Origin of the sequence: Lysobacter antibioticus (assembly GCF_000731095.1) — a bacterium.
GTDB classification, from domain to species: domain Bacteria; phylum Pseudomonadota; class Gammaproteobacteria; order Xanthomonadales; family Xanthomonadaceae; genus Lysobacter; species Lysobacter antibioticus_B.
This window is the reverse complement of record NZ_JMTZ01000025.1, coordinates 1-57,671: the sequence shown is the minus strand read 5'-3', so window position 1 is coordinate 57,671 and position 57,671 is coordinate 1. Positions and strand designations below refer to the sequence as shown.

The window sequence follows — 57,671 nt, the reverse complement described above, 5'->3', positions numbered from 1 at the left end:
TTGCGCTCGCAGTCCGGGCTGCAGATCACCCACCTGCTGCCCCTGTTGTTGTCGGGATTGTTCCTGGGCAGGACCGCGGTCTGGTGGACCGCTCTGGCCTATGCGGCCGCACTCGCGATCGGGGCGCGCACCGACCTGCAACTCGCGACCGATTCCATGCAGGCCTCGGAAGCCTCGACCAACCTGCTTTTGTCGGGGATGAATTTTCTCGTCCTGGTGGCGATCCTGGACCGCTTGATCCTGTCGTCGCGACGGGCGATCAGCCGCAGCGAAGAACTCAACGCGCTGTGCCTGGAGCTGCAGCGCCAAGTGGAAGAGAAAGAACGCGCCTACGAGCGTCTGGTGCAGACGCAGAAAATGGAAACCATCGGCCGGCTTTCGACCGGCATCGCCCACGACTTCAATGCCATCCTCAGCGTGATCCTGGGCCACGCCACCTCGGTGGGCCGGCGCGGCGACATCGACGCGGTGCTGCCGGGCATACGCCAGGCGGCGCGCAGCGGCGCCACCCTCACCCGGCGCCTGCTGAGCTTCAGCCGCACGCACACGCGACACCTGTCCACCTTCGATCTCGCCGAAGCGATCGAAGAAGTGCGGCCGTTGATCCTGCCGATATTCCCGCGCGCGATCGAAGTATCGCTGGATACCTCGGTCTCGGGCCTGTGGGTCAAGGCCGACCGCGACGAACTGGTACTGGCGCTGTTGAACGTGGCCAGCAACGCCAGCGATGCGATGCCGCAGGGCGGCCGTTTCACGTTGTCGCTTCAGGCCGACGGCGATCACGCCTGCATCGGCTTGGAAGACACCGGCATCGGCATGACGCCGGAAGTGCTCGCGCGCTTGTACGAGCCGTTCTTCACCACCAAGCCCCGGGACCAGGGCACCGGCATCGGCATGGCGACCGTGCATCGCTTCGTCGCCGACCACGGCGGCGCGATAACGGCCGACAGCGCCCCCGGCGCGGGCACCCGCATCCGAATCCGTTTGCCGCTGGCCGAGCCCGAAGACGGCCTTCGGGACGAGGCCGGTTGGGAGCTTGCGCAGACACCGCACAGGACGGGCCCTGACGAGATCTCGACAGCGGTAGCGGCGGAGTCGGCCATGACGCGCCACGCCGCCGCCCCCTGATCGCCGCGACCGCGCAGCGCGCTCATCGGCACGCGTTTAGTCGCCACTCGCTCAGTCGCTCAATCCGGAGGCTTCGCCGGCATCCTGTCCTGGCTCGTGCCGATGTGGGTGGCGGCGACCAATACCAGCAAGCCCAGGGCCGTCGCCAGGATCAGCGCCCACGGCCGCAAATACCAGGGCTGCGGGTTGAGCACGCTCAGACGGGCCGGTACCGGCGACCAACGTCCCCCCAGGGTGCGCGCCTGCACTTCGAAGCGGTGCTCTCCCCACGGGATCAGCGGATACAGAATGCTGCGGTTCTGCCCGGCATCCACCCAACCGTGATCGAATCCGAGCAGGCGAAAACGGAAATAAGTTTCGCGCGGCCGGCTCAGATTGATGGCGGTGTAATGAATTTCCAGACTGCGCGCGAACGGCTCCAGGGCCAGGGAATCTCCTGCGATCTGCTGGCTGCGTCCGGCGACCGCCACCTGTTCGATGCGGGCCCTCAGCGGCACCGGCGCCACCACCGGAAAATCCTTGGGGTCGACGACCGCGAACCCTTCGACCAGCGAAAACCACAGCCGGCCCCGGCTGTCGCGGTGGCAGGCGGTCGAATGGCCGCCATTGATTTCGGCCGGGACCAGGCCGTCGCCCGCGGCGTAGCCGACCGATTCGATCTTGGCTCCGGCGTCGCCCGGCGTCGGCAACACGGTGATGCCGCGGTTGCCGCCCAGCCATAGGCGCCCTTGGCCGTCGGGCAGGATGCACGACACGGTATCGTCGAACAGGCCGTTGCGGCTGTCGTAACGCTGCACCTGGCCGTTGCGGATCCGGTTGAGACCGCCGCCGTAGGTGCCCACCCACAGCGTGGCGGTGGCACGGTCCTCGTACACGGCGCGTGCGAAGCGCGAGGACAAGCCCTCGCGCGGCGTCCATCGCTCGACCACCCGCTCGCCGAGCAGACGCCACACGCCGCGGTCGCCGACGAACCAGTCGCCGCCGCTCGCCGCAGGGACGATGGCATTGATGCTCATGTCGCGCAGCGCTTCGATGCGCCGCTGCGCGGAAATACGTCGCTCGCCATCGATCTCGACCGCGAGCACGGAGCGGCCCGAGCTGACGAACAAACGTCCCTCGCTGCGTCGCCAGACATTGACCGCCCCGCCCCCGGGCCATTGCCCCACGAGCGTCGGCCGGCCGTCGGCGATGCGCACCAGCAGCCCCTCCGCGGTACCGACCCAGAGCGCGCCATCGCCATCCAAGGCCAGACTGGCGACGCATTCGTCGCCCGCGGCCCGCAGCACCGGCTGCCGCAGCAGGCTGCCGTCCTGTCGCCAACGACGCAGCCCGCCGCAAGCTGAACCGAACCACAGGCCGCCCTGTCCGTCGGCGACGACGGCGCGGCCGGCCATGTCGACGCCGCCGAGAGAAGCCGGGATCGAGCCGAACACCGGCTTGCGCACGCGCAACAGCCCCTTGCTGCCGGTGCCCAACCACAGATTGCCTTCGTCGTCCCGCGCCAGGCTGATCACGCCCATGCCGAACAGTTCCGGAAGATCCCGCCAGCCGCTGTCGTCTTCCCTCAGCATTCGCCCGGGCGCCGTCGCCACCCACCATCGGCCATCGGCATCCTTTACCGCCGCGGTTGGGCTTGCCACACCCAAGGGCTGCCATTGCCCCGATCCGGGCCGGTAGCGATACAGCGCGCGGTTGGTGCCGACCAGCAAGTCGTCGCCGTTGGTTTTCAACACCTGCACCCAGCCGTCCCCGGCCGGCAATGCAAGACGGCGCAGTCGCCCATCGTCGAGGACGAACAAGCCCTCCCCACCGCCGACGTAGATGCGCCCCTGCCGGTCGCGCACCAAATGGGTGTGCCCAGTGCGTTGCGCATCGACCCAGGTCGACTGCCGGCGCAGAGGATCCAGGGTGAACAGGCCGACATTGCTGAGAATCCACAACGTCCGGTCGGGCGTCTGCACGATCGCATTGATCTGGCAGGTGCCGCCGCAAATCGGCAAATGGCGAAACGTCCCCTGCCGGTACACGCTCAAACCGGCGTCCTGGGTTCCGATCCACAGTTGCTGGCGTTCGTCTTCATGCAGCGCCAGGATGCGATCGCTGGCGGGCCCGGCCTGCGGACCGTGTCGTGGACCGGAGGCATCGAGCGACGGCTCGGCGCGGAATATCCTGGAGCTCAGGCCGTCGAAACGCGCCAGACCGCCGAAGGTACCGATCCACAGATAACCATCGCGGGTCTGCAGCACTGCATTGACGCCGCCTTGCGGCAAGCCATCGTCCCCGGTGAAGGCATGCACGCCCACCCGATAGCGCGGCTGCACTTCCGCTGACGCCAAAGCCGAACCGCACAGGACCCACAGAGCGAGCGCCGACAAGCTCAGGCGCAAGCCGGCCTTGAGACTACTCACCCTGGGTCTTCCCTTCGCCGGCAGGGCGCCGAGGCGACCGGCTACCAGTTGAGCACATAGCCGATGCCGCGCACCGCGCGCAGCGGAAGCTCCTCTTCCGCCATCTGCTGGCATTTCTTGCGCAGGCGATGCACCAGCATTTCCAACCGGTGCGGATCGAAGTCGTAGGCATTCTTGACCAGGCTCGCGATCAGGGTCTCGCGCTGCACCGGAATGCCGGCCGCCGCGGCCAGCATGGCCATCACTTGTCGCTCGGCCAGGTTCATCTCGATCTCGACGCCGCCGGGAGTCAGGATGCACCAGCCCCTGTCGTCCAGACGCCACTTCGTACGCGCATGCGTGGGGTTCGTCTCCGGCACGACCCATCGCGCCAGATTATGCAAAGTCGTTACCACCTCTTCCATATCGACCGGCTTGGACAGATAAGCGTCCGCACCCGCGCGCAGCCCGCGCATCCGGTCCGGGCCGGAATCGTATCCGGTCAACATGACGATGCCGACACGCGGGGACAGCTTGCGCAGATGCGCTGCGATGCTGACGCCATCCTCATCGGGCAGGCCGACATCGAGCAGCACCAGGTCGTATGAGCGAAGCGTCATCGACCGGTACAGATCCAGCGCGCCCGCCATCCCGAAGACGGAGAACCCGGAATGGGCCAACACCGGCAAAAGAACGTCTTCTCGGAATGTCCGGTCGTCTTCCACCACCGCCAGCGTGGGCAGCCGCCGCGCGGCCTCCATCGAGCGAGCGTCCATCGTTTTCCCCCCAAGGAAATCCGGGCCAGCTTGCGAAAAACGCGGGGAGCCCGACCCGCTTTGCGCGCAGGAGTCAAAGTAGCATCGCGTTCTTCGAGCCGACGACGACGAACCTGCTTTCGTGATAATTGTCACACCGGCCGGCCGGCCGCGGTAGCGCGGATGCCTTACCGAGAATCAATCGCGCGTTTGTGCAAACCCGAACGCACGCAGGCCGCCCGACCGACACAGCGCCAGCCAGAACTTCCGTAGCTCAGGGGCTTGGAAATCCAACACCCTCCCCTTGACGCTCTGCTCCGGCTGCACCGCTCCCGCGCGAAGAAGCCTGGCGACATCGTGAGCGGAACGCCCGACGATTTCGACTAGCTCAAAGGTCGAAGGCCGCCAAGGTCGAGCGGAGCCCCGAGTGGGGCGAGCAACGAATCTGCATCCTCAAACCCGCTTGCAGAGCGACTCGACCTCGGCCTCCTTGTACGTCGGTTCCACCGGAACGATGCGGAGCGTCCGCCCGGTGAACTTCAGTATGCGCGACCGGTACACCGACTTCTTCTTGAGCATGTCGTCTTGTACTTTCTGCCCGCGCTCGTTGCTGATCCACGAATCGGACGACGACAGGAACTTCACCTCCTCTATCTTGGAGACGAGGATGTCGCCCTCGAGCAGCCAGGTGCCCGATGCCCGGTCCTGGATGACGACCGGCGACTTGCCATGCGGCGTGATCACCGAGGTGGTCAGGCTGGTGTAACGGCCATCGGCCCGATTGATCGTCTCCGTGCTGACGACCAAGTCGTAATTCGGGTCGGGTATCGCGATCGGCCCACAGCGCCAGATGCCTGCCAAAGACTGGCTGCTGAGCCCGGCGGGGCGGTTGGTCGCGCAGCCAGCGAGCAGGCCGGCGGCAGCGAAGACAACGATCCATCGCATAAAACTCTCCAATGAAGTCCAACGTTTTCGGTCGATCCGCTGCGCAAAGCGGCTTCGCATTATCGTTTGTCGCATCGATTCCGTGCACCGCAGCAGTGCGACACCCGGCTCTCCATGCGTCAAGGTCTGACTATGACGGCTATGGGACGCAGCCAGAAGCGCCACGCCTCATCGAAGGCGGCTGCCTCGGTCTGCCTCCAGGTCGGGTCGGGGGGCATCTGCAGTAGCATCAGTCGCCATCATCCGCGCAGGAGCCTTGCCTTGTCGTTCTCCGACCCCCAGGCGGTTGCCCGCTACGCGCTCGGCCCGGTCAGACAGGTGCCGGGCCTTCATGCGCTGCAACAGATGGCCAGGCTGCTGCTCGCCGAGAGCGTACCCCACGATGGCCGGGTACTCGTCCTCGGCGCCGGCGGCGGCCTGGAGTTGAAGGTGTTTGCCGAAGCGCAGCCTCAGTGGCGTTTCGTCGGCGTGGACCCGTCGTCCGAGATGCTGAAACTCGCAAGCGCCACCTTGGGGCCGCTCGCCTCGCGCGCCGACCTCGTCGAGGGTTACATCGACACCGCCCCCGAGGGGCCTTACGACGGCGCCGCCTGCCTGCTGACCTTGCATTTTCTTCCGGCCGAGCAACGCCTGCATACCTTGATCGAACTCAGGCAACGCCTGAAGCCCGGCGCGCCGTTGATCGTGGCGCACCACAGCTTTCCCCAAGACGAACAGCAAAAGGCGCGCTGGCTGAATCGCTACGCGGCCTTCGCGGTGGCGTCCGGGATTCCCGCCGCGGATGCCGGCAATGCCATCGCCGCGATCGGCAGCCGACTGCCGGCGCTTTCACCCGAACAGGACCTGGCCTTGCTGCAAGAGGCGGGCTTCGACGAGGTCGAGTTGTTCTACGCCGGCTTTACCTTCAAGGGCTGGGTTGCGTACAACCCGTCTTGATGGCGTCATCCAGCTGACATCGGACCCGTCAGCAGTCGCGCGCCCCATCGAGCGCGGCCTTCAGTTCAGCCGGCAGCGGCACCGGCCGTCGCGTCTCGGGCGATATGGTGACCTGCGTGATCGTGGCGCGGAAAGTATTGTCGCCTGCGGCGTTGAACGCGCAGACCAAGAGAGCGAATGAATGCTCGCCAATCTTGTCGACCGAGACCTCGATATCGATCGCATCGTCCCAGGCCATCGGATGCAGAAATTCGATCGACAGGGCGCGCGCGGGCGGCAGGATGCCCATGGCGAACAAGCGCCTGGCCGCGGGTCCGCCGAGCGCGTGGGACAGAAAATCGAGCCCTGCCTCGACGACGAAGTGCGCGATACGCGGCGTGTACACGACCCCACCCGGGTCGCAGTCGCCGAACAGGATCACTCGACGGGTTCGGAAGGGCATCGGTAGTCCTCCGCTGAAAAGGTATGACTGATGCTTGGGGGTGCCTGACTACGAGGCGGCTTCACCATGACCACTACTGGCCATCGCGCACTGCGTAGGGCTAGCCAACGATACGACTTAGCTCAAATGGATCGCATCTCGCCTCAGCCTCCGAAAATGAGGCCGCTTCGCCAGGGAAGCGGCCTCGGATAACCTATTAAATCAAAGGTATTGGCAGCTCAACACACCGTCGACACGGACGCAGGCGACTTTGTTCTGGCTGGTGCGCTGGCCCGTCACCGGGATGCCGTTCATGGCCATCGCGTTAATCCAATCCTCAAGAGAGCGCAGGTTCGAAAAATCCCATTCGCCGGTAAAGATCCCTCCCGCGGCATCGGTGTTGACGGCGCTGTCGGGAATCGGAACCCCCTCAAGAGTCGTGCTGGCGCCGGGGACGTATTTCGCCTGACTGGTATCATCCGATTCGATCACGAACGTAGTCTTGGACCCATCGACCCAGGTAATGATAATGGTATAGCCCGTCGGAATAGGTCCGCCGGCATTGAACAGGAAAGACAGCAGAAGCGTACCGAGCGGATTGCTATAGCTTGCCGAGCCGCTGACCAATGAGTTGGCGATGGCGGTTCCCAACTGGCTGCGCAGGGTTCCGGAGCGCGAAAAATCATAAGCCGTATAGCCTTCGAATCCTGCAAGCGGATTGCTTGAGAAACGGGATCCGGCAGGCGGAAATGAAGCATCCAGTGTCAGTGTCGCGCGGCCGTTCTCCGCCTTCGGCGCGCTAGCATCGCCGAGAACATTAAGAAACATATTGTATGTGGCCGGATCGACCGCAGTCTGATCGGCAGTCTTCATTCTCAGCTCGCCATCGTGGCGAACCTCCCACATGGTCAACTCTGCATTCGGCACGTCGAATACGTACGCCAATCCTAACGGAGTTGACGTAAGTGCCTTGTTCATTTTCTGAGTGTAGGTGCAATTATCGCAACGGTGCACTTGTTCCGCATTAGCCGCACCGGCGGCCGAGGCAAGCAAAGCTCCGAGCAACATCGAGCACGAGGCGGTCTTCCAGATATTCATCAATCTACCTATCAGTCCATAGCGCCAGAATTTTGTGCAGTGTCCGCACACCCCACCCCGCCCGACGACGAGCGGCTTGCCCGAGGGGCCATAGCCATCATCGACGACGTTGTGGCCGAGCTATGACATCGACCCGAGGCCAGTTAGTGAAGTGCGATGGGACGAACGACACGAATAGGTGCCTGATCGTCGACTCGGCCGGCTCCATGCAGGCAGACTTCCTGGGCTCGCGCTATACCAGCAGCTCGTCCACCTTGCTGCGGAACTGACGTCCGGAGAACAGATGCTGCCCCGAGAGGAGCACGATCCGGAACCTGGCCGAACCGGCGGGGACGATCTGGCGAATGGCCGCTATGCGTACAACGGCCGAGCGGTGCAACCGGGCGAACTCGACATGACCAAGCCGCGAGTGAAAATCCGTCAAGGTTCCACGCACGGTGTAGACCGCCCCGTCCGCATGAACTTCGAGATAATTTCCTATCGAAACGACAAGATCGATCTTGTTGGCTTGCACCAGATGAACTCGGCTTCCTACCTTCAACGGAATGCGATCGGCGTCGCCGACGACTTCGTTGACAACGCCATCTTTCGGCCGAGTCCCGCTCAGTCTTTCCAGCGTATCTCGCAAACGCTCGCCCGATACCGGCTTTATCAGGTAATCGACGGCACGCACGTCGAAGGCGCGGGCGCCGTGCTGCGGGTATGCCGTCACGAACACCACTTGCGGCCGGGGCCCAGGCCACCGGGCCAGAGCCTGGAATCCATCTCCACCCGGCATCTCGATGTCCAGAAAGAGAACATCGATGTCCAGATTTACCGCCACTGCCGATAGCTCCCCGATGTCGACACACTCGGCCACGACAGATACCAGATCCCGACCGACTCTATCCAACAGACGACGCAACCTGACCCGTGCCATAGGCTCGTCATCGACGATGGCCGCGCGCATCAAGGTCATGCCGCAGACCTGCCCGGAAGACTGGCAGCCCCATGCTTTTCCACCGGCATGGTTACTCGAACGAGGTATCTCCCGGATTCCGTCGCGCATTGCTGGATGGCCGCTCGCGCTCCATACAAGAGCTGCAGACGGCTGCGCGCACTTCCCAAGCCGATGCCCGAACCATGAGGCGCCGCCCCATCGGGGGAGACACAGTTAGACACTTCGACGACCAAGGTCTCGCCACGCAATTCACAGCTGATGCTCAGCACGCCCGGCGCTCGCCGTCGCGAAATACCGTGCACTACGGCATTCTCGACCAAGGGTTGCAGGATCAACGCCGGCACTGAAACGCCCAAGGCTTCCGCCTCGACGCTCCATTCGACCCTTAGCCGATCGTTCAAACGAACCTTCTCGATCATCAAGTAGCTATTGACCAGCTCGATCTCATCACTGAGGGTCCGAAATTGAACGCTATCGACGGACAGCCCCGCTTGAAGCAGGACCGAGAGCGAAACCAGCATTCGGTCAGCCAGTTCCGCATCCTGATGAACCATTTCGGCGACGGAGTTCAATGTATTGAAAAGGAAGTGGGGGTTCATTTGCGCGCGCAGCGCTTCCAGCTTTGCCGTGGTCAGGCCCGCTTGCAACCTCGCGATCTGCTGCCCCCTCTCCATGCTCCTCTGATAGAAGACGAGCGCGTGCGCCAATCCGATCACGACCCATGCGAGCATAAAGTTGTAACTCAAGCTGCTCGTCAAAACCTCGGTGAATCCTGGACGCGGGTGATGACCGAACCACTGGAAGACGGAGCTTGTCGCATAGATATAGGCCCCCCGGAGCAACACCGTCAGAACGGACGCACCGAGCAGGATCGCCAAGGATCGCAGTATCCGGCCGCGCTCAATCGGACTGCGCCGCACCAGCCAGTACAACCCCAAGGTTACCGGCACCCACATCATCCAACTGCCGAAGCTGAAGCGAAGCGCCTGTGGCCAGGACATCGGCATGCCTTCTGGACCGCCCATGCGAACGATCTGGGCGGCAAACGCAATTGCGTAGCCCGCCCACCAGATGATGACCATCCAGAAGACCGCGGGCATTCGCTTCAGAACCGCTCCCACAGTAACGACCCTATTGAATTGCCTGGCGGGATGTCTCCAAGGCAGCAAGCACTTCGTACAGTGCTCGCACCATCGACATCCTACCGGCAGGCACTATCGACCAGAACCCCCAGAACCGGCGATACGAACAGGGCCCGGTTCCACCGCAGCCGATAACCGCAACAGACAAGCCCCCCGAGTACCCCATTGCCGCGCGATCGCGTTGATCGCAGCCGGGAAGACGGCACAGGGAATCATGGACTCCCGCCTCCGACTACTCGCTCAAGCGTCCGCCTCGGGACGAACGCCTGAGCCTGGAGCAGATACCAACGAGCCCCACCGCCAGACTGACCCGATGCTTGCTGAATAGGCCGAGATACTTTGCGGCACCGCTTGGATACTCGCCCAGCATTCAAGGCCTGGCTCAGAACGAAGCGCGAACGCCGAGCGTGTACTGGCGATTGCCTGCGCCCGCCCCGGCTTCGGCCGTCAGGCCCCACAGCTCGTTGAACTTCAGCAAAGCGCCTACCGCGCCGCTGACTTCGCCGTCGTAGGTATCGCCGTCGGTGTACCTGAGCTTGCCCCAGGCCTCCAGGCGCTCGCTCAGGTTGCCGCGCAGTCCGACCGATGCGCGGGCATCGTCGCCATCCTGCTTCTCGGTGAACGACAGGGCGCGGTTCTCGTACTCGAAGCGGGTGTTGAGATAACCCAGCTCCGCGGTCCAATCGAGGCGCTCGTTGATCTCGTAGTGGTAGCCCAGGCCGAGCGCGACTTGCTGCACGTCCACGTCCAACCGGGTCAGCACCTGCGATCCGGAGCTCACGTCGACATCGCCATTGCCCCTGTGGAAGGCGCCGGTCAGAAACATCCCGCGCCCCAGCTCGACCGAGCCGCCGACATAGCCGCCGTCGGCATCGATATCGTCCAGGCGCAGCAAGGGATCGGAGTCGGCCGACTCGATCGTCTGCTTTCCATAGCCCGCATCCAGATAGGTGTAGCTGCGCGATGCGGCGATTGCCGTGACGGGAGACAGTGCCGCTGCCGCGAGGAGCATTGCAAAACAGTGATTTTTCATGGCGCCTACTACTTACTTCTTGACGGTGGAGGGGAGCGCGCTGCGTCGATGCACGATCGATACGCATGCAAACGGCGCATACGTTGCCCCGCGCAGGCGGCTTTGGCAACCAAGCCCGGCTTTTCGCCTACCCCCTACCCCATGAATCCACGGCGCCTTCGAAAAAGCACGCAGGCAATCACGATTCGGCATGACACCCGCTACGGCACCAGTCCCGCCCGGCGCCGCATTCGCTGCAGACTCGGCCGGACCTGCGACCTATTTGACTCTGCGGAACCGCCGGTAGAAACCGCCTTCCTGGGTTTTCCCTTCGATGATCAGATCATCCCCGCTCAGCTTGAATGGACGGGGCTGGTCGGTGCCGGTGTAGCTCGGCATCAGGCTGCCCTGCACCTCATGGATCACCCTGCTCTGCGCTTCGTCGACCCGGTAAGTGCCGAAGTAGGCCACATAGCCGTCGTAAGCGGCGCGGACTTCGCGGTCGCTGCCTTTCTGGTCGCCCTCGGCGAACGGCGGCGTCGCCGGCGTGCGCATGAGCTGCACATGCAGATGGCCGGTCGGGTCGTAGACGATGTATCCCGTGGGGCGCTCGCCATAAGGATGCTGGATCTTTCCGGCGGGATCGGTATCGACCACTTCCATGACTTGCCAGGTACCGACGAGCCGGGAACGCAAGGGCTCCGCGTCGCCCTTGACGGCCGGCGGCGCCGCTACGGCGCAGCCGATCGACAGGCCGGTCAAGGCCAGAAATAAAATACCGGCTTTCATAAGAATCTCCTCTGATGGACGTCGAAGGTTGCGGCAGGTCGACCGCCCCGGTTCATCCGAAGATCCGCATGCCCAAGCCGCAGCGCCAGTTCCATCCGTCATGCATGGCGCATGCTGGGTCGTGTAGCGACTCGGCCCGGCGGCAACAAGAGCGTTCGCGCCATATGGCTCGCACTGCTCGACGCCATGAGCCGGCCAGAAACGTGACGCCCCTCCGGTCTGGCGGCGCTCGGACCGGCGCATTCATTGTCCAAAGCCAGCAAGCCGCGATGCGGTTGGAACGAATTGTTATACGGCGACCGCATCCCTCTCACGACGGGATAACGCGCTCGCATTTATCCCTGTGTACTCCTGGTCCGACTAGGGAGCAATGCCATGAGCACGACGAAACAGAAAGGCGAGATCGAGCGGCTGGAGAAAGCGTTCTGGCAGTCGATACTGGAGGGGTCGCCGCAAGTGGCCACCGGAATGCTGACCGAGCCGGCCCTCATGGTCAGCGGGCATGGTGCGCACAAGTTCGACCATGCCACCTACACCAAGATGGCGAACGACGACCGAGTCAAGCTGCTCGACTACAAGATATCCGCGATGGACGTCCTGCTGCCGACGGACGATGTAGCCGTCGCCAGCTATCGCGTGGTGCAGAAGGTGGAGATGGAAGGCAAGACCACGGAGATGGACGTCTACGACACCTCGACCTGGGTCAAGGTGGGCGACCAGTGGCGTTGCGTGATGCACACGGAAAGCCCTGCGGACTCGACCAAGCACTGACCGCTTCGGCTTGCGGCCGCATCGTTGGCGAGCGATCTTCGCCAGGCCATGCGGCCGCCCGCGCTCATGCTGTAACGGCGGCACGACAGCGTCTTCGACCGCGCCGAAGTTCTGTCCTGATTGCGCGACCTGCCGCGCATGCAAGCGCACGTGCTCGACGGCCCGCATTTCCTACTCGAGACCCGCACCGAAGCTGGTGCGGATCTGATCGTCGATTTCGTGCGCGACTGCGGCCGATCCCGACCGTAGGCCGACCCGTGAGGTTCGACGATCGGCGCTACGCAGGTTCGCGCGCGCCGCCGCCCTGCGCATGCTTATCTGAGCGTGTAGCCCACCACGCGCCACACCCCATCGGCATCCAACGTAAAGGACACCAGCTCCTTGGCTTTTACCCCGCTGGCGGCGGCCAACTCGAATTCCACGCTGGCATACTGACCTGCGGGCAGCGTCGTGCCGGCGCCCCCCTTTTCCCGATGCACGACGATCCACGACCGGCCGACGACCGGCCCAAGCTTCTTTCGCAGTTCGCCGATCCGCTCGACGAAGTCCTTCTTCTTGACCCGGCTTTGCATCGCTTTCGAGGCGCCATCCCACATGTCGGCCATGCCGCCCCGGTCGATCGAGGCGGCGACCCGCATCGCGGCGTCGCTCATCTTGGACGGATCCACCGGTGCGTAAGGCGAGACGTAGGCGGCCGCCGCCGTGTTTGCGGTTCGTCCCTGCGCGTTCGCGCCGAACGCGAGCATCGCCAGAGCCAAGCCCAGTAGGGTTCGTTTCATACTGTTCATCCTGTTAGGAACCGCTCGCGGCGGCTTCTTTCCTGCAAGCGCACCTGTCACGGTCCGTGCCGGCAGTGGATTACGCCGGTCGAAGTTCGCCCGGACGCCCGATTTCCCGGCCTCGGCGATCTGTCTTCGACCGCATCGGCATCGACGCCAACGGCAAACCCAGGCTACTCAGAAATGCATGCCGGATCCTGATTCTTGCTTATGAAATTAAGAACTGAAGTAAAGAAATCACAGTCGTCGCAGCCCGTCCGCTTGGTCCCCCGCTGCGATCGCCGTTTGATTCGGAACCACCGCGAACCAGCGTCCGTATCCCTGCGTCATTGCAAGATGCGCTGGCGCTCCTGTATCGGCGGGATCGAAGGGCGCTTCAACGGATACGGCCGGAGGCATGAGATTCGCCGGCTCGATAAACAGGCCGGCGAAACTTGGCGACTGCGGGTGTCAATCGGCCGAAAGCGCGCTGACCATCACGTAGTACCCATCGGGGTCGCGCAACGCGAACTCTTGCGTTCCGGTGCTGGGATTGAGACCGGGCTCTTCCTCCAGCGTCGCGACGAGCGCACGCGCCCTGGTCAAGGTCTCGTCGAAATCGTCGACACGGAAGAACAGCAGCAGCCCGTTACCGGGCTGGGCATGCTCGGGACTGGCCAGGGACGGATGGTCGTGAGCGCCCCATCGGTGCAGACAAATCAGGACCGTTCCGTCCGCATCGCGGATTTGCCCGAAGAAGTCGTGAGCGGGAGCGGTCTTGGCATGGCCGAACAAGGACTGATACCAGCCGAAACTGCGAGCGACGTCGGCGACGCCGATGATGGTCCAAGTGCGCTTCATAGGATGCTCCTACGACTTGACGCCTGATTAAGCCGAACCCCAAAGCGACTTCGACCTGCCAGAGCCATCAGGCGGGACTCGGCACGCCGCCTTTTCTTTGGAGACCCAGTCCGGTTCCCCGGGGTCGACAACCATAACGCTGAATCCATGTATCTCGCCACTCCAGTATCACCCCATCGGGGTCATCGACAAGCAGATCTATGCCGAAGATTGGAGGAAACTTGGATGGACTTGCCGTTTAGAGCAATGCCCAGCACTGCCGATCCGGCGATCGCCGCAGACCACGGCAAAATATGGGTTGGCCTAAGCGCGATTGCCATGAAGTCGTCCGCCTCTGGCGTTACGCCCGAGTAAGGCTGGCTTGTGGAACCGATTCGGCTTGAATGGACTGCTCGGACGCATCCGAAGGCTGCACATGGCCGACGCCGATTTGGAACAACAAATACTGTCCGGGCTGCGCCAGCTCCGGCGTATGGGCGCGCCACCAGTCGGCGGCTTCGCGACTGGATTGAGCCAGCAGGTCGAACGCGGGAAGAGATTCGACCAAGTATCCGGTCTCGGTGCGAGCCCGGCCGAAGAAGCGAGCCAGGGATTGACCGATCCGAGTCTTGGGAGCGCTAAGCACGCCGAAGGTGGGCAGCGTCACCGGCGCTTCGCAACCGTCGGGCAGCGGCAAAGCGAGCCCCACCCAATGCTGCCGCACCCAATCGGGCGCTTCGCCCGGAGGCACGGAGGTGATCTTGAGCTTGGCCATGCGGATTTCGGCGCCCCCAACGCCCGGATTGAAGCCAACCGCGAAACGGCTACGGCTTGAATGAATCGCTAAGCCCTTGCGCGAACGCGCCGGGCCCATCGCAGCGCAATGTATCCGGCAAACAGGGCGCAGGCCAGCGCAAGCCCCGCGTCGGCAGCGAAATGAAGGACATGAAAGCCGTAGCTGTCGCAGGCCGATACGCCGCAGTCCCCTCCGACCTTGCGGAACAGGAAGGGAAAGCCGGCCACTTCCTGGCCATCGCGTTGATAGGCGCGACGGGTCAGGAAATAAGGAACCGCATTGGCCAGGAACGCGATGAAGATCGTCGCAAGGAAGGCAGTGGAGAATGCGGTCTTGGCACGCATGGTCGGGGCCTGCAGCGGGACTTACTGCGACACCCAAGGCCAGACGCAGAACGCCAGCACCGCCCATGCCGCCGCCTGGATCCACAGGCCGATGCGACCTTCGCGCACCCGCTCCGCGTTGCGCTTGCTCGTCGCCAACCACGTCGAGACCAGGGTCGAATGCAGCAGCAAGCCGCCCACCACCCACACCGCGAGGTACAGCAGTATGCCCAGTGGATCGGGGCCCTGGCCGTCGTGAGCCCCGGGCGAGCGATAGCCCAGGTGGGCGTAAACCCAAGCCCCCAGGCACAGCAGACTGATGACGAGACTGATCCGGTGATAAAGCTTCATCGCATTCCTCCTTGAAGGGCGACAGGGTAATCGAAAGGACGGCGTTACGAGGCGCTCACGCGGCTGCCTCGGGTGCCTGGCGCTGCGGCTCCATGCTTTTTTAACGAGCGTTTCAGAGCGCCGGAATATCCCGGGATCGATCATTGGCGTCCGACCAGCGGATGCTTCCCCCACAAGAGTACGATCCTCGAACGGCTGCCCCGGGCCGATCCCTGCCCGGCCTCTTGAGGTGCGCCACGATCGCGTGCGCCCCGGGCCGATAAGACGACGACGCAGTTCGAGTTCCCGCGCAACCCGATGCACACCGTTGAACGATGCATGCCACTGAACTTAGGAGAATCGGAATGGCCAACAAAAACACGATCTGCCTGTGGTACGACGGCACCGCACTGGACGCCGCGAAGTTCTATGCCGAGACGTTTCCCGACAGTGCGGTGGGAGCCGTCCATCGCGCGCCCGGCGACTTTCCGTCCGGCAAGCAAGGCGATGTGCTGACCGTCGAGTTCACGGTGATGGGCATCCCCTGCCTCGGCTTGAACGGCGGACCGGCCTTCAAGCACAACGAGGCCTTCTCGTTTCAGGTCGCAACCGACGACCAAGCCGAGACCGACCGCCTGTGGAATGCGATCGTCGATAACGGCGGCCAGACCAGCGCCTGCGGTTGGTGCAAGGACAAGTGGGGGCTGAACTGGCAGATCACGCCGCGCGCCCTGACCGCGGCGATCACCGATCCCGACCCGGCGGCCGCCAAGCGGGCGTTCGACGCCATGATGGAGATGACCAAGATCGACATCGCGACGATCGAGGCGGCTCGGCGCGGCTGAGGCCCCACGAGACGGGCCGATCTCCGCGGCGGTGGCTCCGGGGCTCGGCGGCACGAGGGCGCAGGGGCGAAACCGCCCGGGCAGGCGCTGCTTACGAGCGACGCCCTGCCCCGACGGGCCGCGCCGCCGCGGAGAATTCGCGCGCGGCCGCCGGACTGCAGCCTGCCTGGCTCAGTTCTCCGGCGAGTGCCTGAGTCGCCAATGCCGTCGGGACCACATAGATATTGGCTTGTCCGTTCAACACCTGAGCGGCATCGTCTGCGTGCGCCGAGGTGCGCATGCTGGCGAAACGCAGTTCCTTGCCGTCGGCGGTGAGGGACGGGGTGAAGTCCATGCCGGCTGCGTTGATCGGTGACGGCAAGCGCACCGCCGCCGACCAGCCGTCGTTCGTTCGACAGGCGGCGAACAGATCCGCATCGGCGGAGCCGCCGCGCTGGCTCCAGAACACGGCCAGGCCGCCATCCGACGAAAGGGTGAAGTCGCCTTGAATCGCGCCGTCGTTGAACGGGGCACCCAATGGCTGCGGCGCATCGAAGCCACTACCGTTCACGCGCGCTCGGTAGATCGCCAGTTTCGCCGGCCCGCCCTTGCGCGAGCTGTTGAAGTACAGCCAACCATCGTGCAACTCCGGACCGAGTTCCTCGCCATCGCTGGCCAGCGTAGCGAGGCGTTCGGGCACGCCGAAACTTCCGTCCTCCAGGCCTACGCGCCAGATGTCCAGGCTGGCATTCGGCGCCTCGCCGCTGAGCGGACGGTTGGAAACGAAATAGAGCGTTCGGCCGTCGGGCGTCAACCAGGGATCGGAGTCGCGGTAGCGCGGGTCGGTGAACGGCGCCTCGGCAGCCTCTCCCCAGCCGCTGCCGTCCCGTCGCGCAAACCAGATCCGACTGTCCTTGAAGTTCGCCGCCGAACGCGCGAACACCATCGCGCGCTGCACGGAATCGGTGCTGAGGTTGTAATCGTTGCGCATGCCCGACAACCAATCCGCACCGAGCAGGCGCGGGGCATCGGCCTGCGGCGAAACCAGCTGACGCTCGCCGCCCAGCGCGGCACCCGGCTTCTGCACGGCCACCGAGGGTTGGGCTGAAGCTGCCGCAGGTTCGGCAGGATTCATCGGCGTGCAGGCCGGCGCCAGCACGCAGAGCGCCATCAGGACCGTATTTCTCATTACATATCCCCTATGGATTTCGCGACAACGGCCTTATCGACGGCGCGCGACTCACTTCGGCTTGCTGTACCACAAGGCATTGACGATGATCCACCGACCGTCGAATTTCCCCATATGGAAATAATCGACGAACCACTGGGTTTCCAGGCGCACCGACGCGGCGTTGCCGACCACGTCGAGCACACGGCAGCTGCGGTCCCACTGTTCCTTCGGCGTCTTCAACACCCCTTTCTTGGTCAACGCCACCAGCTCTTCCTTGGACATGCGCCGCAAGCCGAGCCGCTCGTAAGGCGTGTCCCCGATCACCGCGCGCTTGGCCAGGTCCGGGTGCAATGCGCGCGCGACGCGATCCGGATCGGCCTCGAGCTGGCCGTCCACATAATCGAAGCAGGTCGCTTCGATAGCCGCGACCGTCGCCGGATCAACGTTCGCCGGGGCGGGCGCCGCTGCGCCTGCCGCCGCCATGATCAAGGAAAATGTCAGCATGGTTGTCTCTGTCGCCGAGTCGGATCGATTCGGCCATTAGGCAGGACCCGAAAGCGGAAGTCTGCCTGCCGTGCGGCAGAGCGTTGCTAAGATGCGACGAGGCGTTGGACCCAAGGGGCCTCCTTCACACTGGGCATCGAGTAATTCATAGTGGCCGCCTGCCACGAAGAATCCCCATATGAGTTCCATCGTCTTGCCCGATTCGATGTCGGCAGCCTCGAAGCGTTTGTTCTGGCCTTTGCAGAGTATCGGCTGGTTCGGCTATTTCATACTCCACTTCACCACCGCGATGGGCGACGGCAAGCCGCTGCACTATGTGTCCGCCTCGCTTTCCGTAGCGGTCTGCGGCTTCGCCGTCACCAGCCTGCTGCGCCTGGGCTATCGGCGCCTGTGGGGCTTGTCGGTGCCGCAGATGACCGCCGCCGCGATCGCGCTGCTCGTGCTCGCCACGCTGGTGCAGATGAAGCTTTACGTGACCATCGCGTTCCGCTATTGCGACAACTGCGAGATCCGCAGCATCTTCGGTTATCTGTGGTACTTCACCTCGACCCTCTACATCCTTCTGTCGTGGAGCGGGCTGTACTTCGGAATCAAGTTCGCGCTGCAGCTGCAACAACAGAAGGAAACCGCATTGCGTGCGCAGAACGCTGCGCACGCGGCGCAGATCAAGATGCTGCGCTACCAGCTCAATCCGCATTTTCTGTTCAACACGCTCAATGCCATCTCCACCTTGATCCTCGACGACCAGCGGGATACGGCCTATCGCATGGTCGCAAGCCTGTCGGCGTTTCTGCGTCGCTCCCTCGATTCCGACCCCGAGCAGCCGGTCGCGCTAGCGCAAGAGGTCGATGCGCTCGATCTTTACCTGGGCATCGAACAAGTGCGTTTCGGCGATCGCCTGCAGATGGCCGTCGATATCGAACCGGCCGTACGCAATGCGCTGGTGCCGAGCCTGATCCTGCAACCGCTGATCGAGAATGCGATCAAGTACGCGGTATCGAAACGCGAGGAAGGCGGACGTATCGAACTGGTCGCTCGGCTCGACGGCGACATGCTCGACCTGCATCTTCGCGACGACGGCCCCGGCTTCGTCGAGGCCGATCCCATGGCCGGCGGGCATGCCCCGGTCGGGCTGGCCAACACCCGCGAACGCCTGCGCGTGCTGTACGGCGAGCGCCAACGACTGGACATCCGCAACCGCGAACCTCGCGGCGTGGACGTGCATATCCGGCTGCCGTTCGCGACCGCGCAGTAGCCATGAGATGAAGGCGCCCTGACATGAAGAAGATCCGCACCCTGATCGTCGACGATGAAGCCTTGGCGCGGCGGGGGCTCGAGCTGCGGCTGGGCCGCCACGAGGACATCGAGATCGTCGGTGAAGCCGGCAATGGCCGCGAAGCATTCCACGCCATTTCCGCCTTGCGTCCGCAGTTGATGTTCCTGGACGTGCAAATGCCCGGGATCGACGGCTTCGAGCTGTTGCGCATGCTGCCGGCGGCGCAAATCCCGCTGACGGTTTTCGTCACCGCCTACGACCACTACGCCATCGCCGCGTTCGCCGCGAGCGCGCTCGACTACCTGCTCAAGCCGGTCGACGACGCGCGCCTGGACGAATCGGTCGAGCGCGCGCGTTCGCGCCTGGCCGCGCGCAAGACCGAGGATCACTACGAGCGCCTGCTCAAGTTCATCGCAACCCTGCCCGGAACGCATCGATCGAAGGTCGACGGCCTGCTGGGCGACGAGGATCCGCGCGCCGGCTCCAAGCTGACGATCAAGGACGGCCATCGCCTGCTGCGCATCGACGCCGACTCGATCCGCTGGATCGATGCCGCCGGCGACTACATGTGCATCCACGCCAACGACGAAACCCACGTCCTGCGCGGCACGATGCAACAACTGGAGCGCCGCCTCGATCCGCATAAGTTCGCGCGTATCCACCGTTCGGCCATCGTCAACCTGGGGCGCGTCAAGGAAATGCGCCCCCACCTCAATGGCGAGTACTTTCTTCTGCTCGACTCCGGACACGAGCTGAAGCTGTCGCGCAGCTATCGCGACAAGCTCAAGCTGCTGACCTGAGCTGGCCCGCTTCGGGCCGGCAGCCTCGCCCCGAATGCAGGCACTCGGGCAACGACGGAAGCGATCGCTCGCTTCCGTCGCCTCGTTCATCAAGCCGGTTCTCGCCGTCGATGAACACCGGCGTGTTTCACTCGGCCTCGGCGGCCTTCGCAAGGGACATGCCTGGAGCCTTCGCCGCAAAGGCGGCGCCGCCGAACGCAAACCAGACTAGTTTATCTGCGCCCTTATTTGCGCCCGCTATCGACAGCCCCTGCGCGCTCCTGCTGCTGTTGCTGGAGCTTCCGCAACGGCGAAGGCGGCGCACCATTCGGCCCCACCGGGCGCGATTCGTAGTGAGCCTTGAAAATCTCCCGCCCTTGCGCCTCGATCGCGTCCCATTGCTGCGATGACAGGTCGCCGAAGCGAGTCGGACCATTCGCCCAGAGCGCCTCGAACCCCGTACCGCGGCGGCCCCGGACCAGGTCGCGGGCATAGCCATACGCCAGCTCCTGCACCCGGTCGCGCGGGAATAGTCCGCCGGTCCCGGAGTACGCATCGATGTAGATATCCAAAGCGCGGTCCTCGCCGGCGGCCAGGCCTTGAGCCAGCCACTCGTGCGCCAAGGTCCGCTGCTGCGCCGCGTGCTCGATGTCGGCGATCAATCCCCCCCGGTCGCGACCCGCTTGTTCGGACCAGGTGGCCACATAGGCGAGCCTCGCATCCTTCGCGTCGCCCCGACCTGCCCGCTCCAACCACAGCAACGATTCGTCCAGGGCGGCCTGGCCCACCCGCGAACAGGACTCGTACTGCTCGAGTTCCCTGGTGAATCGATCGTGGACGGTCGTCATGCGCGCTTGTGCATATTCGGCGGCCCCCGAGGACTCCATCTCATCTTCCAGCCGGGCCAGCAGTTTGTCCGGCGTGCCGTCCATCACCGTCTTGCGGCACTGGTCCGATCGGTTTCCCAAAATATAGGCGGATTGGACGTCGCCTCGTTCCGCTGCCGCGCGCAGTTCGGCATAGACTTCGTCGAGCGGAGGGAGCCACCACTTACCGGATGGATTCTTGCTCCACATCTGCTCGAGGAAGCGCTTGCTGGCGGCGCGATCAGCGGCCGACTCTTGCGGAAATTGCGACAGGCGTTGCCGAAGCACGGCGGCGGCATCTTGCCCAGTCGGCGCTGCGCGCTTCTCGGAAGTTTTCGCTTCGGCGATCACGACCTGCGCTGTAACGCCGCCCTGCGTTGACGTGGCTCGGCTCATATAAAACCACGCGGCCAGCCCGCCCAGGGCCAATGCCAACACTCCCAACCCGACCCCTCGTTTCATCGCGGTGCCCTCCTTTGCTGAAATGCCTGCTGGATTTCGAGCGAGCGTCGCTCGGAATCGCGTATCTGCTGGGGGTTCGCGTGCTCCAGCAATTGCGCTTCCATCATCTTCGCAAGCCCTTGTGGCAGCTGGCTGCCTTCGCCCGTCCGTCGATACGCTTTCCAGTAAGCGAGCGCGTCGGTCATGTTGCGGCCCAGATACGCGTTATGCCCATGGGACGCGGCCAATGCCAACAGCGCTTCGGGCTCGCCCGCCTCGAACGCTCGGCGCAGGTATCCACGGGCCCGCTCGCGCCGTGCGACCACCTCCGCGGCGTTGTCCAGCAGGTCCGCCTCGGAGGGGAATTCCTCGAACGCGAAAGCGGCATAGTCGACCATCGCTTTCGTATGGCCGCCTTCCGCGGCCAGTTCGAACCAGGCGCGCGCATCGCCCTTGCTTATCGAGGCCGGCAAGTCCCCTACATCGCCGCAGATCGCGTCCATTCTGTCTTTGCCGTACAGCAACGCATCCAGCACGTCCGGATCGTCCATTCTGCGTCCGCCCCAGCGCATGCTGCTGCCGGCCTTGGCGATCGCTTGCGCCAGCATCTCGGTAAATGCGCCACCGGGTATCGACTGGTACTCACGACATCGGCTGATGACCTGGCCCAGGCGATAGGCGGCCCGCACGTCTCCTGCGCGCGCGCGGACTTCGAGCTCTTGGTGGGTATCCAGAAACGAGCCTTGGGGCAGCGGCGCAGCGGCCGGGACGGAGCTCCGTCCCGGCGCATCGCCCGGTGTCGCTTGCGAGGCCGAGCGATGCTCGTCGTCCGTCCGCCGGTCGCGCCCCAATCCCCACCAGGCCGCCCCCCCGACCACGAGCGCTACCAAGGCTCCCATCAGGACCTTGCCCCGCCAGCCATCCCTTGCGTGTCGCTCCATACCCATCCAGCTCTCTCGCAATCCGCGGCGTTACCCGCAACCGATGTCGCTTGCCGTACGGTCGTCGCTCGAAGGCGACCGGCGCCATAGCCGACCGAGTTTGCCATACCCACGCGCCGCGATGGCGCGACTGGGTCTATCGCGCGACACCGGAACGGGCCACCGATGTCGCGCATCACCGGATGAGTCGCTAGCGACGGGGCTCGACTCCGCTTATTTCGTTACCACGAAGCTGGTTTGGTCGACCCCCGTGTTGCCGGTCTTCGGATCGTAGGCATAGACGGTGATGCGATAGTTGCCGGGGGCATCGGGCTCCAACAGCGCCCGGAAGGTATTCATCGTCGCCTGCATCTGCAGCGGTATCGTTTTATAGGGACGGCCATCCTTCTCGACGATCGCAGCCACGTCCATGCTCTTGCCGTCCCAGGTGCCGCCTTCGGTGAGGATGCAGCCGCACATCATGACCACGTTCGCCTTGAGCTCATAGGGCGCCTGGCTGAGCGGCGTGTACAGGTGGGTGCCCGGGCTCAGTATGTCGACGATCATGCCCGGCACCTCGACGATCAAGCCATCGCCCGCGATGGGCTTTCCAGGGACGAGCCAGAGTTGCGTCTGCGATACGGTCCTGGCCTGCTTCTTGATGTAAGGCGCCAGCACTTCCACGGTCGCAAACACCGGCCTGTCGAGTAACAGCCTGGCCTTGAATGCGGCGGCGTTCCCCGCTATCGCGCCGTAACGCGTTCGGGGCGTACTCATGATGGCTTCGGTGTCGCCGGTGCCGCCTTCGGTCAAGCCTTCCGCCAGCACTTTGTCGCTGTCCGCGTCCTTGATGCGAACCCAGGCGCCTCCGATCGACGAGCCGATGAACTTTCCGTCCCGGGCCTTCGCCCGGACGACGATGTCGGTTGCCACCGGCTCCGCCTTCGCATCGCCGACAGCAAGCAACACCAGTACTGCCGCATACATCAAGTAACGCATGGCTTTCCTCTGTTGTTATTCAAGCAGTGAAGTCGGGAGCGGCTTGCAACACCGACCCGAGCCGGGAATGCGAAGCGGCGAAGGCTCGGCCGATGCAGTATGAAGCCCTCGCACCGACCGCCGGCCGGGAGGCACTGACACTGCTATCGTTTAGCCCTCAGATAGCGAAGGAACGGGGCCTTAGAAGCATGACGTTAGACGAGTACAACCGACTGAGGGCGCCCTCCGATACCACCCTGCTGTTTTCCTATGGCGCCATCGCCTTCGGGCTCCTCGGCTCCCTTGCGCACTCGACCACGGTCGCCGTCGCTACGATAGCCGCTTCCGTCCTCATCCTGATCGTCTTGGCAGTGCGCACGGTCAAGCGGCTCGACAAAGCCGATCAGTTCCGTTGCCCGTCCTGCGCGAAGATCCCGCATCAGTGGGTGGCGGACAATCCGTCCGACGACCGTGCGTACACCGACTATCGAACCGATTTCTGTCTTCATTGCCGATTCGATCTTCGCCGGCCGGTAGAGCCGAATGGATGACGGCTCCAGCAGGTTCGACCTTCCGGCCTGGGCTATCGGCCGGAAGGTTCCGTAGAAGTCTCAGCTCCGCTCGCTGCCGCATCGAGTCGACACTCCCCGGAAGCACGCGGACATCGTGCAGTTCCGGGGGTCGGAGGCCCGGAGCATCGGGTAGAGAGCGGCCAGTGGCCGGCCGCTCTCATTGCACGACACAGGTCAGCGCAACCGTTACCGTACTTCCCATCGCCATCGCGCCCAGCACGACACCGGCATCCAGTTGCGCCGGCGTAAGCGTTCCCGAGGGACAGGCCGTGCCGCTGCACGTCGCGGGCGCGGTGCAATCCAGATTGCTGCGATCCGAAGCCAGGTCCCGCAGGTTCGCCCCGGTGACGCCATCCGGGCCGTTGTTGGTGACCACGATCGTGTAGGTGGTGCTCGCACCCCGGCTCAGGCTGTCGTTGGCCAAATCGCTCGGCCCCGAACCCGGCGTATTGGTCTTGGTGATGCTCAGGTCGGCGATCGGATTGCGGGTGTTGACGAAGGTGCACAGCAGATCGTCGCCGGCGACCGGGGTCAGGCTGAAACTGCCGACGCTGCCGCTCGGTGCCTGCCCTCCGCCGAGCGCGTTGCTGCAGGCGTAGGTAACGGCGTAGTTCGCCAGGTCCGCGCCTGCGGCCGCGGCTTCCGCGAACGTGTAACTGGTGCCGATCGCGGCCGGGTCCACCGTCGCCGTTTCGGTCGGTGCGTTGGTCGTGCCGGTGGTGGTGACGGCGCTGCTGCCGATGTTCAGAGTGAACTGGTCGGTGCTCGTAAAACGGCCCAGCGGTAACTGTTTCTGCAGGCGCAGGCGGGGCGCCTTGCTGTTGCTGAAGGTGCAGGTCAGGGCTTCGCCGCCTCCCGTCGAGCCGCCTGGAATGGTCAAGGTGCTGCCGGTCAGCGTGACCGGCACGCCGTTGTTGCTGGCATCCACGCAGGCGACGCCTGTCAGGGTCCAACCCGCCGGCACGGTTTCGGTCAGGCTCGCCGGCTGGCCGGGCGTGCCCAGCGCGAATACGGCCGAGGTCTGCGGATTCGCGGTGGCGGTGTTCAGGCTCAAGCTGGCGGGCAGGCCATTGGTGCCGCCGGTGAACGCGAACGTACCGGTGCCGCCGGTGCTCAGCTTGCGGATCGTCACGGTCGATTGCTGGGCATTGACGAAGTTGCACGAGCCGGTGTCGTCCGGGGTGAAATCCAGGATCGTGACCGCGCGGGTCGCGATGTTGCCGGTGTAGGTGGTGGACGTCATCGACCCGTTGGCGGCGGTCCTGATCTTGGTGCAGGACACGCTGACCAGCACGTACCCGGCCGGCGGTGCGTTCTCGGTGATCGTCACGTCGCGCGAGTTGTTGTTCTGCACCGAAACATCCACATCGACCGAGGCCGTGCTGTTGCTGACCGGCGACAGGGCCGGAGCGGCCGGCGTGATCGAACCGTTGCCGGTCGCGGTGATGCTGTAGCCGAAGGTCGCGCCGGCGCCCTGCACTTCCTTGGTCAGCACGATGTGCGGATCGCGGGTGTTGATGAAGGTGCACAAGTAGTTCGCGCCGGCCACCAGGTTGATCGCGGCACTGCCGCCGTTGGCCCCGTAAGTCGGCGTGACGGTGCTGCCGGTGATCCCGCCGGCCTGGTTGATGCAACTGACGTTGGTCAATTCGAAGTCGTTGTTGTTGCCGTCGGTAAAGCTCTCGCCGACGGTGTAGGTGCCTGGCACCAAATTGTTCAGCGCGCTGGTGCCCGGCGAGGGCGTGCTGTTGACGGTGCCGTAGTCGTGGGTCTGGCTGCTCGTGGTGCTGAGGCTGAAGAAGAAACTGTCGTCGTTGGGCAGGCCGGTGCCGGGGCCGTCGCCGCTGAAATTGAAGACAACCGGGCCGCCGACGGTGCCTATGCGGGTCTTCTGGATGCGCAAGGTCGCCAGCTTGGTGTTGGTGAAGGTGCAAGCGATGTTGCTGCCCGCCGCGGTCGCCGCCGCATCGAGCACGATATTGCCGCCCGAGGCGCCATTGATGGTGGGCGTCGCCGTGCCGCCCGCCCCCAAACCCGTGCAACTGATCGCGCTCAGTACGAACCCGGCCGGCGGCGCGGCCTCGGTGATCGTCGTCGCGGCGCCGGCCGTGGTCAGCGTCTGCGTCGCGCCGGCCACGCCCAAGCCTGGACTGGCAGTGACGATGCTGTGGTTCGCCACCCCGTTGCTGCCCGAGAACGCGAACGTGCCGGTGCCGCCGTTGGACACCTTCGTCACCGTCACCCTCGAAAGAGACGCATTGGTCAGCGTGCAGCTGATGTTGTCGGCGGCGCTGGTCGGGTTGACCGTAAACGGCTGGGCGCTGCCGCTCGGCAGCGTCGTGGTCGAGCCGGTGTTGGCGTTGGTGCAGGCGATGCTTTGTGCGTAGTCGGCCAGGTTGGCCGTGCCGGCAGCGATTTCGGTCAGGGTGTAGGCGGTGCCTATGGCGACCGCGGTGGCCCCGGTGGTGCCGGAACCGGCGGTCACCGAGCTGCCGTTGCCCGCGGAGGTATCGTTGCCCGGGGTCGTGAGTACGCTCGCACCGTTCTTGATCTGCACCGTGAATTGGTCGCTGTCGCTCAGGCGATTGCCGCTCAGGCCCTTGGTCAGCGTCACCGTGGGGACGATGGTGTTGAACTCGGAGGTCGCGCCCGAGGTGCAGGCCCCGGTCAGGCATCGTGTCGCCGTCATGCGCAAGGTGGCGGTGCTGACCCCGGCGATCGTGCAGGTGCTTGGGGTAACGGCGCTGGGGCTGGCGACGATGCAACTGCCCAGCCAGATCTGGCCTTCGCCGTAACCGGTCGGGTCCAGGCCGCCGGGATTGTTGTAGAAATCGATGCGATAGCCGCTCGCATTGGCGCTGGTGTCGAGGGTGAAGCCGACCGTATTGCCGGCAATGCTGGTCACCACCGGGAAGTTCTGCAGGCCGTTGGGGCCGGCGTCGCCGTCGCCCGCATCGTTCAAGGTCACGCCGTCGGCATTGAGGTCGATGCCCAGGCCGGCATTGGCGGAAATATTGAGGTTGGCGTAGATCGCATTGTTGGCGGCATTGGCGCCGGAGATCTCGACACCGTCGCCGCCATTGCCGGTGACGGTGTTGCCGGTGATGGTATTGGCATCGATGGCCAGCACCCCAGGCGAACTCTGGAAGCTGATGCCTGCTCCGCTGTTGCCGGTGATCGTGTTGCCCTGGATCAGGTTGTTGCTGAGGGTGCTCAGCCCGACCATCCCGCCGAACCCCTGGAACACGATGCCTGCGCCGGCGCCTCCGGTCAGGCTGTTGTTGGTGATGCTGTTGTTGTCGGTATTGCTGAGGTTGAACTGCGGCACCAGGCGGATGCCGGCGAAATTGGTGCTAGTGATCGTATTGTTGCCGACGGTAACGTTGCCTACGCTGGCCACGCCGACGCCGTAGTTCGTGCCGGTGATGATGTTGCCGGTGACTGTGGCGTTGTAGCCGGCGATCGCGGTGCCGTTGAACACGCTGATGCCATAAAAGCCGTTGCTGATGTTATTGCCGGTGATGCTGCAGTTGTCGCTGTTGAAGCAGCGAATGGCATCGGAACTGTCGCTGGACATGCTGATCGTGTTGTTGTTCAACACGACGTTGGGCGCATTGCCGATCGTGACTGCCGACTGATTGAAGTTCGCGATCGAGATGCTTTGCAGTTGGCTGTTGATCGCACCGGCACCGCTGAACTGGATGGCCGAATACGCCCCGCCACCGCCGTTCAAGGTGATGCTGCTGCCATTGACCGTGGTGGTATCGGTGATGAGCGGTAGCGCCGAGGCAATGGCGATGCTGCCGCCTGCGCTGAACGCTATGGTGTCGTCCACCGTCGTGGTCAGGTTCGCTGCGGTGATGGCGGCGCGCAGCGAGGTGCAGGTGGATGCGCCCGCCACTACGGCCGTGCACGCGCCGGCGATATCGGTGGACGGCATCGTGACCGTATACGTGGCCGCCAATGCCTGGCCTGCGCCCAGTATCAGCGCCAATCCGGCCGCCCAGGGCGGTAAAGGGAACGCGCGCCGTGTGCGACGCGCCACTGCAACGTCATGCGAACCGGCAGCTTGCGTCCTGCGGCCCGCCGTCGCGACACTTGGGCTTAAAGAGCTGGATCGCGTAGACAGCGTCAGCCGCATTACGAATCGGCAACGCAGGATCTCGGACTGGATGGTCGACATAGCCTCCCCCTAAAGCTATCGGGGCTTCCTGCCCGTTCAGACTTGTGCCCGCAGACCTTGCTCAGGTCGCAAAGCAAAACTGCATCGCCCAGCCATCCGTAATCGCGGAGAACTGGGCCACGTCCGGCCGGAGGGGGGCGGCGGACGACAAATCTAGTTTATGTGACTTACGTCACAAAAATCATGCCAGTCGTCGGCAGCGCCTAAGTAATGGCAAATTCGGCTAAGTTCTCCAAAATTTAGCTAAATTCCATTAACAGTCCGCAAAGGTGACCTTTTTGGCCTCATTCTTGGTCACTAATTGCCCTTCCTGGCACACCCTGATGCTGGGCGGCAGAGCGCGTGATGCAGCGTCCATGGGCCTCTCCGCAGGCCGGATCAGCCGTCCCTATCTGCATGCTTTGTGCCGCTGCCGCCGGGTCCGCCACGGCCATCCCCACCGACACCCGGCCCGGCTCGATAGACCGGCAACCGCGCTATCGGCCGACGATGTCCATTGCGGCTGATGCGCTAAGGCCTCGGCCAGCAGAGCTCGATGCGGGCGGTCGCCGACATCGCATCGCGAAACAGCACGTGGCCGCGGCACCCGCATCGTCGCTGCATGCCGACAGTCGCATCCCGCTCCAGCACCCGCGCCGGACCGCATGCGTGGTCGGGTAGCGCAACGCGATCGCCTGTTCGCTCCCGCGAATGCTTGCGGATCGGACGCGCAGCAACCGAGCGCATCCACCGCCCGCCCCAAGGGCCCGGCGGCCCGCAACGTCGTTCAAGCGCCCCCAGGCGACAGCACGGCCGATCTGCTCGAACTCGCCGGTACCGGCATCTGCGCACCGACTGGCGAAACGCCCTGTGCTAGCGTCGTTTCCAGGGAATTCCGGAGGCCGCCGCCGCTTCCGGGGAGCTCGCGTCATCGCGATGGGCCGTGCTTACAGTCACCGCCCAAACCCAGAGAGGAATCAAGCGAGGCGGCTTTCAATGGAGGAACACCGCATGAAGGGATGGATTGCCAAAGGAGCCGCGCTCGCTCTCTTCGCAGGACTGATCGGCTCGGCTGCGCCCGTGGCAGCGGAACCGACCTACGCCTGCACCGTGGAACGGGAGGGCGAGTTATTCCAGGTGGCGTACGATCATCCGTACGATCCCGGCTCGCTGTATCAGTGCCGCGGCGCCGCATGGCGTTTGATCGGACTGTGCAGCCCTGACCGGGGTTGCCCACCGGCACCGGATCCGGGTGGACCGATCGTGGAGATGTAGGGATTCGCAGCCGCCTACGTACGATGCGATTCCAGGCGGGGCCCTGCACGGGTCCCGTTTTTTCAGTCCGTGGCCGACGTCATTGGGCTGAGCCGACAAGTCGTCCGCTCAGGACCGGATGCGAAGTGAGCGCGGCGCCCTGCCGGCAATGTTTCCCAAGCCTCAACAGGAACAGCGCAAAACGCAGGCCGGTGCATTAGGACCGGCATAGCGGATGATCCGGCCGCGCCGGGCAACCTGCTTCTCCGTCAAAGACGGACTTCGACGACTCGCTCGCGACGACTTGATGCACAGCGGCGAGCGCTCGACTCAAGGGATGCGAAGCCGCCCGGAAGCGCTGGGCGGCTTCGCAGTATCGCGAGCGTTACGCGCTACATGATGCAGCCAGCGTAGGCCTTCGATCGGATCGTCATGATGCCCCAGCCCGGATCGCCGCATCCGGCCGGCTGCCGTATGCCGACGACGGTACCGGCTGCGTCGTAGTAGACGACGGAGCAGTAACAGCCGGCGGAAGCGGTTGCCGCGCCGGTACCGGCGGAGACCGCCAACAGGGCTCCCAACACGATCAACTTGATGTTGCGCATCGTCATCCTCTCCTTGGCTTGCGACAGATTGCCGCAGGGGCAAGATACAGCGAGGGCCGCGGTGGGCCGTGTCCGGCATCGCGAATTCGCAACTACAAATCCGACGATTCTTTTCTGAAACATACTGCGGCCGTGCTGTAGAGCGGCGAAATTCCCTGGCACCGCCATCAGGATGGCTACTCGTAACGCCGCCTCCCCAAGATAGCCCCCGGACCGCAAGCGCCTCGACGACAGCCAGGACGCCAGCGCGGGCACGAACTTCCGCATCGGATGGCGAGAGACCGCGCATCGCTCCTTGGAACAAACGCCCTGGGCCGGCGTGCAAATCGGATAGCCTTCGGCGAGGATGGGTGCAACGCGCTCAACGTTGCGAGCGGGGTTCGGCTAGGCCGGTTTCAATGAGCCGCACGCCGAAGCAAGGGCGATCATGAACCCGCGACCTGGAGACACCATGCAGATTCATAACTGGCGCGCCATCGTTCTGATGTCGTTGCTGTTCGCCGGCCCCGCCTGCGGCGCACCGCCCGCCGCGCCATCCCGTGGCGAGCTGAGCTTGGCCGGTTTGAAGCTGGGCGATTCTCTGGCCCTGGTCCGCAAAAAGCTCGGCAAGCCCCAGAGCACGATAGGCGCCTCCGGCGATCATGATTATCAACTGATCTATCGTGGCTTGCGTATCGAGATGATCGAGCCCGGTCGAGTTCTCATGCTGGAATCCACATCGCCGGACTATTGCACGCCTTCGGGCTTGTGCCCGGGCCAGCCACTGGCGGAAGCGCGCAAACGTTGGGGCGAGGGCGAAATCTACGAAGGCGACGACAAAGGCACCTGGCACTATGGCGTCGACGAGGATGCCTGCTTTTTGCAGATCGAACCCGACCCAACGCAACAACTCGTCCACAGCGTGGCCTTCGCCTGCCCGTGAGCAATGCGCCAGCGCGATCGAGTGCCTGGCCCCTGGCATCGCAAGCACATCGACGAATCTATGCCGCTGGCGGAGCCCACGATCGATCAGGGCGCCTGCGGGAGGAGCCATCGATGCTCAGGCGGAACCTGCGGCCGTCAATGCCGCCACAGCCGCAAGCGCCACCCAGCCGGGATGCCGCCCTTTCGTGCCGACCAGCACCAGGACCGCTCCACCAAGATAGGCGAACACGATCGCGCTGATGGCGAGCTGCGCGGACATGGGATGACCGAGCGCCAACTGCAACAGAACGCCCGCGAACGCCCAGCCGAACAAGGTGGCGAGGTGCCACGTGGCCCAGATGATTCGGACATTGCGCACACGTAGCGGTGGCGCAGGCAGTGCCGGTACCAAAGTGCCGTCGCGGAGATGTCGAAAGATGAGAATCTCGCCCAGCACCGAGTGCACCGCGCCGGTTACCGCGGCAAGAATTGCTGCAATCAAGTACGGCACTTGCATACGAGTCATCCTTGAAAGTTAGCGTTCCAACCAGCGCCCGACTCAGGCCGCCTGACTCGGAACACCTGAGTCAGGTCGAGCCGGGACGCGCTTCGGCTTGAATGGATTGTCAGGCCTCACGGCCGCTGCGACACGACCGGTAACCCGGAATATTCTGGCCCAGATGGATGTCGCGCGTGATGTGCCAGACGCCTTTGTGGCGCAGCGGCGCGCCGATGCCGGCTCCGCCGCGCTTGGGCCGGCCGGCGACCTCCGCCTTGGCCAGAAGCGGATCGTCCAGAAACATGATGTCATCGATGTAGTAGGTGGCGCAGCCACGCTCGAGCACATGCATGTGGATATGCTGCGGAGTGTCTCTGCTTGGATAACTGCCGGGACGGATGGTGTCGAATGCGTAGCGGCCTTGCGCGTCGCTCGATACCCAGGCACGGAGCGCACCATGCCGATGCGATGCGCGAGCGCCCGATGGCTCCGGGTAGATCCCGCCGCTGTTGGTCTGGTAGGCGTAAACAATGACGCCAGGCTGCGGCTTGCCCCCTTGATCGAGCACGCGTCCGGTGACCAGCATCGGCTGGCCCGGTTCCGAAATCGGCGCGATACGAGCGCGTGAACCGAACTGGTCGGGCAAACCGTCGAAGACCGCATCGCAGCCTTCGCAGGGCAGGCCAACGATCGGCTCGCGCGCCTGTGCGGGCGCCGAAGCGGCGACAAAGCATAAGAATATGGTGAGACACAGGCTGCGCATGATGCTCTCCTGCAGGCTGATGCCGGTGTTAAGCCGAGCCGCGAGGCGGCATCGGCTTGGATGAGTCGCTAACGGGAAAACACGCGCCAGTGCAGCACATGCGTCCCCTCCCTTTGCACGGCCACGGCCTCCAGCATGGGCTCATCATGACCAGACGGACAGCCGTAAAGGTCATAGGCGGCGGTGAGGTCCTGCCCGGAGGGAATCCAGGAACGATCGAACGCGGGCTCCGAAAACTCGCCACCTTCCGCAGGTCGACACGGCGCGGGCGGTCGCCACCCGGAGCGTTCCAGGGTGAACGAAAGCGCGCTTTGGTTGGTGTCCACGTCATGGACTTCCTGGAGGTTCCTGGCCGAGGCCGGCACCCACGCAGGAACCCAGCCCCTTCTTACCGCACCGCTCGCTACAGCATCCGAGGCCGCCGGGTAACCGGCATCCATTACCTCATCGGTGCAGCCCGCCAGCAGCATGCTGGCCAAGACCCACATTGCCGGGCGCCAAACGCTTTCCATGCTCGCCAGTTCCGTAATTAAGCCGAGACAGCAAGCGGCTTCGGCTCGAATGAGTAGTTGCGTCCATGCTACTCGACTGAGATCGGAATGGTATCCGCCCGCCCACGACCGGCGAGGCATGGCAGCACCCGATCCAAGTCAGGCCGACGTCCGCCGTTGCCCCGGCGGATACCCGTCGATGGCCGAGTGGAACCGAACCGGAAGCGGCCTGCATCGGGATAAACCATCCGGCGCCTCGGGACATCAAGCCGACAGGGGCTCACCCCTGGGACGACGGGTCGGGGCTCGCCTCATCGAGACCGAAAAAAATTTTCGGGCGCGTGTCGTTTTGACCCCTCCCTGTTCGACGTAGTAATGAAAGCCCACCCCGGGCATCAAAGGAGAATGCAATGAAGATCACCATCGAGACCCTCGTGAACGCAAAGCTGGACCACGTCTGGACCGCCTGGAACACCCCCGAAGACATCAAACAGTGGAATACCGCCCAGGAGGACTGGCACACCACGCGCAGCACCGTCGACCTGCGCGAAGGCGGTCGATTCCTGTCGCGCATGGAAGCCAAGGACGGTAGTTTCGGCTTCGACTTCGAGGGCACCTACACCCGTATCGAGCCTTACCGGACCATCGCCTATCGCATGGACGACGGGCGCGAAGTCCAATCCGAATTCATCGACGGCCCCGACGGCGTCCGGGTGAAGTCCACCTTCGATGCGGAGTCGGAAAACCCGGCCGAGATGCAACGCGCCGGCTGGCAGGCCATCCTCGACAACTTCGGGCGCTACGTCGAAGCGAAAGCCTGAGGTCTGCCCTGGGAGCGCAGCGCTGCCTCTTCGAGCAGGCAATCCGAAGAACGGCGCCATGACAGCCGTAGCCGCCGAACTTCCGCGGCTACGCAATCGTGCTGATGGAACCAGCGCGGCGTCGGCAGCGACACCGCCTGGCCACCGCTGATGCACTCGCCGTAGTGGACGCGCTCGCGAGCTTCCACGCAGCGGCTCAATCAACTCGGTCGTGAGTTCGCACCCTGAGCTCGCACATAGCAGGAGGGCGTCCTGTGCGCCCTCCCATCCATGATTCATCCTGGGCCGATCGCGGACGGGAGTTCCCCATGCCTACGAGAGAAGAACTGATCGAGCATCTTTGGCGGGAGATCATCAATCCGCTGGGAGATCCCTCCAGGCTCGACACCATCATCGCCAACTGCAGGCGTCGCCCCGATAGCACCTTCGGCGAGGTCGGCCCGGCCATCGAGCGGGCGCTGGCGGCCGGCGTTTCGGCCGCCGACCTGTGCCTGCTCTATCGCAGCGCCACCTACGAGGCGGTTTTCGGAACGCTGTACGCCATCGGCGATCCGGGCGTGGATGACAACGACGTGCTTGGGCTATACGAAGACCTGAGCTCTGCGCCGAATGCCCGATGGTAGTCGAGGCGTGGCCTGAATCGGGCTGATCCGCCCGCACTCGACGAGGCTCATAGATCGCTGCGCAAGTCGGGCGACGAAGCCGGCTCGCGCATTCCGGCATACGGGCTCATCGCCCGGATGCGGCGCTTGCGCGCTCGGGTGGAACCTCATCGGAGGCTTCCGCTCGGTTATGAATATCCGCGCACTTCCAAGCCGAGGACAAGCTGAAGCACAATGGGCCGCTATTCGAAGGCCGCCGGCCGTCGATCCCGGATCGCCGGCCGACCGTCAGCCGATCGCCGGCCGGAACCTGCCGCCCCGCGAGCGGCGACTAGGGTTTCGGCGATGACGTCGGCCATCCCTCCAAGCTTCCGCCTCGGAAAACGACGATGCCCTACCGACCGAACGTTCTGTGCCTCGGATTGACCCTCGCATTGGCCGCCAGCCTTACCGCGTGCAAACCGGCCCCGACCGACACCACTTCCGCTCCTGCCCCGGCAAAGACCGCGGCCGCGGCGGCGAAATCCGGCATCGACCTGACCGGCCTGGACAAGGCGGTGAAGCCGGGCGACGACTTCGACGCGTTCGCCAACGGCGGTTGGCGCAAGACCTTCGAGATCCCCGCGGACCGCTCCAACTACGGCGCGTTCACCGTGCTGCTGGAGACCGCCGAACGACGCAACGCCGCGCTGATCGCAGAACTGGCCGCCGCCAAACCGGCGCCCGGCAGCGACGCGCGCCGCATCGCCGATTTCCACGCCGCCTATCTGGACGAAGCCGGCATCGAGAAGCGCGGCCTGCAGGCGCTGCAGCCGCAGTTGGATGCGGTAGAGGCGATCGCCTCGCGCGGCGACCTGTCGCGCGTGCTCGGCGCCAGCGTGCGCGCCGATACCGACCCGCTCAACGCCACCAACTTCCACACCGCCAATCTGTTCGGCGTGTTCGTCGCCCAGGGCCTGCAGGAGCGGGCTTATGTCGCCACCCTGATGCAGGGCGGCCTGGGCATGCCCGACCGCGAGTATTACCTGTCCGCCGACAAAGAGATGGCAGACGCACGCAAGGCCTACGAAACCTACGTGGCCGCGCTGCTGAAGCACGCGGGCATCGCCGATGCCGAGACCAAGGCGAAGTCGATCCTCGCACTGGAGACGAAGATCGCGAAGGCGCATGCGCCGCTGATCGATTCGCAGAACGTGCACAAGGCCAATAATCCCTGGGAAACCGTGGCCTTCGCGCAACGCGCCCCGGGCATGGACTGGAACGCGTTCTTCGCCGCGGCCGGGTTGGATGCGCAGCCGAAGATCGTGGTCTGGCAGCCGGGCGCGATCGCCGGCATCGCCGCCCTGGTGGGCAGCGAACCCTTGCCGGCATGGAAGGACTACCTCGCTTTCCACGCCCTGAATCATGCCGCCTGGAACGAGGCCCTGCGCGGCCCCGGCGAGCTGCCCAAGGCTTACATCGACCTCGCCTTCGGCTTCCACGGCACCACCCTCGCGGGCACGCCGCAGGCGCGCGCGCGCGGCAAGCGCGCGCTCGACGCGACCAGCCACTCGCTACCACCCTCGCGGGCACGCCGCAGGCGCGCGCGCGCGGCAAGCGCGCGCTCGACGCGACCAGCCACTCGCTCGGCGACGCGGTAGGCAAGCTGTACGCCGAGAAATACTTCCCGGCCTCGTCGAAGGCGAAGGTCGAGGAGATGGTGAACAACATCCTCGCCGCATTCGACGAACGGGTGGACTCGCTCGCCTGGATGACGCCGCAGACCAAGGCCAAGGCCCGCGAGAAGGCGAAGTCGATGCGCGTCAGCGTCGGCTACCCGGAGCGCTGGCGCGACTACGCCAAGCTCGAGGTCCGCGCCGACGATGCCCTGGGCAACCGCCTGCGCGCGGAGCTGCACGAGTACCGACACCAACTCGGCAAGCTCGGCCAACCGGTCGACAGCGGCGAATGGTGGATGACGCCGCAGACGGTCAACGCAGTGCAGTTGCCGCTGCAGAACGCGATGAACTTCCCCGCGGCGATCCTCGACAAGCCGTTCTTCGATCCCGAGGCCGACCCGGCCGCGAACTACGGCTCGATCGGCGCGGTCATCGGCCACGAGATCAGCCACGGCTTCGACGACACCGGCGCGGAATTCGACGCCCAGGGCCGCCTAGCCAACTGGTGGACCTCGTCGGACACGCAACATTTCCAGGAAGCGACCAAGAAGCTTGCCGCCCAGTACAGCGCCTATGAGCCGCTGCCCGGCCTGCACGTCAACGGCAAGCAGACCTCCGGCGAAAACATCGCCGACGTGTCGGGCCTGACCATCGCCTACATGGCCTACCGCAAATCGCTCGGCGACAAACCCGCGCCGGTGATCGACGGCCTGAGCGGCGACCAGCGCTTCTTCCTTGCCTACGCCCAGACCTGGCGCGGCAAGATCCGCGACGCCGCGTTGCGCCAGCGCCTGCTCACCGACGGCCACGCGCCGGCGGCACAGCGCGCACAGACCGTGCGCAATATCGACGCGTGGTACGACGCCTGGGGCGCAAAGCCGGGCGAGCAGCTGTACCTGGCGCCGGCCGAGCGCATCAAGATCTGGTAACCGGCGCCATGCCGCCTTCGTGTACTTCCGGACTTAGCGAGTACACGAAGGCCGCCGATCTCGACGCGGCCGGTTCAGCCGGCCGCTGGTGAAGTCTTCCGCACAGCCCGGGCTGTGCGGGACTCGATGGCGAAGACTTCGCTTCGCGTTTCGCGCGCAGGGCATAGAGAAGATGCCGATGGACCGGCCTGCCATCGCTATCCGATGCAAGCGCTCGCACCACCAACTCCGGCAATGGCCAAAGCGAGATGGCTGACCCGAGTAATGCCAAGGCGCGATTGCACGTTGCGCCGCCCTTCGGGCGGTACGCGGCCGACCGAGCAACGCTTCACGACCCGGCAGCTCATAAGGCCCGCATGAAGTTTCCGACGAGCGGCGCCTTTCGTGCCATTCGACGCATTTGCAAAGGCAATTTCGCGTTCGCGGAATTCACGATACGCGCTCGCACAACTCGCATGCGACCGTATCGGTTGTTCCATGCCCCCTCGTGGTTCCGATCAGGTGAACACCGAGGATCTCGCGGCGGATGGACAGGTCGTAGCCTTGATCCCGATCGGCGTCGAAACCTGCGCAGCCTCTCCATCAGCCCCTCATCGGCCGGATTGCCTGTGCCGCACCGGCCCGGGCGACTAGCCGTCTGGTCTCGCCGACCATCCGCATGGCGCCGCTTCGATCCAACGCCACCGCAGGCAGCTTCCCGAGTCGCGACGAACAACCAGAAAACGCCTTGAAATCAAGGCCTGTTCGTGCTTTTAACCTTGACATCGGCTCGAACCACCCCGCAATCTGGCGACGGCGATGCGAGCCCGGGATGGCTCACTCGAACTAGCGAACAGACGACGTGGAGCGGGTCGCCCGCGTTGCCTTGGAAGGTTGAATGCGACGGTTCCTGCTCGGTCCGATCATCGCGCTGTGCATGGCAGGGGCAATGCCCGGCCTGGGCCTGGCATCGAACGGCGCACAGCTCCCTCCGGTCAAGATGGTGTCGGCCGGCGAGCCGGAATTCGAGTACTTCGACCGTACCCACGGCCTGCAGAGCACGCAGCTGTTCGACATACGCAGCGATCCGCACGGCTTCATCTGGCTCGGAGGCGATCGCGGCATTCATCGCTTCGACGGTCACACCTTCTTCGATCTCGATCGCGACCCCACTCGTCCGGACACTCTCGAGAGTCGCTTCAACTACCTGCTGGCGCCCTCCAGGGACGCGGTGTGGATCGTTGCGCCCAACACCACGCTGCAGGTTCTCGATGCGAGCACCGGCAAGCTGACCAAGCTCGCCGTGCGCGGCGCCCGGCTGAACGACATCGAATGGCTGGAAGCCGACGCGCAAGGCCGATTCTGGTACCTCAACCCGGACGGAGTGGTGCGCGTGGAGCGGACCGGCGTCGCCACGCGCATCGGGCCACCCGGCTTGGCGATGGCGCTCAATCCCGACCGATCGCGAGCGTTCGTGATCTACCCCGAGCGCGCGATCGCGATCGACACCGCGGCCCCTTCGAAGATCGCGCAGTCGCTCGCGCTGCCCGAACAGTTTCAGGGCCCGGTCAATGCGATGACCGCCGACGCGGACGGCCTGTGGGTCGCGGTCGACCGAGGCATTTGGCGCATCCACTGGGCATCGGGCTCCGCGCAGTTCGTGCAGATGCCGGTGCCGATGTCCCTCACCACCGGGCTGGTCCGCGCGAACGACGGCGCACTCTGGTTCGGCGGCTACGACAGCGGACTGTATCGCTACGATCCTGCGCGAGGCACCCTGTCGGTCGCGCGCCACGACCCGAACGACCTGCGCAGTCTGCGTCCGGGCTCGATCACCGGAATCACCCTGGATCGAAGCAACAACCTGTGGGTCGCGATGGGCGGCGCCGGGCTGGCGCGCCTGCGTCTGAGCCAGACGCCCCCCGCCCACTACCGCATCAAGGGCGGTCTGAAGATCTGCTCGCTGGGCGAGATCGACCGGCGCAGATTGGTCATGGGGCTTTGCCCGGGAGGCATCGTCGAGGTAGACCGGCAAACCGGAGAGCAACGGCCGCTGACGGCTTCGACCCCGTTGCCGGAGCGGTCGCGCGCCATCATCGGCGACAACGAAGGCGGCTTGTGGATCAGCAGCCTTCGCGAAGGCTTGCTCCATTGGCGCCCCGATGGATCCACCAGCCGCTACTTCCTCAAGGGCAGGGAAAACCGGCATTTATTCATCAGCGGCATCTATATCGACGACCGCAAACGTGTCTGGGTGTCGCATCTGCGCGGGCTCGCGCTGCTCGATCGCGAAGCGCAAGAGCTACGCAGTGTCGGAGGCGACCGGTTCTACATCGTCAACGACGTTTCCGGAGGGCCGAACGGGTCGCTCTGGCTCGGCACCGTCAACGGCCTGGTCAACTTCCAGCCCGATACGGGTCGGATGCGCCGCTTCGAGCACAAGCCCAACGATCCCAGTACGCTGTCGGACAACGATGTGGTGCAGGCCTACACCGACAAGGACGGCCGCTTGTGGGTCGCGACTCGCGCGGGCCTGAATCGGCTGATCACCGGCCCCGACGGTCGTCCGGCGTTCAAGCGTTACGGCCTCGCCGAAGGGCTGCCCGACATCACCGCCTCGGCGGTCGCCAACGACGCTCAAGGCGGGCTATGGGTCGGCACCTATCGCGGCATCGCGCGCTGGGACCCGAAGGCCGATCGGTTTCAAAGTTACCTGCCCGCGGACGGCATTCCCGACAGCGACATCTATCCCAAGGCGATGCTGCGCAGCGTGGATGGGAGCCTGTACCTGGGCACCTGGACGGGCCTGTGGCGGATCGATCCGCAGACGATACGCCTTGCGGCCCCGGTGCCGGTCGTGCTGAGCAGCTACGAGGTCGGCGGGCGTTCCACCATCAACCTTCAGGGCAAGGGCTTGTCGCCGATCAAGGCCCAGTACAGCGACAGCCACGTGGCCTTCCGCATCGCGGTGCTGGGCGACGCGCGTCGCCTGTCTTATCGCCTCGACGGCCTCGAAGACGGCTGGCACGACATGCCCAGCGACCTCAGGGTCAGCTTTTACCGGCTGCCGCCGGGCCACTATTCGCTGCAAATCCGCCAGTTGCAACGAGACGGCCGCTGGGGTCGCCCCGAACTCTCGCTGCCGATCGAAATCACGCCGCCGCTTTGGCGCACGGCCTGGGCCTACCTGCTCTATTCCATCGCGGCCATCGCATTGCTGGTCGGCATCGGGCGTGCGTTCGTCGCTTGGCGGCACCGCGCCTTGCGCGAGCAGCTCAAGGAAAGCAATGCTCGCCTGTCCGTCGCCCTGCATGCAGCCGGTTTTGGGACCTGGGCCTGGGACGTAACCACGGACGACGCCGAGCTCGATGTGCACGCGTCGGAGATCCTGGGCGTCCCGGCCGGCGCCCAATCCGCCGAGACCGTGCTTGCGCGCTTACATCCGGACGATTTGAATCACGTCCGCGATGTCATCGCCGGCGCATTGCGCGACGATGCCCCCGTCGCTTTCGAATTCCGTCTGGCCGATACCGATGACGAGCACCAATGGCGCTGGATAGAAGGCCATGCCGTCCCCTACCGGCGGCCCGGGAAATCCGCGTATGTGATCGGCGTGAACCGCGACGCGACACAACGAAAGCGCGAGCTGATCGAGCTGGAGCAGTCCAGGCACGACGCCCAACTCGCGACCGAGGCGAAGGGCCGCTTCCTGGCGATGATGAGCCACGAGATCCGCACGCCCATTAACGGCGTGATCGGCATGGTCGAGCTGTTGTTCGAAACCCCGTTGAACCAGGAGCAACAGCAGTTGCTTGGGGTCTGCAAGGATTCCGCCTATGTGCTGCTGACCATCATCAACGACATCCTCGACTTTTCGAAGATCGAAGCCGACAAACTCAAGCTCGATTACACTCCGTTGTCGTTGCGCCGCCTGACCGAATCCGTGGCCGAATCGCTGCGCGGCCAGGCCGCCCAGAAAGGCACCGATCTCGATGTGTTCGTCGCCGCGGACGTGCCGCGCCGAGTGCTTGGCGACCGCGTACGCGTCCGTCAAATCCTCACCAACTTGATCGGCAACGCGGTCAAGTTCACCGAGACGGGAGGCGTGCGGGTGTATGTGAGCGCCTCGCGCGCCGGCAACGGAAACGGTGGGCACTACCTGATCCGCTTCGACATCATCGACACCGGTATCGGCATGGACCGCCGCACGCTGGACAGTTTGTTCCAGCCCTTCCAGCAAGCCGACGCAAGCACGACCCGCCACTTCGGCGGCACCGGCCTTGGCCTGACGATCGTGCAACACCTGGCGACCCTGATGGGCGGCAGGATCGAATGCGACAGCGCGGTCGCGTCGGGCAGCCGTTTCAGCGCCATCATTCCGATGGAAGCGATGGCGCACCTCGAAGCCAAGGAACACGTGTTGCCTGATGTACATGCGCTCGCGCTATGCGAATCGGCCGAGCGAGCCATGTTGCTGGCAAATCTGTGCGCCGATATCGGCGTGCGGATCGACGTCATCGGTTCGCTCGGCGAGCTGCTTGGCCGGATCGATCTGGCCGAGACCGCCGGGGACGAACCCTCTCGACGTCGCCTGATCCTGCTCGACAAAGGCTACGCCGAAGACCTCGACACGCTGCTGCGCCCGCTGCGTCAGCAGTCCTCGGCGGCGCGCCTGCCGCTCATCGCGGTGCGGGCCGATTTCCAACGAAAGACACCCATCGACGAGCCCGGGATTACCGTGGTTGCCGGCAGTCCGCTGACCAGCGGCGCGTTGTTGCGCGGCATGCAGGAGGCACTGGGTCTGGCCAGCCCGATCGTGCCTGCCGTCGCGGCCGAGCCCAGCGCGGACATGGCAATACCCGGCAGCGACCACGCCGAAGCGCAGATCCTCCTTGCCGAGGACAATGCCACCAACCGCGACGTGATCACCCGTCAGCTGCAGCGCCTCGGCTATGGCTGCGATGTGGCGATCGACGGCGAACAGGCCTGGGAACTCCTGCAGGCCCAGCCCGAGCGTTATCGCCTGTTGCTGACCGACTGCCACATGCCGCGCCTGGACGGCTATGCCCTGACCGAACGCATTCGCCGCGCCGAAGCTGCCGGCGGACGCCCGCCGTTGAACATCGTTGCGATCACCGCGAACGCCCTGCTGGGCGAGGGCGAACGCTGTCTGGCCCTGGGCATGAATGCCTACCTCGCCAAGCCGCTGCAGATGCCGGACCTGAAACGGATACTCGAACGCATGCTGCCCAAAGTCGTGCCGCCCCTACCGGCGGATGAACCATCCCGACCGGCCACGACCGGGGCGGACTTCGCCGCACTCGCACAGCTCGTCGGCAACGACGAGGCGAAGCTCCAGCGCCTCCTCGGCGTTTTCGCCGACAGCACGCTGGCGGATCTCGAGCACTGGCACCGCGCCCGCGATAGCGACGATCGAGACACCCTGCGCAAACTCGCGCACAAGCTGAAGTCGGGATACCGGCAACTCGGCGAGGATACGGCGGCCTCGGCTTTGGAAGCGCTGGAACAGCATTCGGGCACCGTCGCCGAGTTCCACGCTCGGGCCGATTACGCGCTGCTCGAAATGCAACGCACTTTGGAGCGCGTACAGGCGTATCGAAAGCGCGTAGCGGAACTGTAATTTCGATTTACATCTAATCTCCTAGTAATAATACAGAACTCATTTCAAATGAAATTACGAATACAAATCCGACGCAAGCTCCAGCACGTGCGGCAAAGGTACTGGATCATGAATCTCGTCGACTCCGAAACAAATCGGCAGCAGTCTTACCAACATGTCATGCACTGCCGCGGGGGCAACGCCCACATGTTTCAAAAAATCGGAACTAGACCCACAGGCAGCTGAGGAGCTCACGCGAACTGAAGCTAAAGGGCGTGCTCTAGCGAGTGCATATCGACTCCTCCACGGAAATCGTGCCGACCACGCTTCTGATCGCAAGGGCGGCACATCCCGTAAACCATCGTGAGATAGTGACCATTGAAGCAACGGAAAGTGGCATGTGAGCAGAGCGTACATGCGTCACACCACGATGAATGAGGGACCAATAACGACCACGCGAACGTCAAGTACTGGCGGCGCCTTCTCAAGACACGAAGGTCCGCGAGGACAAGCCAATTGCTCACATGGCGAAAAGGCGAGGGCGATGCGGATCATATCCGCACCGCCCGCCATGCAACTCGAAACAACGGCTAAAAAATTATATTAAAAAGAATACCGTAAACGACATGATAGTAGGAACGGTTCCTACAGCCGCCACTGTATTTACAGTCGTAGCGGCCGCCGTCGCAGGAACAGCACTAAGTACCGTGGAAGCCGTTGCACTAAGGGTCGTAGCATGCTGTAGCACGAACTGCATCACTTCTGGAGCGAAGCCCGCCACCAAATGCACCTGGGGCGCTACCAAAGAAACAGCCAACTCAGCTTCGGGCAAATTTCTTGCATTCAAGATATCACGAACAACAGCCGCGTCCCCACCAGCCGGGTCCGCTCCAGCGAGCCTGACCTGCGGCACATTTTCCTCGATCGGATTTTCGAGGACATAGCGTACATACAGCGCCCTTCGCAGCGCCCCTGATATTCTGTTGGTAACTCGAGCGCTGCCCGCAAAGCGATCCGCATACTGATCCAGCGCCCTCCACTGCACCTCGCTCATATTCCGTAGGTCCGCCGGCAACTGCTCCATGTTCGGGAGTTCGGCATAGTACTGGCGGAACTGAGAAGCGAGCGCACGCCCAGCGATTGGTCCGCTCCGGTACTGCTGCCCAAGCACCTGTTCGTATGCTCGCCAAACGCCAATGGGTTGACGAGTCTCGAGCACAGGACGCAATTGCTGAGCGGGAATACGACTTGCGACGATCTCTTGCAAAGAGGGCAGCACTACACCGCCTAAACCGGTAGCACCTGCAATCGGCGCAGCCGGATTCAATGTATCCGTCCAGTACAACTGCGCGCTGAGCTGCGTTAGCTGATCCCACCCCTCCTCCCCGAGAGCCGTCAAACCGGCGGAGCGCTGATTGGTGGGCAAAGAATTGAATGCGGTGCTATTAATGGCACTGGGCACATCGCTGCTGCCTCGATAGTTTGCGAGATCGCTGATAACAAGATCTCGCGCTAGATAACTCGTCGCTAACGAGGATCGCTCGATAAGTTTCGCAGCGACCTTAGCCAATGTGGAATCGAAGGTCGAATTCTGATCAACGGCCGGCGCGCTTCCTACCAATGACTTTGTCAGGTTGATAATACGAGCAGACAGCGATCGCTTCTCGTCAGCAGTTAAGAAGACGCTCTTTGATTTGATGCTAAGTACTTGCTCGATAAGGGCAAGATGAATCGCAGAGTTAAAGCCTTCGCTCCTGGCTCTTTCAAACTTCCCTTCTAACGTATCCGCAGACGGCACTAACGCCTGAGCTTCCTGCCTAATGAGACCGCGAGCCAATTGCCGAAGCGAATCTACACCGGCGACCAGTTCCTCCTGCGACACGAACATTCCGTATCGTTTCTGATCCCATGATGCTCCACTCTGGTAGGTTCGACTATCCTCCCCGAATCCACTGAGGGCATAGTCTGCCCAAAGCTTTGAAACACCGCCTTCAGAGGACATATCCGTACTGTTGACGATGCCAGCATGAATCACTCGCTGCACGAGCGCCTGTTTTAGCAACGTTGTAAGCGAGTCTCGCTCCTTCTTTGCTTCTGGCGATGTTCCGTCGCCAAGATTAGTCAGCCGCTGATGATAAAGACTCGGAACTTGAGCTCCGACAAGCCCGACAAGATCGAGATTCCCGCTCAGATCCGCATCGAATCCATGACCAAGTTTGTACGCCATCATCTGACGAACCAACCCCCTTAGCAGCGCTTTGTTTCTGCCGTAGTAGAAATCTCGACTGGTTCCCGGATTGGACTCAAATACATCGTATTCCTTGTACAGCTCATTGAGCTCGTAAGGCTTCAGAAGATACTTTCGTACGGGGTCAGCAGCCGCGAAATCAGAGATGAATTTGTCGCTCGCATAGACGTAGCGCCTGATAGGCGCCAGCTTATAGAACATAGAAACATCAGTACTTGCGCCAGAGTTCCAATCCTTATGCGCCACTTTCAGCTGATACACCCCCACCCCTGAACCGGCAGCGGGGGCCAGCCATGATTTAAGCGCCGTATCTTCAAGCTTAACGACGGGCGCGGTCGCTCGCTCGCCATAGGTAACGTCAACGAGCTTCGGTAGTGAATCGAAGAACAACTTGATGCACATATTATGATTCGCATCAATCGCATCAGATGTCCACTTGTAAATAGTCGACTCTCTATCGGCCTCAAGGGAGGACCATTTGATCTCGCTCAACTCACCAGGATGCTTACCCGCCAAGTCGTACATCAAGCTGAATTTCTTGATCAATTGATCGTCCACAACCGAACAATGATCATATATGACTTGCGCAAGCTCCTTAACCGCTGAATTCTGCCTCACAACCGTAGGAGTGAGGACATTGTCAAAGTAGTTATTATTTGCTGTAAGAGCCGCGTTCTTGGCCTGTTCTTGCCTCCGCTTTTCGGCCGCATAGGAGTCCTCGCACCCGCCCCGGCCATCGGGCTCGCTGCCGATCGGGCATATCTTCGTTCCTTCGTTGGGGTCGAGAGCCGCATATGCGAGCAGCGCAGCGGTCGAAAGCGCTAAAGCTAGACCGCCGCGCTGTATGGCCCTATGTTTTCTCACACTCTTCATTGACCACTTTCCTTTGTTAGTTTCAACAACAATTAGAAATAACTAAGCAAGTCGCACACACGAATGACGCGCCATGGCTCCAATAATTCGCCTGCGGCACTCCCCCCCCCCTTGGCCAACGGAGTGGAAACCCACTTTTCGAGCCGCGTCGTCTATCAACTGGAGCGCTAACCGCCATCGCTTCATAAGCGGTCCACGGAGCGTCTTTTGCTGCGCTAAAGCTTCGCGGACCAATCTTCCAGGAGCATCCCGGCAACGGTATTTCACGCGTTCGTTCGACGCATAAGCCATCCGAGGTAGGTTGTGCCTCTTCAAAACTTCTAGCGAAGGAGTCCCGCGAATTCCGCTGCAAGGCGGCCGCCGCAATAGAAGCACGCCTTCAGCAACGTTGATATGCGGAATACTCTTAGCACAGAATTTTTGGCACTGATTCGCCCTCTCAACTTGGCGAAGCTCATCGCCCTATGATGTAGAAATTTCGGTTGTGCTGATCGAGGAATGGGGATCGACTGTATTACGCCGCATCGCGCCGAAGTTGCCGGCTGTTTGCCACTAAGAACGTAACGCAGACGCTGACACTGCTGCAGTTGGACCGGCCCAATATCGACCTAGAAGTTAGGTTTCGACAACCCTAAGCCACCACCACATATAAGGATGCAACGGAGGTGCCACTAAATGCCCACGCACGCTTCTCTAGATATCAGAGAAAGGGGCGGGCCACGGCCCGCCCCTTCTTTCGTGCCCTTACGATCAATAGGTGACAGTCAAACGCACACCGCTGAAGTCCTGCTCCCCATAGAGGCTGATGTAGACGTACTGACCGCCCGGCGGGTTGTTCACCACGATCGACTCTTCGTTACCCGCATTCATCGACCAATAGTTGTGGCGGGTCTTGTATGCCCAGGGATCAGAGCCGCCCAAGGTATTGACGAACAGGTCGGCATTGCCGTTTCCGCCCGTTGCGGTGACCCGCATGCTGGCGGTTCCGGCCGGAACCAGGATGTAGAAGTGAGCGTGATTGCCGCGCGTTTGCGAGATGTTGCTGCGTGCGCAGTTTCTGTCGAGCTGACGCGTGTCCGTCGCGGTGCACTCCGGAACCTGCTGGCAGGCCGTACCGTCGGCAACGCAGGTCAGCCAGTTGCTGAAATCCGTGTCGTAGCTCGTACCGATGGCCGCGATGCGGTTCTTGTACTCGGCGTAGTTCCCTGGCCGCAGGTAGGACAGGATCGTGTTCACATCGCTGGCGCGCTTCTCGAACATGTAGCGCACGGCCAAGTAGCCGCCCTGATAGACCCGCGACTGGTCGCCGTACTCGGTCTTGAACAACTGGCTCAGCGTCCAGGGCTTGCGCGCGGCTTGTTCGCGAGCACGGGCATTGTCCTGATTCAGGTAGGACCAGGAAATGTATTCCGCCAGCCCTTCCGTCCACCAAACGGTTCCTTGGCTGAAGCCCGCCATGAAGTCGCCGTACAGGTTGTAGCGGCCGTCGAGGTAGTGCACGAACTCGTGTTCCAGGTTCCAGATCTGGAACGTCGGACGGATCCACTCGGCCTCGTAGGCGATGAAGCGGGGCTGATTGCCGACTACCGCGGGATTGCCCTCGAGATAGATGCCGCCGTTGTTGGAATCGTTTCCGTAGATCGCGCTGGAGTATCTACCGTAGTCGGACGAACTATCGAAGATCACCATTTCCAACGAGGTGTTGTTGTCGTTTGGGACGGCCTGGTTGCCGGTGGCCAGGACTCGGTGGAAGTAGGCCTGCTCGCCGGCGACGGAATCGCAGGCCTTGCGGAGCTCCTCGGCCGAGATGCTCTGCGCGCGAATGCTGATGGTCGGGCTGCAGGCATGTTGGACCGGCAGGACGGCCGCGCGCAGCTCCTCCTTGTAGTTACACAGGCCGTATCTTTGGCAGTTCTCGCGATCGTAAGTTTCGACGTACTGCCCGAAGATAGTGCGTAGCGGCGCGGTCGAGTTGTTGAATGCCGTCAGGTCCGCCAGTTCGTCGACTTTGGTACTGGCGTAGTTCTTGATGGTTGCCGAATACCGCATCTGGCGGGAGAGTTCGCGCGCTGCGTTGAGCACAAGATACTCTTTTCCGCCGCCGAGCTTGCCGATATTGCTGCGGATGAAGCCCGAGAGCGTATCGGCCAGCGTGGCGGCGACCTGACTCGTAAAGTCAGGCAGTTCGACCCCCTGGTTGAACAGGACATGGAAGCAGTTGTTGATCGCCCGCTCCATGAAATACATATTGTCGTAAGCGGCGTCGTAGTTGCCGAGCAAGGTACGGATCTTGGAAAGAAACCGGGTGTTCTCGCGAGCAGAGTCGATCAGGATCACGGCTTCCGCAAGGACTTCGCCGTGCGCATCGTTCTCTAAAGCCATGGTCACGTTGTTATTGAAGAACGCATCGAGCCCAGCGCGCACGGACTGGCCGACCGCCGCATTGAACGCCCCAAGGCCCTGATCCCGGTACTTGAACTGGTTGTAATATCCGGCTCGGACGAAGAGGATCAACTGCAGGATGTCCTGGTCGTTGTCGCCGTCGTAGGTCTGGGCGAGCCGGGCGATTTCATCGGCGACGGTGACCATCTTCTCGTTAGTGAAGGTCCGCAGCGCGTCGTCCCTGGAGAGATTGAACTGGGAATTCGCGCAAGCCGTGTCGGCATGCTTCAGCTTGTCCAGCAGATCCGCGCCGACCGCATCGGCGAATGCGCAGCCTGTATGTCCGGCGGCCCCCTGCTGCGGGCTGCTTCCCGCGGCCCCGTGCAGCGCACCCGCCCCTTCTCTTGCACGCTTCGCCTGCGCTTTCTGGGACGGACGCTTGCGATCGAACTCTTCTATCGCTTCCTGTTCCTCGCCGATCTTGACCCGATAGGCTTGCGGGTCGCGACTCGGCGGCACCATGGCCGGTTCCAGCGGCTGACCCTGAACATGGGCGCCGCCGAACATCGCTTCGCTCATCGAGGCCGCAGGACCTGGACGAGAGCGCATGCCCGCAGGATGATGCGAGTACCCCGAGCGAGGGTACTCACTGCCCTGTCCATTCGCCGCATACAAATTGCGCGCTTGCAATGGAGCGCCATCGGGGCTGATAAGTGCGTAGCTCGCACTCTGCGCCTTGGAAGGAACCGATTTTTCCGCGCCGAGCAGCTTCGTCAGCCAAGCATCCGCGGCAGCGACAGGACCGGCCGCCCCTTCGCGGACTCCGGAGACAGAGCTTCCGTCGCCCTCACTGGATACACCGACCAGAACGAAACTTAGCAGTGCCGCGCCTACCGCGGCAAAGCCGACTTTCTTCTTTGAACGCTGCAACATCGTAAAACTCCCTTTACCAGTTCCGGCGTCACGGACTGCCATCCATACCGATCGGGCATACAGCAGACGCGGCCGGTGCGTCATCAGAGGCAGCTATCAATCACTGCCGGCTTGTAGCCACTGGAAGCTCGATCGAGGGGTCCGTCATCGAACCGATGACTTTGCCGGGACTTGCCCCAACACCCACGAGATGCGGATGCGACTCCATGGCCTGGAAGCATTTAGGCACGCAGCCACGGAGAAAAATATTGGGAATACTCTTATTTTCAGCATCGCTCCTCGGCACGGAAACATTCCCAGACATAGGAATATTCTTAGCCCTAAGAACATTCTTAGACTTAGGAATATTCTTAGTTCATCAATATTCTCAAGCCAACGAATCACATAAAGCGACGAAACGATCGCGCGCGAAGGCGTTATTACGCTCATGCGAATACGCATTGCATCGGACGAACCGGAAGGGAGTCGAGCGACATCTCCGAGATCCAGTCGCCGCCATGCCTCTACCAGAGTGGCCCACCGCATATGCGAACCCGACAGCAACGCGGCCGTTGTTTCGATGGACCGACGACGGCATACCGAGCGCTTGCTCCATCGCGCCGGATCTGCAGTGACTCGCGCGAAGCCAGCGAAGAATGAAGCGCTCATCGCGAGACTCGCAGGCGTCGCCGACAACCGCGATCATCGACGCGGTTTAGCGCCATCCGCGCCCGCCATCGGCTCCGGCATGGCCGAAGAATGATGGTGCGCAATCAACCATTTGCCGTTGCGCCACTCGTACACATAGGTATAGCGGGCATGCACGGTTTTTCCGTCGGCGAACTTGAACGCGTACGTGCCCAGGTCCTGGGCCACGTTGCAGCCGATCTTGATGACGCGCTTGTCGATCGATCCTTGCGGCTTGGATTTCAGGAACTTGACGAAGTAGTCGCGCATGGCGGCGCGGCTGGTACGCGGTTCGTTCGACAGCGTCGCCAACAGCACGCCGTCCTCGGCATAGTTGGCAAGGACCTTGTCCGGATCGCCCGTGCGCAGCGAATCGTTCCAGCGGTTGAACAAAGCCGCGACCTGGGGCTCGGTAACCTGGACACAAGCCGATTCCATCGGTGCGCGGGCCCCCACAGGCATCGATGCGGGCAAGAGCACCATCGCGGCGGCGACCAGCGAAGTAATTAGAACGGTATTCATTGAGGAGTCGCTCATTCGAGGGTTGACTGGGAACACAGAGAATTCGACTGGATCGTCATGCGAGCGCTTCCATGGGCGCTCCTTACTCGGTCTGTTCGGCAGGCAAGCGGTGGCGTGCCCGCGTAATCGTTAGCGGCACGGTGGGTCACGAGACCCGATGAAGCCGCGGCTTCGCGGCCGTTGCAATCGGCGCGATCTATGCAATCGCGCGGCGGCGCTCAGGTCGTCGCGCGCGCGAGCTGGCCTCTCTCGGCGCCCGTCAGCCCGACGCCGAATTCCCGGCCCCGATCTGCGCCACCTCCAGCACTCCGCAAGCTATCCGCTTGCCGGCTTTGCCGCTCGGTTGGCTGGCGTAGTCGTCCGGCATCGCGTGGATGACCAAAGCTCGCCCGCCGATGTCGTTCAGACCACCGCCGCCGAGACTGGCCCCATGCACGATTGCCTTGACGATGGCCTCTCCCTTGGCGTTGGCGACGATATTTTCCATGTCGCCCACATGGTGTTCGCCATTTTTTACGCTGCCATGCCGATGCCCGTATGGGTTGAAGTGATCCCCGGCGCTGCTGGCATCGGCCGCGCTGCAGTCGCCTTTCTCATGGATGTGGATCGCATGCACCCCACTGGCCGTCAAGCCGGTGACGGTTCCGGCCACGGCCATCGTCTGTCCATTGGGAGAAACCGAAAGATGCCCCTTGACGCTACTCCCCGAGGCGGGCTGCAGCGCTACCGTGGCCAGCACCTGATCCTCTTCTCCAGCGCCCGACAGCGATGGCCTCTCGGCATTGCCGCACCCGGAGATCGCCAGGCCTACTGCAAAGGCCATGCCGATGCGTAAATATCTACGCGTTTTTGCCTTGATTCTGCTCATTGTCATAGCCTCGACAAGTTATTTTTTCCCGAACAGGAGTTCCGTGTATTCCACGGATACCGCGCTGCGTTGCCCGTTCGGCCCGTAGTAGCGATCCCTACGGCACGACTTCTCTTTCGCATCGCAGAATATTCCGTTAGCGAAAGTGAATTCGGACGTATCCATGTCCTTATCGGCGAATGCATTCATTGCCGTCCTCATGCCGTTATGCTTCTCGGTCAGCACCCGCGAAAGCCCCTTCTTGTTCGCGCATACGTAGCGATCGCAAAGCACGCCCGGTTCGGCCAAACGCACTGCGTTCTTCCGCTCGGCCTGAGCCGGCACCGCAATCAAAGCGATCAACAAGGAGATGGCGCACTTCAGTTCTGTCATGTCTAATTTCTCGCTCGCATCGGGCGGTGTTGGAAACACCGAGAACCCACTATTCCTTACACTTACTTTTCGTCCTTTCGCTGCAGCGCAGCCCCCGTCTTCCGAGATCCGAGGGACTGAACCGATCCGAGTTGCCGCACGCCGCGACATACGAGCCTGCGCTGTTGCTGCCCAGCGGCATTCCTTCGGTGCCGCAGTGGCCATCGGCAGCAATAGCGGCTACGAAGCCCCGGCTCTGCCCGCACGCCCCGTCCTGGCCGATTGGCCGAACTCTCCAGGGGCAAGCTTGTCGATGACTCCGCCCCGAGCGAGAAACGACTCGATACTTTCGCGGCCGTCGGAACCCGGTGTTGCGGCGCCTCTTTTCTCAGGTGCGCCGCTCCGGGCACTTTTCTTATCCGTCATACGAACATCGAACCCAGTGTCGGCTTCCCCCTGCGGGCAGCGGAAGATGTCGATCACCTATGCGCGGGCGCCTCTGCCGATCGACCGTCCTTGACCAAGCCGGATAAACGTTCGGCAAGCTCGTCCTTGCCTTGCCGACGCGCCAATTGCTCCGCATCGGCGCCGGCGTCGTCCCGCAAACCGAAATCCGCGCCCCGCTTAGCCAAGGCGTCCAGCCATTGGTCGCGCGAGAACAGTGCGGCATACATTGCCGCAGTCTGACCTGCGCTATTGCGTTGATTGACCTCGGTGCGAGGATCGTCCAACAACCGCCGGACCGCATCGTCCACGCCCCTGAACAGAGCACCCATCAACGCGGTGTTTCCGCGCTCGCCATCGGCCACGTTGGGGGAAGCGCCAGCTTGCAACAGCGCTTGAACCGCGGCGTCCCGTCCGTGGTAGGTCGCCAGGATCAGTGGCGTAAACCCCTTTGCGTTCCGAGCATCGAGATCGACGCCGCTCTTCGCGAGGCTACGAATCAGATCGGCGTCTCCGATTCGTGCCGCTTCGAACAGATACTCCGCGAGTTCCTGCCTGGATTTCCTCGCCGTGCCGGCGGGTTCCTCTGCCAGAGCGGCCGCCGGCAGAGCCAGTACAAGAGTCATTACCCATACAAATCGCTGCATAGCGCACTCCGCTGAAGACCAGGCCTTATTCACTCAAGGTGTCTGCGAGGGACTTCACGCGGGCGACATCGGCCTTCAACGCTTTGGCGAGACCTTGGCCGTAGCCTGCGTCGGCCTTGTAGAAGTACGAGAGCATCGTGTAGCGCGCGACATCGTCGCTTACACGCCCCAGATCCCCGGACAGATTGGCGATCAAGTTGTTCCTGTCCGTCGCGGATAGCGACCGATAGAACTCGCCTGCCTGGCGGAAATTGAGCGTCTTCGCGATCCGCTTCTGCTGTGTAGTCCCGGACAGCGGCAGCTCGCTGTACTTGTGTTTGCTGTCCTGCGGTTTCGGCGCCAGGCGCGAGGGCTCGTAGTTCACGCTTCCGGTGCGCGCCCCGGCATTCGATTCGCCGTCTTGGTTGTTGCTGTTGATCTGCAACTTCGGAGCGTTGATCGGCAACTGAGCCACGTTGGTCCCGACGCGATACAACTGAGTATCGGCATAGGCGAACAAGCGCCCCTGGAGCAATCGATCTTCGGACGGCTCGATGCCTGGAACCAGGTTGGACGGAGCAAACGCCGACTGCTCTGTCTCCTGAAAGATATTCGCCGGGTTCCGGTCCAGAACCATGGTTCCGACCTTGACCTCGGGCACTCCGGACCAGACCTTGGTCGGGTCGAGCGGATCGAAGTCGAAATCGTCCAGTTGACCGGGCGTGAGGATCTGCATGTACAGATCCCAGCGCGGATGGTCGCCGCGCTTGATAGACGAGATCAGATCGTTGGTGGCGTGATTGAAGTCCCGGCCCTGAACTTGCTCCGCCTGTTTCGCCGTCAGATTGTGCTCGCCTTGACGGCTATCCCAACGCAACTTGGCATAGACGTATTCGCCACGTTCATTGACCAGCTTGTAGGCGTGGACGCTGCTGCCGTCCATCTCGCGATAGCTTCGCGGGGTTCCGTAGTCGGAATAGGCCCGGGTCAGCATATGCGTGGCCTCGGGAACGTGCGAGAAGAAATCGAAGAAGCGGTTCGGATCCTGCAGATTGGTGTCCGGACTCGGCTTCAGCGAATGCACCATGTCCGGGAACTTGATCGCATCGCGGATGAAGAACACCGGAAGATTGTTCCCAACCAAATCCCAGTTGCCTTCTTTGGTATAGAACTTCGTCGCGAACCCGCGCGGATCGCGCAGAGTTTCCGGCGAGTGATTGCCGTGAATCACGGTCGAAAATCGAACGAATACCGGAGTAACCGCACCCGGCTGCAGCACCTTGGCCTTGGTGTATTTGCTCACGTCGCCGGTGACTTCGAACCGCCCGTGGGCGCCGGTGCCTCTGGCGTGGACGACACGCTCGGGAATGCGCTCGCGATCGAATCGCTGCAGCTTCTGAATCAGATGCGCGTCTTGAAGCAAGACCGGCCCATCCGGCCCGGCCGTCTGGGAGTTCTGGTTGTCGCCGACCGGAGCGCCATTGTCCTGGGTCAGAGGGGACTGAGCGAGCGCCTGACCGATGAAGAGTTGGGCGATGACAATGAGGAAAAGCGAACTTCGCTTGTACATCTGATTACTCGTTGAGTGAAAGATCTGGAGATAGACTTTCTTAGGCGACCGCCCTCGTCCAATACATTTACGCGATTGGTTCAATTCATAAGAGTGATTGCCTCGGCACTCGTTGCGCGCACGGCAACGACTGCATTCATCGCGAGCAACCTGGCCGCTTATCGATCGCACAAAAGAAAAGCCGCGCTGGGCCCGCGCGGCTTTTATCGCAGAATCAAGCTGTGGTCGGCCTCATGGAGCCGGCGATGAAATACGTCTATCGATTCGAACTGAAGGTCTGTTTCTCCTGCCTCATCGGCGCACCACGACGATTTCCGGCCTCGGCGATCGCTTCGGCGCCGGTTTTCTGGCTCAGCGCACCCAGCATTCGTTCGGCAAGATACTCGACCAGGAGCCGCACCTTCTGCGAGGCCTTGCGACTGACCGGATAGACGAGCGAGATAGGGTCTGCAGGAGGCGAGCATTGCGGAAGCAAAGCCACGAGCTCTCCATTCCGCAACGCATCTGCCACCAGGTAGTCCGGCAACTGCGCTATGCCGAGACCGACCTTCACCGCCTCCATGAGGTGGAGCATGCATTCGCTTCGCATCCGCTCGCGGATCGGATAGGAGCGCAACTGAGCGCCGTCGCGCAATAGCCAGTACGCGCCGACGTGCCCGTGCTCGCGCGCATGTACAAGCCCATCATGGTCCTTCAACATATCGGCGGATGTCGGGGTTCCGTTCATCTCGAGATAGTCTGGGCTGGCACATAGCACGTTTTCGCTATGTCCGATCACCCGCGCCGCCATACTGGCGTCCGCCGACCTGCCGCTTCGAATCGCGACATCGAATCGGGCTTCTCGAACCGACGAATCTCGCTCTTCGATATCGATCTTCAGCTTGATATCGGCGTAGGAGCGCGCGAACTCCGCAATCGGCCGCGTCACCGCGGGCACGCATAGCGAAGAAGAAACGGAGACTACGATCGTCCCTCGCAAGCCGCTGTTCCAGCTCGCAATCTGGTGATTGGCCTCTTCTATCGCTTCGAGAATACTCTGGCACTTGAGATAGTAAGCCGCTCCGGCCTCGGTAGGACCGACGCGCGCGCTGCTGCGATCTATCAGCCGCATACCGATCCGGCTCTCTATGCCGCTTATGCGCCGGCTGATCACGGATTTCGACACGCCCAGCGATTGGGCCGCTCGGGTGAAGCTGCCCGCGCCTACGACGGCCACGAATGCGGTCATTCCCACCACGTCGACGAGGACATCCCCCCGCGAAGGGAATTCGTAGCTCTCTTCACCCAACCTCATGACCTGCGCTCGATAATCGTTTGCCCACACATGAGAGGTCGCGGTGAACGCACGATATTGAGTTCGCTATCGGAGTACGCTTCATCAGACTATGCTCGACATCAATGCATGGAAATTGGGAATTGTCTTAGGCACCGTCGCTCGGCACAGAAGAATCGCCGGAGTTCCTTCCCGACTTCGTTTCCGATGACGCAGGTCGGTCGAATCGGCCATCCGATCCCTGCCGAGCCTACGCAGAACCGGCTGAAGAATCCGGCCCATTCGCGATGCCGTGCGCGAAGGGCGACCTCGCCTGGATCAGCCGACATGCCCCCGGGTCTTATTCCTTGCCCTGCGCCGACAACACCGAATTCGAAGGAGAACTGTTCATTCGAAGGCTTCGCGATCCGTCAACGCCGATCGCCTACCTGCGATTACTCCCGAGACACCTTGTGCAGATCCTGCCATCGATGCCATCTCAGAGGAGAACTGTCCTGATCATCCGCCGACTTCGCCATAACGTGACGCGATGCTGGCTTTAACACGTAGCGATCATCTTCATGCGATTGCGCCCATCAGCGACCGCCGCTACAAGTTCCTTATTGCCCACAAGCATCGCGTCCGGCTGAAGTCGGGACTCAGGTCGAACGCACCACCGGCCGCCAAATCGCTGCACATGCCCCCTCATCCGGCTCGACGAAACGCCCGGCTCCCTGGCACGACCGCCTGCATAGCCGATTGGTAGTATCCGACGGGGCAGTCGCCATGGTGTCCAGCTAGTAGAATTGCCCTCTTACTGGAAGCGTCTTGCCGATGGGCCGATCCTGTCGGAACCGAGCTCATTGCCGGCACATCGGCGACGCTCACAAGTGCATCCGGCCGACTGCACAGCACCGACTCGCGAGGGCGGAGGTGAGTGACAAGAAAAATGGAGACAAGTTCCGTGTTTATTGATAGCCACGTTCCGGCTGCCGCCAGGCTACCCCGGTGAGTACCCAGCGCCCCCCCGACAGGGTACTCATCGCGGACGATCACCCGGTCATCGTCGCCGCGCTCTCCGAAATGCTGGGCAGCGCCTTGGATACGGACAGTATCCGCATCGATTCGGTTTCGGATGGGGAACGTCTACTGCAGGCTCTCGAGGATGACCGCTTCGATTATCTGGTCATGGACTTGCACATGCCCGGAGAACTCCAAAGCGTGCCGCTCCTGCGCGCCGTACTGAAGAAACAGCCTCGCCTTCAAGTGATCATCTACACAGGGACGGAACTTCCCTCCCTTGCGCTGACCACGCTGGAAACCGGAGCCCGCGCCTTCGTTTCGAAGTCGAGCCACCCGAGCACGATAGTCGAGGCAGTCCTGGCGGTGATGCGCGGCAATACCTACACCGACCCTGCGATCGATATCGCCTCGGCGAAGAGTCACCCATGGCGTCAACTCAGCTCTTCAGAGCAAGCGGTCGTCCTGGCGTTGGCTCGCGGCGAGAATCTTCAAGCGATCGCCCTGGACAGCAATCGCAGCTACAAGACCGTCACGACCCACAAGTACAACGCCCTGCGCAAGCTGGGCTTGAAATCGAAGGACGAGCTGTTTCGCTATCTTGAGAAGCACGGGCTAGGCCACCTGCTTCAATGAGGCTCTGCCATCGAGTCCGCCGATTACGACTCGATCATCCGGCTGTTGCGACGGCATTCGGGATCTTCGAAACGGCTCTGAGCGAGTCGCAATCGACCATGGCATTCGATCTTCGCGCCCCTATCGGTCGAAATCGACCCTTTCGGAAACGCCGCGGGCGCTGCGCAGGCTTCGTTTCTGCTGGGAGTACTGCTGCTGCCCCAGGAGTGATCCCAGCGCCTGAGCCACCACCGCCTTTTCATGGCCGATCGATTTTTCCACTACCTTCCATACCCCAGCTTTGCACCAACGCATGTAGCGCACGTAGATAGGCCGCCAAGCGCCGTACATCGCCGGAATCTCGGACCAGAAGGCCTTGTTGCAGGCCACCCATAGCACCGCTTCGACGAAGCCGCGATATTTTTGCTTTTGGTTTCTCGCCCTGGCGGCCAGGTTCGACGGAAGCGCCTCATTGATCCGGCGCCACTCCAAGTCATTCAGTATGGTTACGTTCTGTTCCACCGACGATTCATCTTTCATAGCAAGCTCTCAAAGAGTCCACTCAAATAGGCCAGCGCCACTGTTCGATGGCGCGCCGTGAGATCTTCTCGAACTCCGCGTCCAAGTCATGCCTGGAACGACAGGGGAAGCCGTGTCGACGCGCCTTCGTAAGGCCGCCTCCTGAGCTCCGGAGGCGGCTAAAAGAGATACAGCCGGTTGCGATCAGTACGTACCGACCATGTTCATGAACCAGCCCTTGTGGTCGTAATCGAAGTTGGTCAGGTCGTCGCTGAACTCGGTGATAACTCGTAACGCGCCTGCGCCGCGGCGAAGGTCGTCGCCGAATCGGCCCATTGGCCTTCCAGACGGCCGTAACGCACTTCGCCTTCGCGACGCGCCAGCTTGCCGGCAAACTCCCAATGGTGGTTCGGGTTGTAGATGCCTTCCAGCGACAGGATCTGGCTGCGCTGATCGTAGAACGCCACGTTGTCGCCGATCTGCGGCAGCGCCGACACGTCGTACAAATACGTGTACTTGCCGAGCAGCGCGTACTTGGTGCTGTTCCACGGCCGCCAGGCGAAACCGACGTTGCCTTCGATGAACTTGGCGCCGGCCTGTGCGTTGATCTGGTCGGTGGTCTTGGAATAGTTGAAGCGAGCGGCGATGCGGAAGCTTTCGTTGATCTTGTGGGTCAGGTTGTTGGTGGTGACCCACTGCTCGCGACGCTCCGCACCGGTGTCCTCGCGCCATTCCAGCTTGCTCTGCCACTGCGTCGCCGCCGAGGTGTGGCCGCCGCTGAGGCTGACCGCACG

The 57,671-nt window shown here is 62.9% G+C and carries 47 protein-coding genes and 1 pseudogene (1 of these 48 running past the window's edge); 14 read left to right on the top strand and 34 right to left on the bottom strand.

What is annotated here, in order from left to right; genetic code table 11:
• A protein-coding gene (locus EX88_RS0110000; RefSeq protein WP_161786102.1) for a sensor histidine kinase crosses the window boundary here: on the top strand, positions 1-1,128 show its 3' portion. It extends 273 nt beyond the left edge of the window; the window shows 1,128 of its 1,401 coding nt (coding positions 274-1,401); its start codon lies beyond the left edge, outside the window; it ends in the stop codon at positions 1,126-1,128.
• Positions 1,129-1,187: 59 nt separating this feature from the next.
• Here the strand turns inward: EX88_RS0110000 and EX88_RS0109995 are convergent, their stop codons facing one another.
• The 3 genes from EX88_RS0109995 to EX88_RS0109985 all read right to left on the bottom strand — a co-directional run bounded on the left by EX88_RS0109995 (position 1,188) and on the right by EX88_RS0109985 (position 5,215).
• Positions 1,188-3,536 (bottom strand): ligand-binding sensor domain-containing protein, encoded by a 2,349-nt coding sequence (locus EX88_RS0109995; RefSeq protein WP_161786101.1) that lies wholly within the window; start codon positions 3,534-3,536, stop codon positions 1,188-1,190.
• Between the two features lie 41 nt (positions 3,537-3,577).
• Positions 3,578-4,291: a response regulator transcription factor gene (locus EX88_RS0109990; protein ID WP_036148500.1), complete on the bottom strand. Its 714-nt coding sequence runs from the start codon at positions 4,289-4,291 to the stop codon at positions 3,578-3,580.
• Positions 4,292-4,723: 432 nt separating this feature from the next.
• Positions 4,724-5,215, bottom strand: coding sequence for a hypothetical protein (locus EX88_RS0109985; RefSeq protein ID WP_031371854.1), 492 nt, complete (start codon positions 5,213-5,215; stop codon positions 4,724-4,726).
• Between the two features lie 261 nt (positions 5,216-5,476).
• Between EX88_RS0109985 and EX88_RS0109980 the strand changes: the two genes are divergently transcribed.
• On the top strand, positions 5,477-6,151 hold the full coding sequence (locus tag EX88_RS0109980; protein WP_031371853.1) for a class I SAM-dependent methyltransferase: 675 nt from the start codon (positions 5,477-5,479) through the stop codon (positions 6,149-6,151).
• 28 nt (positions 6,152-6,179) lie between these two features.
• On the opposite strand, the gene EX88_RS0109975 is transcribed toward EX88_RS0109980, so the two are convergent.
• The 6 genes from EX88_RS0109975 to EX88_RS0109950 form a co-directional block, all read right to left on the bottom strand.
• Positions 6,180-6,572, bottom strand: coding sequence for an acyl-CoA thioesterase (locus EX88_RS0109975; RefSeq protein WP_200875818.1), 393 nt, complete (start codon positions 6,570-6,572; stop codon positions 6,180-6,182).
• Positions 6,573-6,794: 222 nt separating this feature from the next.
• Positions 6,795-7,670: a hypothetical protein gene (locus tag EX88_RS0109970; RefSeq protein ID WP_152566201.1), complete on the bottom strand. Its 876-nt coding sequence runs from the start codon at positions 7,668-7,670 to the stop codon at positions 6,795-6,797.
• A gap of 232 nt (positions 7,671-7,902) precedes the next feature.
• Positions 7,903-8,628, bottom strand: a complete 726-nt coding sequence (locus tag EX88_RS25885) for a LytR/AlgR family response regulator transcription factor (RefSeq protein ID WP_031371850.1) — start codon at positions 8,626-8,628, stop codon at positions 7,903-7,905.
• Positions 8,625-9,710, bottom strand: a complete 1,086-nt coding sequence (locus tag EX88_RS0109960) for a sensor histidine kinase (RefSeq protein ID WP_031371849.1) — start codon at positions 9,708-9,710, stop codon at positions 8,625-8,627. The genes EX88_RS25885 and EX88_RS0109960 overlap by 4 nt, the downstream gene beginning before the upstream one ends.
• Positions 9,711-10,134: 424 nt before the next feature.
• Entirely contained in the window at positions 10,135-10,785 is a 651-nt protein-coding gene (locus EX88_RS24480) for an outer membrane beta-barrel protein (protein ID WP_081930832.1), read from the bottom strand.
• A 258-nt stretch (positions 10,786-11,043) separates the two neighbouring features.
• Complete coding sequence (locus EX88_RS0109950) at positions 11,044-11,553, bottom strand: lipocalin-like domain-containing protein (RefSeq protein ID WP_051884873.1); 510 nt, start codon at positions 11,551-11,553, stop codon at positions 11,044-11,046.
• A gap of 375 nt (positions 11,554-11,928) precedes the next feature.
• Between EX88_RS0109950 and EX88_RS0109945 the strand changes: the two genes are divergently transcribed.
• A complete protein-coding gene (locus tag EX88_RS0109945; RefSeq protein ID WP_031371846.1) occupies positions 11,929-12,324 on the top strand; it encodes a nuclear transport factor 2 family protein in 396 nt (131 codons plus the stop codon).
• Positions 12,325-12,638: 314 nt separating this feature from the next.
• Here EX88_RS0109945 and EX88_RS0109935 read toward each other — a convergent pair whose 3' ends face one another.
• The 5 genes from EX88_RS0109935 to EX88_RS0109915 form a co-directional block, all read right to left on the bottom strand.
• Positions 12,639-13,103, bottom strand: a complete 465-nt coding sequence (locus EX88_RS0109935; protein WP_161786100.1) for a DUF4019 domain-containing protein — start codon at positions 13,101-13,103, stop codon at positions 12,639-12,641.
• A gap of 450 nt (positions 13,104-13,553) precedes the next feature.
• On the bottom strand, positions 13,554-13,943 hold the full coding sequence (locus tag EX88_RS0109930; RefSeq protein WP_031371844.1) for a VOC family protein: 390 nt from the start codon (positions 13,941-13,943) through the stop codon (positions 13,554-13,556).
• 340 nt (positions 13,944-14,283) lie between these two features.
• A complete protein-coding gene (locus EX88_RS0109925; protein ID WP_031371843.1) occupies positions 14,284-14,697 on the bottom strand; it encodes a hypothetical protein in 414 nt (137 codons plus the stop codon).
• 68 nt (positions 14,698-14,765) lie between these two features.
• Positions 14,766-15,062: a hypothetical protein gene (locus tag EX88_RS0109920; RefSeq protein ID WP_031371842.1), complete on the bottom strand. Its 297-nt coding sequence runs from the start codon at positions 15,060-15,062 to the stop codon at positions 14,766-14,768.
• A 21-nt stretch (positions 15,063-15,083) separates the two neighbouring features.
• Positions 15,084-15,392 carry a hypothetical protein gene (locus EX88_RS0109915; RefSeq protein WP_031371841.1) on the bottom strand — a complete coding sequence of 103 codons (309 nt, stop codon included), beginning with the start codon at positions 15,390-15,392 and terminating at the stop codon, positions 15,084-15,086.
• A 344-nt stretch (positions 15,393-15,736) separates the two neighbouring features.
• Between EX88_RS0109915 and EX88_RS0109910 the strand changes: the two genes are divergently transcribed.
• A complete protein-coding gene (locus tag EX88_RS0109910; protein WP_031371840.1) occupies positions 15,737-16,216 on the top strand; it encodes a VOC family protein in 480 nt (159 codons plus the stop codon).
• 91 nt (positions 16,217-16,307) lie between these two features.
• Here the strand turns inward: EX88_RS0109910 and EX88_RS0109905 are convergent, their stop codons facing one another.
• Positions 16,308-17,384 carry a PD40 domain-containing protein gene (locus tag EX88_RS0109905; RefSeq protein WP_081930828.1) on the bottom strand — a complete coding sequence of 359 codons (1,077 nt, stop codon included), beginning with the start codon at positions 17,382-17,384 and terminating at the stop codon, positions 16,308-16,310.
• Positions 17,385-17,435: 51 nt separating this feature from the next.
• Positions 17,436-17,849 carry a nuclear transport factor 2 family protein gene (locus tag EX88_RS0109900; RefSeq protein ID WP_430536906.1) on the bottom strand — a complete coding sequence of 138 codons (414 nt, stop codon included), beginning with the start codon at positions 17,847-17,849 and terminating at the stop codon, positions 17,436-17,438.
• Between the two features lie 199 nt (positions 17,850-18,048).
• Here EX88_RS0109900 and EX88_RS0109895 point away from each other — a divergent pair, with 199 nt between their 5' ends.
• Together EX88_RS0109895 and EX88_RS0109890 are read left to right on the top strand one after the other, a co-directional pair.
• Positions 18,049-19,125 (top strand): sensor histidine kinase, encoded by a 1,077-nt coding sequence (locus tag EX88_RS0109895; protein WP_051884870.1) that lies wholly within the window; start codon positions 18,049-18,051, stop codon positions 19,123-19,125.
• A gap of 23 nt (positions 19,126-19,148) precedes the next feature.
• Complete coding sequence (locus EX88_RS0109890; RefSeq protein WP_031371836.1) at positions 19,149-19,946, top strand: LytR/AlgR family response regulator transcription factor; 798 nt, start codon at positions 19,149-19,151, stop codon at positions 19,944-19,946.
• Between the two features lie 224 nt (positions 19,947-20,170).
• On the opposite strand, the gene EX88_RS0109885 is transcribed toward EX88_RS0109890, so the two are convergent.
• The 3 genes from EX88_RS0109885 to EX88_RS0109875 all read right to left on the bottom strand — a co-directional run bounded on the left by EX88_RS0109885 (position 20,171) and on the right by EX88_RS0109875 (position 23,151).
• Positions 20,171-21,253: a hypothetical protein gene (locus EX88_RS0109885; protein WP_031371835.1), complete on the bottom strand. Its 1,083-nt coding sequence runs from the start codon at positions 21,251-21,253 to the stop codon at positions 20,171-20,173.
• On the bottom strand, positions 21,250-22,173 hold the full coding sequence (locus EX88_RS0109880) for a hypothetical protein (RefSeq protein WP_031371834.1): 924 nt from the start codon (positions 22,171-22,173) through the stop codon (positions 21,250-21,252). Before EX88_RS0109880 ends, EX88_RS0109885 begins: the two co-directional genes overlap by 4 nt.
• A 213-nt stretch (positions 22,174-22,386) precedes the next feature.
• Positions 22,387-23,151: a hypothetical protein gene (locus EX88_RS0109875; RefSeq protein ID WP_031371833.1), complete on the bottom strand. Its 765-nt coding sequence runs from the start codon at positions 23,149-23,151 to the stop codon at positions 22,387-22,389.
• Between the two features lie 92 nt (positions 23,152-23,243).
• Between EX88_RS0109875 and EX88_RS0109870 the strand changes: the two genes are divergently transcribed.
• Positions 23,244-23,681, top strand: coding sequence for a hypothetical protein (locus EX88_RS0109870; RefSeq protein WP_031371832.1), 438 nt, complete (start codon positions 23,244-23,246; stop codon positions 23,679-23,681).
• Positions 23,682-23,859: 178 nt separating this feature from the next.
• Here EX88_RS0109870 and EX88_RS0109865 read toward each other — a convergent pair whose 3' ends face one another.
• Complete coding sequence (locus tag EX88_RS0109865; protein ID WP_031371831.1) at positions 23,860-27,642, bottom strand: beta strand repeat-containing protein; 3,783 nt, start codon at positions 27,640-27,642, stop codon at positions 23,860-23,862.
• A gap of 1,868 nt (positions 27,643-29,510) precedes the next feature.
• Positions 29,511-29,723 (bottom strand): DUF6289 family protein, encoded by a 213-nt coding sequence (locus tag EX88_RS0109860; RefSeq protein ID WP_057916470.1) that lies wholly within the window; start codon positions 29,721-29,723, stop codon positions 29,511-29,513.
• A gap of 451 nt (positions 29,724-30,174) precedes the next feature.
• Here EX88_RS0109860 and EX88_RS0109855 point away from each other — a divergent pair, with 451 nt between their 5' ends.
• Entirely contained in the window at positions 30,175-30,645 is a 471-nt protein-coding gene (locus EX88_RS0109855; protein WP_031371829.1) for a hypothetical protein, read from the top strand.
• A gap of 117 nt (positions 30,646-30,762) precedes the next feature.
• On the opposite strand, the gene EX88_RS0109850 is transcribed toward EX88_RS0109855, so the two are convergent.
• The 3 genes from EX88_RS0109850 to EX88_RS24475 form a co-directional block, all read right to left on the bottom strand.
• A complete protein-coding gene (locus EX88_RS0109850) occupies positions 30,763-31,143 on the bottom strand; it encodes a hypothetical protein (RefSeq protein WP_031371828.1) in 381 nt (126 codons plus the stop codon).
• A 109-nt stretch (positions 31,144-31,252) separates the two neighbouring features.
• On the bottom strand, positions 31,253-31,888 hold the full coding sequence (locus tag EX88_RS0109845) for a hypothetical protein (protein WP_031371827.1): 636 nt from the start codon (positions 31,886-31,888) through the stop codon (positions 31,253-31,255).
• A gap of 68 nt (positions 31,889-31,956) precedes the next feature.
• Complete coding sequence (locus EX88_RS24475; protein WP_152566198.1) at positions 31,957-32,400, bottom strand: hypothetical protein; 444 nt, start codon at positions 32,398-32,400, stop codon at positions 31,957-31,959.
• Positions 32,401-32,789: 389 nt separating this feature from the next.
• Between EX88_RS24475 and EX88_RS0109835 the strand changes: the two genes are divergently transcribed.
• The 5 genes from EX88_RS0109835 (at position 32,790) to EX88_RS0109820 (ending at position 42,009) form a co-directional block, all read left to right on the top strand.
• On the top strand, positions 32,790-33,200 hold the full coding sequence (locus EX88_RS0109835; RefSeq protein WP_031371825.1) for an SRPBCC family protein: 411 nt from the start codon (positions 32,790-32,792) through the stop codon (positions 33,198-33,200).
• A gap of 308 nt (positions 33,201-33,508) precedes the next feature.
• On the top strand, positions 33,509-33,823 hold the full coding sequence (locus EX88_RS0109830; protein ID WP_031371824.1) for a hypothetical protein: 315 nt from the start codon (positions 33,509-33,511) through the stop codon (positions 33,821-33,823).
• A 368-nt stretch (positions 33,824-34,191) separates the two neighbouring features.
• Positions 34,192-35,442 carry a hypothetical protein gene (locus tag EX88_RS27475; protein ID WP_430536904.1) on the top strand — a complete coding sequence of 417 codons (1,251 nt, stop codon included), beginning with the start codon at positions 34,192-34,194 and terminating at the stop codon, positions 35,440-35,442.
• Positions 35,443-35,447: 5 nt separating this feature from the next.
• Positions 35,448-36,389, top strand: coding sequence for a M13-type metalloendopeptidase (locus EX88_RS27470; RefSeq protein WP_430536905.1), 942 nt, complete (start codon positions 35,448-35,450; stop codon positions 36,387-36,389).
• Between the two features lie 877 nt (positions 36,390-37,266).
• Positions 37,267-42,009: an ATP-binding protein gene (locus EX88_RS0109820; protein WP_081930824.1), complete on the top strand. Its 4,743-nt coding sequence runs from the start codon at positions 37,267-37,269 to the stop codon at positions 42,007-42,009.
• Between the two features lie 577 nt (positions 42,010-42,586).
• Here the strand turns inward: EX88_RS0109820 and EX88_RS25880 are convergent.
• The 8 genes from EX88_RS25880 to EX88_RS0109780 all read right to left on the bottom strand — a co-directional run bounded on the left by EX88_RS25880 (position 42,587) and on the right by EX88_RS0109780 (position 54,765).
• Positions 42,587-45,109 (bottom strand): hypothetical protein, encoded by a 2,523-nt coding sequence (locus tag EX88_RS25880; RefSeq protein WP_152566197.1) that lies wholly within the window; start codon positions 45,107-45,109, stop codon positions 42,587-42,589.
• A gap of 750 nt (positions 45,110-45,859) precedes the next feature.
• Positions 45,860-48,424 (bottom strand): M9 family metallopeptidase, encoded by a 2,565-nt coding sequence (locus EX88_RS0109810; protein WP_161786099.1) that lies wholly within the window; start codon positions 48,422-48,424, stop codon positions 45,860-45,862.
• 681 nt (positions 48,425-49,105) lie between these two features.
• Positions 49,106-49,612: an SgcJ/EcaC family oxidoreductase gene (locus EX88_RS0109805; protein ID WP_031371820.1), complete on the bottom strand. Its 507-nt coding sequence runs from the start codon at positions 49,610-49,612 to the stop codon at positions 49,106-49,108.
• Between the two features lie 259 nt (positions 49,613-49,871).
• Entirely contained in the window at positions 49,872-50,480 is a 609-nt protein-coding gene (locus EX88_RS0109800) for a superoxide dismutase family protein (protein ID WP_235186231.1), read from the bottom strand.
• An 18-nt stretch (positions 50,481-50,498) separates the two neighbouring features.
• Positions 50,499-50,852 (bottom strand): YcgJ family protein, encoded by a 354-nt coding sequence (locus tag EX88_RS0109795; protein WP_031371818.1) that lies wholly within the window; start codon positions 50,850-50,852, stop codon positions 50,499-50,501.
• 458 nt (positions 50,853-51,310) lie between these two features.
• Entirely contained in the window at positions 51,311-51,901 is a 591-nt protein-coding gene (locus EX88_RS0109790; protein WP_081930818.1) for an ankyrin repeat domain-containing protein, read from the bottom strand.
• Between the two features lie 46 nt (positions 51,902-51,947).
• Positions 51,948-53,471, bottom strand: coding sequence for a catalase (locus tag EX88_RS0109785; protein WP_031371816.1), 1,524 nt, complete (start codon positions 53,469-53,471; stop codon positions 51,948-51,950).
• Between the two features lie 256 nt (positions 53,472-53,727).
• Positions 53,728-54,765, bottom strand: a complete 1,038-nt coding sequence (locus EX88_RS0109780; protein ID WP_031371815.1) for a LysR family transcriptional regulator — start codon at positions 54,763-54,765, stop codon at positions 53,728-53,730.
• A gap of 966 nt (positions 54,766-55,731) precedes the next feature.
• On the opposite strand from EX88_RS0109780, the gene EX88_RS0109775 reads away from it, so the two are divergent.
• Positions 55,732-56,379, top strand: coding sequence for a response regulator transcription factor (locus EX88_RS0109775; RefSeq protein WP_051884864.1), 648 nt, complete (start codon positions 55,732-55,734; stop codon positions 56,377-56,379).
• 120 nt (positions 56,380-56,499) lie between these two features.
• Here EX88_RS0109775 and EX88_RS24470 read toward each other — a convergent pair whose 3' ends face one another.
• Both EX88_RS24470 and EX88_RS26505 read right to left on the bottom strand, forming a co-directional pair.
• Positions 56,500-56,898 (bottom strand): transposase, encoded by a 399-nt coding sequence (locus EX88_RS24470; RefSeq protein WP_051884863.1) that lies wholly within the window; start codon positions 56,896-56,898, stop codon positions 56,500-56,502.
• 239 nt (positions 56,899-57,137) lie between these two features.
• A pseudogene (locus tag EX88_RS26505) lies at positions 57,138-57,671 on the bottom strand (hypothetical protein); the annotation flags it as partial.

Excerpts from the sequence above, each read along its gene's own strand:
- EX88_RS25880 (WP_152566197.1), bottom strand. The coding sequence starts at position 45,109 with ATGAAGAGTGTGAGAAAACATAGGGCCATACAGCGCGGCGGTCTAGCT.
- EX88_RS0109990 (WP_036148500.1), bottom strand. The coding sequence starts at position 4,291 with ATGGACGCTCGCTCGATGGAGGCCGCGCGGCGGCTGCCCACGCTGGCG.
- EX88_RS0109795 (WP_031371818.1), bottom strand. The coding sequence starts at position 50,852 with ATGACAGAACTGAAGTGCGCCATCTCCTTGTTGATCGCTTTGATTGCG.
- EX88_RS27475 (WP_430536904.1), top strand. The coding sequence starts at position 34,192 with ATGCCCTACCGACCGAACGTTCTGTGCCTCGGATTGACCCTCGCATTG.
- EX88_RS0109865 (WP_031371831.1), bottom strand. The coding sequence starts at position 27,642 with ATGCCGTCCACCGATATCGCCGGCGCGTGCACGGCCGTAGTGGCGGGC.
- EX88_RS0109900 (WP_430536906.1), bottom strand. The coding sequence starts at position 17,849 with ATGGCGGCGGCAGGCGCAGCGGCGCCCGCCCCGGCGAACGTTGATCCG.
- EX88_RS0109790 (WP_081930818.1), bottom strand. The coding sequence starts at position 51,901 with ATGACTCTTGTACTGGCTCTGCCGGCGGCCGCTCTGGCAGAGGAACCC.
- EX88_RS0109905 (WP_081930828.1), bottom strand. The coding sequence starts at position 17,384 with ATGAGAAATACGGTCCTGATGGCGCTCTGCGTGCTGGCGCCGGCCTGC.
- EX88_RS0109780 (WP_031371815.1), bottom strand. The coding sequence starts at position 54,765 with ATGAGGTTGGGTGAAGAGAGCTACGAATTCCCTTCGCGGGGGGATGTC.
- EX88_RS0109845 (WP_031371827.1), bottom strand. The coding sequence starts at position 31,888 with ATGCGCAGCCTGTGTCTCACCATATTCTTATGCTTTGTCGCCGCTTCG.
- EX88_RS0109920 (WP_031371842.1), bottom strand. The coding sequence starts at position 15,062 with ATGCGTGCCAAGACCGCATTCTCCACTGCCTTCCTTGCGACGATCTTC.
- EX88_RS0109885 (WP_031371835.1), bottom strand. The coding sequence starts at position 21,253 with ATGAAACGAGGGGTCGGGTTGGGAGTGTTGGCATTGGCCCTGGGCGGG.
- EX88_RS0109810 (WP_161786099.1), bottom strand. The coding sequence starts at position 48,424 with ATGTTGCAGCGTTCAAAGAAGAAAGTCGGCTTTGCCGCGGTAGGCGCG.
- EX88_RS0109925 (WP_031371843.1), bottom strand. The coding sequence starts at position 14,697 with ATGGCCAAGCTCAAGATCACCTCCGTGCCTCCGGGCGAAGCGCCCGAT.
- EX88_RS0109805 (WP_031371820.1), bottom strand. The coding sequence starts at position 49,612 with ATGAATACCGTTCTAATTACTTCGCTGGTCGCCGCCGCGATGGTGCTC.
- EX88_RS0109890 (WP_031371836.1), top strand. The coding sequence starts at position 19,149 with ATGAAGAAGATCCGCACCCTGATCGTCGACGATGAAGCCTTGGCGCGG.
- EX88_RS0109960 (WP_031371849.1), bottom strand. The coding sequence starts at position 9,710 with ATGCCCGCGGTCTTCTGGATGGTCATCATCTGGTGGGCGGGCTACGCA.
- EX88_RS0109855 (WP_031371829.1), top strand. The coding sequence starts at position 30,175 with ATGCAGATTCATAACTGGCGCGCCATCGTTCTGATGTCGTTGCTGTTC.
- EX88_RS0109910 (WP_031371840.1), top strand. The coding sequence starts at position 15,737 with ATGGCCAACAAAAACACGATCTGCCTGTGGTACGACGGCACCGCACTG.
- EX88_RS25885 (WP_031371850.1), bottom strand. The coding sequence starts at position 8,628 with ATGACCTTGATGCGCGCGGCCATCGTCGATGACGAGCCTATGGCACGG.
- EX88_RS0109850 (WP_031371828.1), bottom strand. The coding sequence starts at position 31,143 with ATGCAAGTGCCGTACTTGATTGCAGCAATTCTTGCCGCGGTAACCGGC.
- EX88_RS0109935 (WP_161786100.1), bottom strand. The coding sequence starts at position 13,103 with ATGAAACGAACCCTACTGGGCTTGGCTCTGGCGATGCTCGCGTTCGGC.
- EX88_RS0109875 (WP_031371833.1), bottom strand. The coding sequence starts at position 23,151 with ATGCGTTACTTGATGTATGCGGCAGTACTGGTGTTGCTTGCTGTCGGC.
- EX88_RS0109785 (WP_031371816.1), bottom strand. The coding sequence starts at position 53,471 with ATGTACAAGCGAAGTTCGCTTTTCCTCATTGTCATCGCCCAACTCTTC.
- EX88_RS0109915 (WP_031371841.1), bottom strand. The coding sequence starts at position 15,392 with ATGAAGCTTTATCACCGGATCAGTCTCGTCATCAGTCTGCTGTGCCTG.
- EX88_RS0109950 (WP_051884873.1), bottom strand. The coding sequence starts at position 11,553 with ATGAAAGCCGGTATTTTATTTCTGGCCTTGACCGGCCTGTCGATCGGC.
- EX88_RS24475 (WP_152566198.1), bottom strand. The coding sequence starts at position 32,400 with ATGGAAAGCGTTTGGCGCCCGGCAATGTGGGTCTTGGCCAGCATGCTG.
- EX88_RS0109860 (WP_057916470.1), bottom strand. The coding sequence starts at position 29,723 with ATGCGCAACATCAAGTTGATCGTGTTGGGAGCCCTGTTGGCGGTCTCC.
- EX88_RS0109830 (WP_031371824.1), top strand. The coding sequence starts at position 33,509 with ATGCCTACGAGAGAAGAACTGATCGAGCATCTTTGGCGGGAGATCATC.
- EX88_RS0109930 (WP_031371844.1), bottom strand. The coding sequence starts at position 13,943 with ATGAAGCGCACTTGGACCATCATCGGCGTCGCCGACGTCGCTCGCAGT.
- EX88_RS0109970 (WP_152566201.1), bottom strand. The coding sequence starts at position 7,670 with ATGAATATCTGGAAGACCGCCTCGTGCTCGATGTTGCTCGGAGCTTTG.
- EX88_RS0109985 (WP_031371854.1), bottom strand. The coding sequence starts at position 5,215 with ATGCGATGGATCGTTGTCTTCGCTGCCGCCGGCCTGCTCGCTGGCTGC.
- EX88_RS0109800 (WP_235186231.1), bottom strand. The coding sequence starts at position 50,480 with ATGAGCAGAATCAAGGCAAAAACGCGTAGATATTTACGCATCGGCATG.
- EX88_RS0109820 (WP_081930824.1), top strand. The coding sequence starts at position 37,267 with ATGCGACGGTTCCTGCTCGGTCCGATCATCGCGCTGTGCATGGCAGGG.
- EX88_RS0109880 (WP_031371834.1), bottom strand. The coding sequence starts at position 22,173 with ATGGAGCGACACGCAAGGGATGGCTGGCGGGGCAAGGTCCTGATGGGA.
- EX88_RS0109945 (WP_031371846.1), top strand. The coding sequence starts at position 11,929 with ATGAGCACGACGAAACAGAAAGGCGAGATCGAGCGGCTGGAGAAAGCG.
- EX88_RS24480 (WP_081930832.1), bottom strand. The coding sequence starts at position 10,785 with ATGAAAAATCACTGTTTTGCAATGCTCCTCGCGGCAGCGGCACTGTCT.
- EX88_RS0109895 (WP_051884870.1), top strand. The coding sequence starts at position 18,049 with ATGAGTTCCATCGTCTTGCCCGATTCGATGTCGGCAGCCTCGAAGCGT.
- EX88_RS0109870 (WP_031371832.1), top strand. The coding sequence starts at position 23,244 with ATGCAGTATGAAGCCCTCGCACCGACCGCCGGCCGGGAGGCACTGACA.
- EX88_RS0109835 (WP_031371825.1), top strand. The coding sequence starts at position 32,790 with ATGAAGATCACCATCGAGACCCTCGTGAACGCAAAGCTGGACCACGTC.
- EX88_RS24470 (WP_051884863.1), bottom strand. The coding sequence starts at position 56,898 with ATGAAAGATGAATCGTCGGTGGAACAGAACGTAACCATACTGAATGAC.